46 protein-coding genes, 1 tRNA gene and 1 pseudogene are annotated in these 51,672 nt (G+C 63.4%); 36 read left to right on the top strand and 12 right to left on the bottom strand.

Annotated elements, in window-relative coordinates; genetic code table 11:
• Window positions 1-142 precede the first annotated feature (142 nt).
• The gene (locus AC2D9V_RS17780) at window positions 143-547 is read right to left on the bottom strand and encodes a Crp/Fnr family transcriptional regulator (protein ID WP_484715431.1); all 405 of its coding nucleotides are present in this window, start codon (window positions 545-547) and stop codon (window positions 143-145) included.
• Between the two features lie 374 nt (window positions 548-921).
• On the opposite strand from AC2D9V_RS17780, the gene AC2D9V_RS17775 reads away from it, so the two are divergent.
• Genes AC2D9V_RS17775 through AC2D9V_RS17765 form a run of 3 tightly spaced genes read left to right on the top strand, consistent with a single transcriptional unit; the run spans window position 922 to window position 5,846 of the window.
• Window positions 922-2,727: an SLC13 family permease gene (locus tag AC2D9V_RS17775; protein WP_484715430.1), complete on the top strand. Its 1,806-nt coding sequence runs from the start codon at window positions 922-924 to the stop codon at window positions 2,725-2,727.
• A 46-nt stretch (window positions 2,728-2,773) separates the two neighbouring features.
• Window positions 2,774-4,150, top strand: a complete 1,377-nt coding sequence (locus AC2D9V_RS17770) for a M20/M25/M40 family metallo-hydrolase (protein WP_484715429.1) — start codon at window positions 2,774-2,776, stop codon at window positions 4,148-4,150.
• Window positions 4,151-4,157: 7 nt separating this feature from the next.
• Window positions 4,158-5,846 carry a hypothetical protein gene (locus AC2D9V_RS17765; RefSeq protein WP_484715428.1) on the top strand — a complete coding sequence of 563 codons (1,689 nt, stop codon included), beginning with the start codon at window positions 4,158-4,160 and terminating at the stop codon, window positions 5,844-5,846.
• Between the two features lie 8 nt (window positions 5,847-5,854).
• Here AC2D9V_RS17765 and AC2D9V_RS17760 read toward each other — a convergent pair whose 3' ends face one another.
• The 4 genes from AC2D9V_RS17760 to AC2D9V_RS17745 form a co-directional block, all read right to left on the bottom strand.
• Window positions 5,855-6,793, bottom strand: coding sequence for a formylglycine-generating enzyme family protein (locus tag AC2D9V_RS17760; protein ID WP_484715427.1), 939 nt, complete (start codon window positions 6,791-6,793; stop codon window positions 5,855-5,857).
• A gap of 215 nt (window positions 6,794-7,008) precedes the next feature.
• The gene (locus tag AC2D9V_RS17755; protein WP_484715426.1) at window positions 7,009-7,386 is read right to left on the bottom strand and encodes a response regulator; all 378 of its coding nucleotides are present in this window, start codon (window positions 7,384-7,386) and stop codon (window positions 7,009-7,011) included.
• Window positions 7,387-7,452: 66 nt separating this feature from the next.
• A complete protein-coding gene (locus AC2D9V_RS17750) occupies window positions 7,453-8,064 on the bottom strand; it encodes a response regulator transcription factor (RefSeq protein WP_484715425.1) in 612 nt (203 codons plus the stop codon).
• Entirely contained in the window at window positions 8,061-9,929 is a 1,869-nt protein-coding gene (locus AC2D9V_RS17745) for an ATP-binding protein (RefSeq protein ID WP_484715424.1), read from the bottom strand. The genes AC2D9V_RS17750 and AC2D9V_RS17745 overlap by 4 nt, the downstream gene beginning before the upstream one ends.
• A 164-nt stretch (window positions 9,930-10,093) precedes the next feature.
• Between AC2D9V_RS17745 and AC2D9V_RS17740 the strand changes: the two genes are divergently transcribed.
• The 15 genes from AC2D9V_RS17740 (at window position 10,094) to AC2D9V_RS17670 (ending at window position 27,830) form a co-directional block, all read left to right on the top strand.
• Complete coding sequence (locus AC2D9V_RS17740; protein ID WP_484715423.1) at window positions 10,094-11,656, top strand: arylsulfatase; 1,563 nt, start codon at window positions 10,094-10,096, stop codon at window positions 11,654-11,656.
• A gap of 84 nt (window positions 11,657-11,740) precedes the next feature.
• On the top strand, window positions 11,741-12,727 hold the full coding sequence (locus AC2D9V_RS17735) for an HAD family hydrolase (protein ID WP_484715422.1): 987 nt from the start codon (window positions 11,741-11,743) through the stop codon (window positions 12,725-12,727).
• A gap of 68 nt (window positions 12,728-12,795) precedes the next feature.
• Window positions 12,796-13,530: a porin family protein gene (locus tag AC2D9V_RS17730; protein ID WP_484715421.1), complete on the top strand. Its 735-nt coding sequence runs from the start codon at window positions 12,796-12,798 to the stop codon at window positions 13,528-13,530.
• Window positions 13,531-13,693: 163 nt separating this feature from the next.
• Window positions 13,694-14,242, top strand: coding sequence for a hypothetical protein (locus tag AC2D9V_RS17725; RefSeq protein WP_484715420.1), 549 nt, complete (start codon window positions 13,694-13,696; stop codon window positions 14,240-14,242).
• 295 nt (window positions 14,243-14,537) lie between these two features.
• The gene (locus tag AC2D9V_RS17720) at window positions 14,538-15,833 is read left to right on the top strand and encodes a tyrosine-type recombinase/integrase (RefSeq protein WP_484715419.1); all 1,296 of its coding nucleotides are present in this window, start codon (window positions 14,538-14,540) and stop codon (window positions 15,831-15,833) included.
• Window positions 15,834-15,835: 2 nt separating this feature from the next.
• Window positions 15,836-16,498: a hypothetical protein gene (locus tag AC2D9V_RS17715; RefSeq protein WP_484715418.1), complete on the top strand. Its 663-nt coding sequence runs from the start codon at window positions 15,836-15,838 to the stop codon at window positions 16,496-16,498.
• Between the two features lie 105 nt (window positions 16,499-16,603).
• Entirely contained in the window at window positions 16,604-16,819 is a 216-nt protein-coding gene (locus tag AC2D9V_RS17710; RefSeq protein WP_484715417.1) for a helix-turn-helix transcriptional regulator, read from the top strand.
• Window positions 16,820-17,364: 545 nt separating this feature from the next.
• Window positions 17,365-18,084 carry a DUF7146 domain-containing protein gene (locus tag AC2D9V_RS17705; protein ID WP_484715416.1) on the top strand — a complete coding sequence of 240 codons (720 nt, stop codon included), beginning with the start codon at window positions 17,365-17,367 and terminating at the stop codon, window positions 18,082-18,084.
• The gene (locus AC2D9V_RS17700; protein ID WP_484715415.1) at window positions 18,081-19,319 is read left to right on the top strand and encodes a virulence-associated E family protein; all 1,239 of its coding nucleotides are present in this window, start codon (window positions 18,081-18,083) and stop codon (window positions 19,317-19,319) included. Before AC2D9V_RS17705 ends, AC2D9V_RS17700 begins: the two co-directional genes overlap by 4 nt.
• 280 nt (window positions 19,320-19,599) lie before the next feature.
• The gene (locus AC2D9V_RS17695; protein ID WP_484715414.1) at window positions 19,600-20,355 is read left to right on the top strand and encodes a terminase small subunit; all 756 of its coding nucleotides are present in this window, start codon (window positions 19,600-19,602) and stop codon (window positions 20,353-20,355) included.
• A 253-nt stretch (window positions 20,356-20,608) separates the two neighbouring features.
• Window positions 20,609-23,152: a DEAD/DEAH box helicase family protein gene (locus AC2D9V_RS17690; RefSeq protein WP_484715413.1), complete on the top strand. Its 2,544-nt coding sequence runs from the start codon at window positions 20,609-20,611 to the stop codon at window positions 23,150-23,152.
• A 12-nt stretch (window positions 23,153-23,164) separates the two neighbouring features.
• Entirely contained in the window at window positions 23,165-25,663 is a 2,499-nt protein-coding gene (locus AC2D9V_RS17685; protein ID WP_484715412.1) for an N-6 DNA methylase, read from the top strand.
• Window positions 25,660-26,301 carry a hypothetical protein gene (locus tag AC2D9V_RS17680; RefSeq protein WP_484715411.1) on the top strand — a complete coding sequence of 214 codons (642 nt, stop codon included), beginning with the start codon at window positions 25,660-25,662 and terminating at the stop codon, window positions 26,299-26,301. Before AC2D9V_RS17685 ends, AC2D9V_RS17680 begins: the two co-directional genes overlap by 4 nt.
• Window positions 26,301-27,047 (top strand): hypothetical protein, encoded by a 747-nt coding sequence (locus tag AC2D9V_RS17675; RefSeq protein WP_484715410.1) that lies wholly within the window; start codon window positions 26,301-26,303, stop codon window positions 27,045-27,047. Before AC2D9V_RS17680 ends, AC2D9V_RS17675 begins: the two co-directional genes overlap by 1 nt.
• A gap of 171 nt (window positions 27,048-27,218) precedes the next feature.
• On the top strand, window positions 27,219-27,830 hold the full coding sequence (locus AC2D9V_RS17670; RefSeq protein ID WP_484715409.1) for a hypothetical protein: 612 nt from the start codon (window positions 27,219-27,221) through the stop codon (window positions 27,828-27,830).
• Between the two features lie 263 nt (window positions 27,831-28,093).
• On the opposite strand, the gene AC2D9V_RS17665 is transcribed toward AC2D9V_RS17670, so the two are convergent.
• A tRNA-Ser gene (locus AC2D9V_RS17665) sits at window positions 28,094-28,183 on the bottom strand.
• Window positions 28,184-28,360: 177 nt separating this feature from the next.
• On the opposite strand from AC2D9V_RS17665, the gene AC2D9V_RS17660 reads away from it, so the two are divergent.
• The 7 genes and pseudogenes from AC2D9V_RS17660 (at window position 28,361) to AC2D9V_RS17630 (ending at window position 34,740) form a co-directional block, all read left to right on the top strand.
• The gene (locus AC2D9V_RS17660) at window positions 28,361-29,212 is read left to right on the top strand and encodes a hypothetical protein (RefSeq protein WP_484715408.1); all 852 of its coding nucleotides are present in this window, start codon (window positions 28,361-28,363) and stop codon (window positions 29,210-29,212) included.
• Window positions 29,213-29,416: 204 nt separating this feature from the next.
• Window positions 29,417-29,788, top strand: a pseudogene (rplU, locus tag AC2D9V_RS17655) (50S ribosomal protein L21); the annotation flags it as partial.
• Between the two features lie 87 nt (window positions 29,789-29,875).
• Complete coding sequence (gene rpmA, locus AC2D9V_RS17650; protein ID WP_484715407.1) at window positions 29,876-30,145, top strand: 50S ribosomal protein L27; 270 nt, start codon at window positions 29,876-29,878, stop codon at window positions 30,143-30,145.
• Window positions 30,146-30,331: 186 nt separating this feature from the next.
• Window positions 30,332-30,880 carry a GNAT family N-acetyltransferase gene (locus tag AC2D9V_RS17645; RefSeq protein WP_484715406.1) on the top strand — a complete coding sequence of 183 codons (549 nt, stop codon included), beginning with the start codon at window positions 30,332-30,334 and terminating at the stop codon, window positions 30,878-30,880.
• 357 nt (window positions 30,881-31,237) lie between these two features.
• Entirely contained in the window at window positions 31,238-32,260 is a 1,023-nt protein-coding gene (gene obgE / locus AC2D9V_RS17640) for a GTPase ObgE (protein WP_484715405.1), read from the top strand.
• A gap of 8 nt (window positions 32,261-32,268) precedes the next feature.
• Window positions 32,269-33,384: a glutamate 5-kinase gene (gene proB / locus AC2D9V_RS17635; RefSeq protein ID WP_484715432.1), complete on the top strand. Its 1,116-nt coding sequence runs from the start codon at window positions 32,269-32,271 to the stop codon at window positions 33,382-33,384.
• Between the two features lie 96 nt (window positions 33,385-33,480).
• Complete coding sequence (locus AC2D9V_RS17630) at window positions 33,481-34,740, top strand: glutamate-5-semialdehyde dehydrogenase (protein WP_484715404.1); 1,260 nt, start codon at window positions 33,481-33,483, stop codon at window positions 34,738-34,740.
• Here the strand turns inward: AC2D9V_RS17630 and AC2D9V_RS17625 are convergent.
• On the bottom strand, window positions 34,730-35,329 hold the full coding sequence (locus tag AC2D9V_RS17625; RefSeq protein WP_484715403.1) for a histidine phosphotransferase family protein: 600 nt from the start codon (window positions 35,327-35,329) through the stop codon (window positions 34,730-34,732). The two genes, AC2D9V_RS17630 and AC2D9V_RS17625, sit on opposite strands and share 11 nt — an antisense overlap.
• Before the next feature lie 26 nt (window positions 35,330-35,355).
• Between AC2D9V_RS17625 and AC2D9V_RS17620 the strand changes: the two genes are divergently transcribed.
• The 3 genes from AC2D9V_RS17620 to olsA all read left to right on the top strand — a co-directional run bounded on the left by AC2D9V_RS17620 (window position 35,356) and on the right by olsA (window position 37,260).
• Window positions 35,356-35,538 carry a DUF3553 domain-containing protein gene (locus AC2D9V_RS17620; protein ID WP_484715402.1) on the top strand — a complete coding sequence of 61 codons (183 nt, stop codon included), beginning with the start codon at window positions 35,356-35,358 and terminating at the stop codon, window positions 35,536-35,538.
• A gap of 121 nt (window positions 35,539-35,659) precedes the next feature.
• On the top strand, window positions 35,660-36,442 hold the full coding sequence (gene olsB, locus AC2D9V_RS17615; protein ID WP_484715401.1) for an L-ornithine N(alpha)-acyltransferase: 783 nt from the start codon (window positions 35,660-35,662) through the stop codon (window positions 36,440-36,442).
• A complete protein-coding gene (gene olsA, locus AC2D9V_RS17610; protein WP_484715400.1) occupies window positions 36,439-37,260 on the top strand; it encodes a lyso-ornithine lipid O-acyltransferase in 822 nt (273 codons plus the stop codon). The genes olsB and olsA overlap by 4 nt, the downstream gene beginning before the upstream one ends.
• A gap of 24 nt (window positions 37,261-37,284) precedes the next feature.
• On the opposite strand, the gene AC2D9V_RS17605 is transcribed toward olsA, so the two are convergent.
• Window positions 37,285-37,905, bottom strand: a complete 621-nt coding sequence (locus AC2D9V_RS17605; protein ID WP_484715399.1) for a thiamine phosphate synthase — start codon at window positions 37,903-37,905, stop codon at window positions 37,285-37,287.
• Window positions 37,906-38,048: 143 nt separating this feature from the next.
• Between AC2D9V_RS17605 and AC2D9V_RS17600 the strand changes: the two genes are divergently transcribed.
• The 6 genes from AC2D9V_RS17600 (at window position 38,049) to AC2D9V_RS17575 (ending at window position 45,323) form a co-directional block, all read left to right on the top strand.
• Window positions 38,049-38,786 carry an RNA methyltransferase gene (locus AC2D9V_RS17600; protein ID WP_484715398.1) on the top strand — a complete coding sequence of 246 codons (738 nt, stop codon included), beginning with the start codon at window positions 38,049-38,051 and terminating at the stop codon, window positions 38,784-38,786.
• 102 nt (window positions 38,787-38,888) lie between these two features.
• The gene (locus AC2D9V_RS17595; RefSeq protein ID WP_484715397.1) at window positions 38,889-40,145 is read left to right on the top strand and encodes a lytic murein transglycosylase; all 1,257 of its coding nucleotides are present in this window, start codon (window positions 38,889-38,891) and stop codon (window positions 40,143-40,145) included.
• Between the two features lie 147 nt (window positions 40,146-40,292).
• The gene (gene ctaA / locus AC2D9V_RS17590) at window positions 40,293-41,441 is read left to right on the top strand and encodes a heme A synthase (protein ID WP_484715396.1); all 1,149 of its coding nucleotides are present in this window, start codon (window positions 40,293-40,295) and stop codon (window positions 41,439-41,441) included.
• On the top strand, window positions 41,438-42,907 hold the full coding sequence (locus tag AC2D9V_RS17585) for a carboxypeptidase M32 (protein ID WP_484715395.1): 1,470 nt from the start codon (window positions 41,438-41,440) through the stop codon (window positions 42,905-42,907). The genes ctaA and AC2D9V_RS17585 overlap by 4 nt, the downstream gene beginning before the upstream one ends.
• A gap of 204 nt (window positions 42,908-43,111) precedes the next feature.
• Window positions 43,112-44,299: an MFS transporter gene (locus AC2D9V_RS17580; protein ID WP_484715394.1), complete on the top strand. Its 1,188-nt coding sequence runs from the start codon at window positions 43,112-43,114 to the stop codon at window positions 44,297-44,299.
• A 97-nt stretch (window positions 44,300-44,396) separates the two neighbouring features.
• On the top strand, window positions 44,397-45,323 hold the full coding sequence (locus AC2D9V_RS17575) for an IS1595 family transposase (RefSeq protein ID WP_484715393.1): 927 nt from the start codon (window positions 44,397-44,399) through the stop codon (window positions 45,321-45,323).
• Between the two features lie 467 nt (window positions 45,324-45,790).
• On the opposite strand, the gene AC2D9V_RS17570 is transcribed toward AC2D9V_RS17575, so the two are convergent.
• From AC2D9V_RS17570 to AC2D9V_RS17555, 4 genes are all read right to left on the bottom strand, one after another.
• Window positions 45,791-46,588 (bottom strand): DUF1828 domain-containing protein, encoded by a 798-nt coding sequence (locus AC2D9V_RS17570; RefSeq protein ID WP_484715392.1) that lies wholly within the window; start codon window positions 46,586-46,588, stop codon window positions 45,791-45,793.
• A complete protein-coding gene (locus tag AC2D9V_RS17565; protein ID WP_484715391.1) occupies window positions 46,588-47,097 on the bottom strand; it encodes a hypothetical protein in 510 nt (169 codons plus the stop codon). Before AC2D9V_RS17565 ends, AC2D9V_RS17570 begins: the two co-directional genes overlap by 1 nt.
• 162 nt (window positions 47,098-47,259) lie before the next feature.
• Window positions 47,260-48,054 carry an enoyl-CoA hydratase gene (locus tag AC2D9V_RS17560; RefSeq protein ID WP_484715390.1) on the bottom strand — a complete coding sequence of 265 codons (795 nt, stop codon included), beginning with the start codon at window positions 48,052-48,054 and terminating at the stop codon, window positions 47,260-47,262.
• Window positions 48,051-48,431, bottom strand: coding sequence for a bactofilin family protein (locus tag AC2D9V_RS17555; RefSeq protein ID WP_484715389.1), 381 nt, complete (start codon window positions 48,429-48,431; stop codon window positions 48,051-48,053). The genes AC2D9V_RS17560 and AC2D9V_RS17555 overlap by 4 nt, the downstream gene beginning before the upstream one ends.
• A gap of 162 nt (window positions 48,432-48,593) precedes the next feature.
• On the opposite strand from AC2D9V_RS17555, the gene AC2D9V_RS17550 reads away from it, so the two are divergent.
• Complete coding sequence (locus tag AC2D9V_RS17550; RefSeq protein ID WP_484715388.1) at window positions 48,594-49,559, top strand: agmatinase; 966 nt, start codon at window positions 48,594-48,596, stop codon at window positions 49,557-49,559.
• Between the two features lie 56 nt (window positions 49,560-49,615).
• Window positions 49,616-51,280 (top strand): amidohydrolase, encoded by a 1,665-nt coding sequence (locus tag AC2D9V_RS17545; RefSeq protein ID WP_484715387.1) that lies wholly within the window; start codon window positions 49,616-49,618, stop codon window positions 51,278-51,280.
• The last annotated feature ends 392 nt before the right edge of the window (window positions 51,281-51,672 follow it).

Genomic DNA, 51,672 nt, shown 5'->3' with positions numbered 1-51,672 from the left:
ACCATCTGCAGCTCGGGATCGCCACCTACGACCCCGAGGCCTACTTCAACGCCGTGCAGAACGCGCCCTCGCATTCGGTGCAGGGCAAGAAGCTGGACCGCATCCTGGAAAAGATCGGCAACTGAAGCGGTGCTTCTTGCCGTTAGTGCGCCTCGGCCTTTTGCAGGAGGGCGTCCGGCTGGAGAATCTCGACACTGCCCCAGCTCAGCCCAATGATTCCTTCGTCCTCCAGTTCCTTCAGGAAGCCGGACACCACGCTGCGCGCAAGGTTGGCGATATCGGCAATCTCGGCCTGCGTGGCGTCGATGACGAGGGTGCGGGGAACCACTTCGTCACGCAGGCCGGCCATTCGCGCAATGATCGCCGCAAGTCGCCGTCGGCCGCCCCGGATCATCAGATCATGCGCCAAACCCATGGTGCGGTAGTGATTTTCAAGGTTCAGAAGGGCAAGATGGCGCCAGATCTCGGGATGTTGCCGGGCAAAACGGCGGAAGTCTCCAAGTTCGATCGACAGCACAGCGCTTGATCGTGTCGCCCAGATGCCCACGGCATGGTTCCCGACCGCTGTGGTCCCTTCGGCCAACCAGGCACCAGGGTAAAGCAGCATGCTTTTCTGAGGCAGGATGAACGAGGGCGAAACCTCGGCTGCAAGACATCCGCTGGCGAGGAAATACATCGATTTCGGGACATCGCCTATAGCGTAAAGACGCGTCTCTGCCTCAAGTTGCTTGTGTCTGGCAGCGGCAAGCAAACCATCTTGCAGCGCAACCGGCAGTCGCGAACACCAGCCCGTGTTCCGGGCGAAGTCTATGGCTCCCTCGCGTGACCGCATGCTCACTTCAAATGACTGAATTCAGACAAAGATTAGGGTCCTTCTGACTAATGTCAACGCGGGCAGGGCCGGGAACTGGGAGTTAATGCGTGACGGATATCTGGACTCTCTTTGCGATCATCGCGGCCATCGTTGTCCTTTTTGCCTGGGATCGTCTGCCGGTGATCGCGGTCTGCATGGGGGCCGCACTCGCGCTTTGGGCGACTGGCATCCTGACGCTGCAGCAGGCCATGGCAGGGTTCGGCGATCCTGCGGTGATCTTCATCGCGGCGCTCTTCGTAGTCAGTGCGGGACTGGAGGTTTCGGGCGTCACGGCCTGGGCGGGGCAGGTCCTGATCGGACAAGCGGGGGCCAGCCGGACGCGGCTGATCATGCTGATGATGGGGTTCGTCGGCGTGCTTGCCGCGATGATCAGTGTCAACGGCGCGGTGGCGGCTCTCCTGCCCGTCGTGGTCGTGATGGCCATCCGCCTCGGCCAGTCGCCGTCGCAGCTTCTGATGCCGCTGGTATTCGGTGCCCATGCCGGATCGCAGCTGATGCTAACCGGATCGCCGGTGAACGTCCTTGTGGTCGAAGCCTCGCAGGATGCAGGCGGCGGTGGCTTTGGCTATTTCGAATTCGCGCTGGTCGGAATTCCGATCGTCATCGGTTGCATTGCCATTGTCGTGCTTTTCGGTGAGCGGCTCTTGCCGAAGCGCACCTCGAAGACGCTGCCGCCCGACCTTTCCCAGCACGCGCACACGCTGGTAGAACAGTACCGCCTGAAGGGCGACGTGCACCAGATGCGGGTCCGCGAAGGCTCGCCCCTGATCGGCATGTCGCGGGATGAGCTTGGGACGAAGCAGGTCGGCGCGCTTTCGTTTGTCCTTCTGAAGGATACCGAAGGGCGCCCGATCCGCCGCGATGCCGTGGCCGAGGGGGATATCCTTGTCGTCAAGGGACCAGCCGATCAGGCCGCCAATGCAGCGGGCGAGTTCGGCCTTGCCTTCCGTGAGGACGTGCCCGAGGGCGGCATCTCGGATCAGCTTTTCAACCGCGACTCCGGCCTTGCCGAAGTGCTAATCCCGCCGCGGTCGCCCCTGATCGGGCAGACCTTCTTTCCCGGAATGGTCACCGAAAGCGGTGACCTGATCGTGCTGGCGCAACAGCGCGCTGGCACCGACCTGCCGCCCGGCACGGCGCTAGCCGCCGGGGATACGCTGCTTCTGCAGGGCACCTGGGCGGCACTCGACAAGCGGCTGGAGCCTGCTGAGGTGCTGGTTGTGAACTCGCCCGACCTCGTCCGCCGTCAGGCTGTGCCGATGGGGGCAGGGGCCAAGACCGTGCTCGCGGCGCTGGCGCTGATGGTGTTCCTTCTGGCCACGGGGCTGGTGCCGCCGGCGGTGGCGGGCCTTCTGGCGGCCGGGATCATCCTGGTTTCCGGCGTGCTGAACACAGATCAGGTCTACCGCGGGATCAGCTGGACGACGGTCATCCTTGTCGCCGCACTGACCCCGCTTTCGACCGCCATGCAAAGCACGGGCGCAGCGGCACTTCTTGCCGACAATCTGGTCGCACTCGTCGGTGATGCCGGTCCCTACGCGCTACTCGCCGGTCTTTTCATCCTGTCGGCGATCATGGGGCAGGTGATCTCGAACACTGCAACCTCGCTGATCGTCATCCCGATCGCGGTGGTGGCGGCCCAGCAGATGGGTATCTCGATCCAGCCGGTGCTGATGTGCGTCTGCATCGCCTGTGCCGGCGCGTTCCTGACCCCGGTGGCTACACCCACCAACCTGATGGTGATGGAGCCCGGCGCCTACAAGTTCACCGATTACTGGAAGCTCGGCCTGCCGATGCTGATCTGGTTCTTCATCATCGCCGTCTTCGTCGTGCCGATGATCTGGCCATTCTGACGGTCCCGAACCGTCCGCCACTGCACGCTTCAAGGGAGGAAGCCTGATGTCCGATCTCGACAAGGTTCTGGCACATATCGATGCAGACCTAGACAACGCGCTGGATCGCCTCTTTCAGACTGTCCGGCTGAAGTCTATCTCGACCGACCCGGCCTATGCCGCCGAGACGCGCAAGTGCGCGGAATGGCATGCCGCCGACCTTGCCTCGATCGGTTTCAAGGCCGAAGTGCGCGACACGCCCGGCCACCCGATCGTGCTGGCCAAGGAGCATTCTGCCAAGGGCACCAAGGTCCTCTTCTACGGCCATTATGACGTGCAGCCCGCCGATCCTTTGGAGCTGTGGACGGATGAGCCTTTCAACCCGGTCATCGTCACCCTGCCGGACGGGTCGAAAGAGATCAGGGGCAGGGGGGCCTCGGACGACAAGGGTCAGCTTCTGACCTTCGTCGAGGCTTGCCGGGCGTGGAAAGCGGTGACCGGCAAACTGCCGATCCCGATCACGATCCTGCTGGAGGGCGAGGAAGAATCCGGCGGGGCGAACCTGCCGGGTTTCCTTGATGCGGCCAAGGATGAACTGACCGCCGATGTCGCAATGATCTGCGACACCAACATGTGGGACAAGGAAACGCCGGCGATCACTACCTCCTTGCGCGGGCTTTGCGCCGAAGAGATCTTCATCCACGGGTCCGACCGGGACCTGCATTCTGGCTTCTACGGCTCGGCTGCGGTGAACCCGAACCACGTGCTCGCGCGCATCATTGCCGACCTGCGCGACGCCGATGGGCGGATCACCATTCCCGGCTTCTACGACGGGGTGCCGGAACCCGACCCTTCGCTGCTGGAGGGCTGGTCGAAGCTTGGTTTTTCCGAAAGCGCCTTCCTGGGCGAGGTCGGCCTGTCGGTTCCTGCCGGCGAGAAGGGGCGCTCGGTGCTGGAGCAGACCTGGTCACGCCCGACCTGCGAGGTGAACGGCATGACCGGCGGCTATACCGGCGACGGGTTCAAGACGGTGATCCCGGCGGTGGCCTCGGCCAAGATCAGCTTCCGGCTGGTCTATGATCAGGACCCGCACAAGATCCGCGCCGCCTTCCGGGAGTTCGTGAAGGCGCGGGTGCCGAAAGACTGCCGGGTGGAGTTCACCGAGTTCGGCTCGGGCCGCGCCGTGTCTTTCGACGTCGCTGCCCCGGTCTTCCAGCGCACCCAGAAGGCGATGAGCGACGAATGGGGCAAGCAAGGCGCCTTTGTCGGCGGCGGCGGCTCGATCCCGGTGACGACGATGATCAAGGAAAAGCTGGGCCTTGACGTGGTGATGGCCGGCTTCGGGCTTTCGGATGACCGGATCCACAGCCCGAACGAGAAGTACAGCCTGACGAGCTTCCACAAGGGCATCCGGTCATGGGCCCGCGTGCTTGCAGCACTCTGATCCCGTGATGGCCCCCGGGCTGTCGCAGTTCGGCAAGCTTAGCCCGGCCGAGCAGGTGATGGTCGATGGCGTCGGCAACGGCGTCTTCGACCGCGTTGGCGCCGGCGGCCTGCCTGCAGCCGGAGATGCCGACAGGCTGGTGCGGGGCGAACTGATCCGTGCCCTGCTCCTTGGTGGCGATGGCATGCCGGTCATGCATGAAAAGGGCCTGCGTCTCAGCGGTGCCTGGGTGACCGGCACGCTTGACCTTGAAGGCTGCCGCATTCCCCGCGACATCGGACTGATGGATTGCCGGTTCGATGCGATCCCGGTCCTGCGTTCGGCCATGATCGACACACTGTCACTCGACGGCTCGTTTCTGCCCGGGCTGAACGCGGATCGACTGGAGGCGCGGGGCGACCTTCTGTTCCGTGCCGCGACCATCGAAGGCCTTGTAGCACTGAAGGGCGCGCGGCTTGAGGGTGATCTCGTCTTCGACGGGGCGAACCTTTCCAACCCCGACGAAATCTGCATTGCCGCCGAGCGCATCGCCGTACGCGGCGGGGCACTCTTCCGCGGGGCGCATCTGGACGGCGAGCTGGTGCTTTCGGGTGGTCGGGTCGGTGGTCATCTTGACCTTGTCGGGGCAACCATCAAGCGGCCCGAGGGCTTTGCGATCGAGGCGAACTCGGTCACGGTTGGCGGCGACGTAGCCCTGAGGCATGCGACCATCCTTGGCGGGATCGACCTGCAGACCGCGCGTGTGGGTGGGGACCTTGACCTCTCCGGGGCAAAGCTGTCGGCCCCGGGAACCATGGCGCTGAACCTCGACCGCACCAGGGTGACGGCGGCCTTCTTCCTGCGAAATGGTGCCTCTATCGACGGCACGCTCAGCCTTGCCGGCGCCGAAGTCGGGACGATCATCGATGATCCGGAGTCCTGGCCTGAACCCGGTGACCTGGTACTGAACCGTTTCCTTTACGGCGCGCTTCAGGGGCCGGCATCCGACTCGGCGCTGCGCCTCGACTGGCTTTCGCGGCAGACGCCGACGCGCTGGGGTGAGGACTTCTGGCCGCAGCCTTACGAGCAGCTGGCCAAGGTCTTCCGGGAAATGGGCCATGACGAAGATGCCCGGACCGTCCTGATCGAGAAAGAGCGGCACTCGCGCCGCGCCCGGCGCGCCCGGACCCAGAACCCGCTTTACCGCGCCCTGATGCTGGTGAACGACAGTTTCCTTGGCCTGGCGACAGGTTATGGCCGGATGCCGCTTCTGGCGCTGGTCTGGATGTTCGTCCTATGGGCCCTGGGTGCTATGCTGTATTCGCATCTTGAAACGGTTGGAGCCCTTCGGCCCTATTCGGCGGTGATCCTGAGGTCGCCGGAATGGGTGCTCTGTTCCGTGCCGCAGGGCGAACAGCTGTTCATGGTCTCCCTAGGGGTGGAGCGCGAAGGGCTGGCACTGCCGGGCCAGACCCAGATGGCCTGCTATCTTCAGCAGCCCGAGGCGGATGCATTTCCGAAGTTCAATGCTGTCATGCTGTCGGCCGAGGCGATCATTCCCGGTCTCGGCGTTGGCCAAAAGGACATCTGGTCGCCCGACACCCGAACGACGATCGGCTACATCGGCAAGTGGTTCGCCTATTTCCAGACGCTTGCCGGGCTGGCGCTTGGCCTGCTTGCAGTCGCGGGCTTCTCGGGGATCGTCAAGTCAAGCTGAACCGGCGGCTAGCCCCGCACGACGCAGCGAAAGCCGATGTGGCAGGTCGAGGTGTCGATCGCCTCGGCGTGGCGGGCCGAGGGCCGGTAGCGCCGGCAATAGCTTGGCGCACAGAGGAAACTGCCGCCTTTCAGCACCTTTTGCGGGATCGGCGCATTGGGATCGGTCGTGCCGCGCGCCGGTCCCCGGGGGTTCTTCGGCACGCAGCAGGCCTTGGCCGCGTCCGAAGGATGGCGCGGCAAGTACCAGTCATGGGTCCATTCCCAGACATTGCCGATCATGTCGAAGAGGCCATAGCCATTGGCCGGGAAATGCCCGACGGGCGAGGTCGTCTCCCACCCGTCTTCTTTGGTGTTCTGATAGGGGAACTGCCCCTGCCAGGTGTTGGCCAAGTGACGGCCGCCGGGCGTAAGCTCTTCCCCCCAGGCATAGGTCGCGCCGTCCAGACCGCCGCGGGCCGCGAACTCCCATTCGGCCTCGGTCGGGAGGTCCTTTCCCACCCATTTCGCATAGGCCAGCGCATCGGCATAGGCGACATGGACCACCGGGTGGTTCTCCAACCCCTTCAGCGACGAGCCCCGCCCATAGGGATGCCGCCAGTTTGCGCCGGCTCGAAGCTCCCACCACTGTGACCAGTTGCGCAGGTCGACGGCGACACGTGTCTTGCGGAAGACAAGGCTGCCGGCAAAAAGCATGTTCGGTGCAGCACCGGGGTAGTCCTCGGCCCGGGGGGTCATCTCGGCGGCGGTCACGTGGCCGGTGGCCGCAACGAACCGGGCGAATTCGGCATTGGTCACAAGGTGCCGGTCGATCCAGAACGGGTCGACCTCAACCCGATGCGACGGGGCCTCTTCGGGATAGGCGTTGTCGCTGCCCATCCGGAACATTCCGCCCGGAACTCTGGCCATGCCCTCGGTCACGGGCTTCGATGTTTCTGCTGCGTCCATTGCGTTCGCTTCTTCACCTTGTCCCCGAAGGAACGGTCCGGCCCGTCCGGGTGTTCCCGTGCAAACCTGCCCGGTTTCCCTGTCCCAGTCCAGCACGGCGCGTCCCTGTCAGCTCGCCAACCTGCCTTGGGTGCAGACAGCTTCGGGGCCGCAGCGCATGTCCATTTCCTTCAGCGGTTGCCGTGTGGATCGCGGTGACGGCTGCCATTCTGTCGTCACCCTTGCCTGCGCGTGCCGCCAAGTCGTTCAAAAAGCTGCGAAATCGTCTTGGCCTCGACCGGCTTGGCCAGAACTTCAATCGCGCCAGCCTGAAGACATGTCTCGCGGGTTCCTTCGCGTTCTACCCCGGTCATCATCACCGTCGGCACGTCGACCCCCCGCGCGCGCATCTCGGTCAGCGCCTCGATCCCGGATTTCTCGGGCATGTGGATGTCAAGAAGGACGAAGGTCGGCCGAAGACCCTGCACCCGCGCAAGCATCTCGTCTCCCGACGCGCTGACTTCGCAATCGATGTCCATGGACCGCACCATCCGTTGCATCGCGCGACCAAGCGAAGGATCGTCGTCCACCACCAGAATGCAACCCGTCGTCATGGTCTTTGCCTCATTGGTGCGGTCAGTCTGGCACAGACAAAGGACGGGCCCAATGGGACCTCTGTCTTATGTCCGCGTCGTGTCGGGCATCCGCGCCATCAGTGTGACCAGTTCCGCGACCGACCGCACTCCCATCTTGTTCATCACACGCCCCCGGTGGACCTTGATCGTCTTTTCGGCCGCGCCCAGCCGGTGTGCGATCTGCTTGTTCAGCCGGCCTGAAAGGAGTTCCAACAGCACCTCATGCTCTCGTGGGGTGAGCGAGGTCAGGCGCGCGCGCAGGTCGCCAAGCGCCAAGAGCTCGCGTCGCCGTTCGCTGTCGGCAGCAAGGGCGGCACGGATCGCTGCCATCAGAGTGTCACCATCGACCGGCTTGGTCAGGAAGTCGACCGCCCCGGCCCGCATGGCCTTTACGGCGCTCGGGATCGATCCCTGCCCGGTCAGAAAGATGACCGGCCGTGCATCGTCGCCCCGTGCGAGACGTTCCTGCAGGTCAAGGCCGCTTGCTCCCCGCAGACCAAGGTCGATGACCGCGCAACCGGCAATCGTGGGGTCATGCGCGGCAAGGAAGCTTTCCGCGTCGGAGAAGGCACGGGTCTCGAACCCCTCGACCCCGAGAAGGCGTTCAAGCCCGCGCAGGATCGACGGGTCGTCGTCCACCAGCCAGATCACGCTCATGCCGCAGCTCCGGGCAGGGACAGGATTATCCGCGCGCCGCTTCCGGAACCGTCGGCAAAGGCAAGTGTGCCGCCGTGTGCCTCGGCGATGCTGCGGCAGATGGCCAGCCCCACGCCAAGGCCGGTGGACTTGGTGCTGACGAAGGGCCGGAAAGCCGCCTCGCGCTCATCAGGTGCGACACCTGGCCCCGCATCCTCGACCGTCACGGTCGCCTGCCCGTTTGGTTCAACCCCGGATGATATGGTCATCACGCGCGTTCCTTCCGCTTGAGAGGACATGGCTTCGGAGGCGTTGAGAACGAGGTTTAGCACGACCTGCTGCAACTGGGCGGCATTTCCGTCCACCGCGACCGGTCCCGGGGCCAGCGCCAGCCTCACCCGCGACCCGCTGGCGTCAAGTTCGTTCTGCACCAGCAGCAGGGTGGCCCGGATGATCTCGTTGAGGTCGGTCCTTTCCATCGCGACCTCGCCCTTCACCATCAGCCGCCGCAGGCTGGCGATGGTCGATCCGGCGCGCTGCACGTCGGCACGGATGTCCTCGAAGATCGCGGCGACTTCGGCCACATCCGGCGGGGTGCGGGCGGCCAGACGCTTGCCGGCCTCGGCATTGGCCTGGATCGCAGCGAGGGGCTGGTTGATCTCATGCGCCAGCGAGGCCGAAAGCTGGCCCAGCCGGAGGTTCCGCGAGACGTGGATCAGCTGGCTGCGCTCAAGGTCAAGCGAGGCTTGTGCCGCAAGGTACCTCCTTCGGTGGAACAAAAGCCCAACGATAGTCGCCGACTGGATGGCGACCAGTGCTGCGATGCCAAGCATCTGGGCGTAGTACCTTTCCCACACGGTCGGCTCATAAAACAGGATGCGCGCATCGTCTGGCAGACGTTCGAGGTCAAGGCCATGCTGCTTCATCGCGCGCCAGTCCACCGTCGGAACCGCAGCCACCCGGACCGGTTCGGGCAGGGGTGATCCGGCGGCGGCCAGACGCAGCATTTCGCCGATCCGCCGCCCGGTTCCTTCAAGATCCTCGACGCTGCCCCCGACCACGCCGGAACCGATCTGGGTTTCGTAAAGGGTCCAGACTGGTGCCCTCGATGCGGCAGCAAGAAGGCTGGCAAACTGGACCGGAAGAAAGCGTCGACCGTCAGCGTCCAGGTTGACCGTCAACGCAAGCACAATGGCGCGCGGGTCAAGTTTTCCGGCCTCGGCAAGATAAGCGTCGGCGCTGGCTTCCGGCAGAACGCGCAACGGCTTTCCGCCGTAGCTCTCGCCGACCGCTTCCACGCTCTGTCTCCATTGCCGGTCGAAGTTGGCCGAACCTGCGACGACGACGATTTCCGGCGCGTCTGGCTGCACCTTCAGCGCCAGATCCAGAGTGCTGCGGAAATCGAACGGGCTGATCACACCGCTGAGGTCAGGCGAGGTCTGACCGGACAGCGCGCGGTTCAGTCCTTCCTCTCCGAACCCACCGAAGACGATCGGTACCTCAGGCGCAAAGTCCGATCTGGTCTCAAGGATGAAGGAAAGGGCGTTAACCCCCAGAACCGCGATTGCATCGAGGCCGAGCCCTTCGTAACGCTCGATCAGGAAGGTCCGGTTGACAGCGAGCTCGCCCGGATCGTTGAACCGCAGCATGTCCAGATACTGGACATAGATCTCGCTCCGCGTGGTGAAATCCGGACCAAGCTCCTCTTCGATCCCACGCAGAAGCGCCTGACCAAGGGGAAGCCGACTGTCCGATTCAAGGACGATCAGCACGCGGGGCCGGTCGCCTTCTTGCGCGCCGGCATCCTGCGCGGCAAGACAAAGAAGCGCCGCAACAAGCACAAGACCGATCGAACGAAAGGCAATGGCGGTCGCCGGTCGCAGCATAGACCCCCCGGGGCGCGGACTTCTTGGGATAAGCCCTTTGTCCAACTGTTGGTAACGCCCGCACTTCCTTAGCGTCAAGGCGCTAGGCTGGGCTTGCCGTGTCCGCCCTGCCCGAATTTCAGCAGAGAGGAGACAATGAAATGAGTGTGAGACAGGGAGCAGGATTGCTTCGCTCCACCACCATGGTGCTTGCGGCTGCGCTTGCCATCGCCGGGGCGCCGCTCGCGGCTCAGGACGCCCAGAAGCCCAACATCGTCATCATCTGGGGTGATGACATCGGCCAGTTCAACATCAGCGCCTACAACATGGGCATGATGGGCTACAAGACGCCCAACATCGACTCGATCGCCCGTGAAGGTGCCCTCTTCACCGACTGGTACGGCCAGCAAAGCTGCACCGCCGGTCGTGCGGCCTTCATGACGGGCCAGTCGCCGATCCGCACCGGCCTGCTGAAGATCGGCCTGCCCGGATCGCCCGAGGGGATCAACATCGCCGACCCGACGATTGCGGTCCTTCTGAAGGAACAGGGCTATGCGACCGGGCAGTTCGGCAAGAACCACTTCGGCGACCGCGACGAGATGCTGCCCACCAACCACGGCTTCGACGAGTTCTTCGGCAACCTCTACCACCTGAACGCCGAGGAAGAGCCCGAGAACGAAGATTATCCGCGCGACATGGTGATGCCCGACGGTCGCACCTTCCTTCAGACCTTCGGCCCGCGCGGGGTGATCCATTCGGTCGCCAATCCCGACGGCACCCAGACGATCGAGGACACCGGCCCTCTGACCCGCAAGCGGATGGAGACGATCGACGAAGAGGTGACGGAACGCGCACTGGCCTGGATGGACAAGACCCATGCCGAAGGCAAGCCGATGTTCCTGTGGTACAACAGCACCCGGATGCACATCTTCACTCACCTCAAGGAAGAGTCGAAGGGCGTGACCGGACTTGGCGTCTATGCCGACGGCATGGTCGAGCACGACGGGATGGTCGGCGAGGTTCTGGCGAAGATCGAGGAACTGGGGATCGAGGACAACACGATCATCATGTACTCCACCGACAACGGTGCCGAGGTCTTCACCTGGCCCGACGGCGGCACGACCCAGTTCAAGAGCGAGAAGAACTCGCCCTGGGAAGGCGGCTACCGCGTGCCGACGCTAATCAAGTGGCCCGGTGTGATCGAACCCGGCACCATCATCAACGAGATCGGCGCGCATGAGGACATGCTGCCGACCCTTCTGGCCGCTGCAGGCGCTCCGAACGTGACGGAAGAGCTGAAGGCCGGAAAGACCGTCAATGGCCGTGACTACAAGGTCCACTTGGACGGCTATGACCTGCGTCCTGCGCTGGAAGGCAATGCGGAATGGCCTCGCAAGTCATTCATCTACTGGACCGACGGCGGCGAGGTTGCGGCCCTGCGCTACGGCAACTGGAAGGCCCAGTACCTTGATCAGCCCGCGCATGGCCTTGGCGTCTGGCAGGAACCCTTCGTCACCCTGCGTGCGCCGATCCTGACCAACCTGCGGATGGACCCGTTCGAGAAGGCCCGCGACGAGGATGCGATGGGCTATCAGCGCTGGTATGTCGAACGGATGTTCATGTTCATCCCCGCAATGGCCTACATGACCCAGTGGATCAAGAGCTTCGAGGAGTTCCCGGTGCGCATGAAGCCCGGCAGCTTCGATCTGCAGGCCGCCATGGATGCCATGGAGAACGTGCAGAAGTGACGTAATGAGTGAAACCCGGCCGCAGCCCTTGCGGCCGGGTCTATCCGGGATCCAGCATATCATTCGCCCAAGGAGTGACCGCGCATGCGTCTTACGGCAGCTTTCCTGTGCCTTCTCGGCCTTGCCGTGTCAGCCAAGGCGGACCCGCTGCCATCGTGGAACGCCACCGCGACCAAGGCCGCGATCATCGATTTCGTGGAAGGCGTGACCACCCCCGGTTCCGCTGATTTCCTGCCCGAGGCTGACCGGATCGCCGTCTTCGACAATGACGGCACGCTCTGGGCCGAGCAGCCGATGTATTTCCAGCTCTTCTACGCGCTCGACATGCTCCGCGCAAAGGCAGAGGCCGACCCCTCGATCCTGACCTCGGAAACCTTGAAGGCAGCCGTTGCCGGTGACATGAAGACCGTGCTGGCCGGCGGCAAGGCCGCGCTGGGCGAGATCGTCGCCGCCAGCCACGCCGACCTGACAGCCGAGGCATTCCAGGCATCGGTCGCCGACTGGGCCGCGACTGCGACCCATCCCGTGACCGGCCTGCGCTTTGCCGACATGACCTACCAGCCGATGACCGAACTTCTGCGCTACTTGCGCGACGAAGGCTTCTCGACCTGGATCGTCACCGGCGGCGGCACCCATTTCGTGCGAGCATTGTCAGAAGACGCCTACGGCATCGCGCCCGAACAGGTGGTCGGCTCGGTCGGCGACAGCGAGTACCGCGTGATCGACGGGGTGGGCCATATCTGGAAACTGCCGGACCTCGCGTTCATCGACGACAAGGGCGGCAAGCCGGTCGGCATCGACCGCAATATCGGCAGGCGTCCGATCCTTGCCTTCGGCAACTCGGACGGCGATTACGAAATGCTTGAATACACCACGACCGGCCCCGGCCCGTCGCTTGGCCTGATCCTGCACCACACCGACGCGACCCGCGAATGGGCCTATGACCGCGACAGCCACATCGGCCAACTGGCGCGAGGCCTTGACGATTCGGCTGCGAAGGGGTGGATCATGGTGGACATGGCCGCAGACTGGGCCCGCATCTACAGCGGCGCTCAGGGCAAGGTGGACTGAGGATGTCGCGGAACGAAACCGCAGGGCCGACGACGGCACGCCGTCGGGAAAGTGGAAGGAACGAACTCATGATGAAAGCCCTCGTTGCCGGAACCGTTGCAGTACTTTCGGCACAAGCTGCCTTCGCCCAGGACAGCGGCTGGACCTACACTGCGACCTTCAACGCCTGGCTGCCCGATGTCACGAGCTCGATCGGCACAGATTTCGGAACCGTCGAGACGGAAGCCAGCATCAGTGACGTCCTGGAAAACCTGGACATGGTCCTGATGGGCTCGTTCGTTGCGCAACGGGACCGGCTTGGGTTCGTTGCCGATCTTCTTTACCTTGACCTTTCGGCCGAACGTGACACGCCGTTTGCGGTCTTCGGTGGCGCCGAGGCCGATATCAAGTCAACGATTGCCAGTGGATACGCCCTCTACCGGGTCACGTCCGACCCGGCACTCGCCTTCGACATCGGCGCGGGTCTGCGGGCTTTCGATGTCGACATCGATCTTGCCCTCACCCCGGGCCTCGCTGCCGGCAGGTCGCTGAGTGTCGGCGGCAGCTGGGTGGACCCAGTCCTTGCCGCCCGGCTCATTGCTCCGCTGGACGAGAACTGGTCTCTTCTCGGCTTTGCCGACTGGGGTGGTTCAGGCGGTGGCGACCAGTCGTGGCAGGTTCTTGGAGCGGTGAAATACGATTTCAACGAGAAATGGTCGACCGAGATCGGGTACCGGTACATGGCGATCGACAAGGAACTCGACGGGCAGGACGTGTCACTTGACCTTGGTGGTCCGATCGTCGCCTTCGGCCTGCGCTTCTGACCGGCTCTCCCGGGGCCAAACCCGGCGCGGTGCGTTGCCTTCCTTCGACGGGTCCTTTTTCCACAAAAGGACCGAAACCGCCCCGAACAAAACCGGCCGGTCCTTGTTCCTCTCGTTGCAGCTTGGGCTGCTTGCATAGAGAGGTACTTAAATGGTCACGAGAATGGTCACGAAACCTGTGCTGCTTGCGGCGCTTGGCTTCGCCTCGCTTGGGGTGACAGCGGCGCATGCGGCCACTTGCAACACCGGCCCGCTGCAGGACTGCTTCGTCTCTGCAGACGGGCTTGAAGAGACCGAGGCGATCGGGAAGATCGACTTCCTGACCGGTGGAACCGGCACCTTCACCGGCAACCCCGACTTTCCGTCGGTGACCGGGGAGGAATTCGACCTGACCGGCCTGATCCTCGATGACGACAACGAGGTGCTCGGGGGGACGGTCACCTACACGCTGGGCGAGCTTGACCCGGGAATGACTGCCTTCTCCACCAAGCGCGGGCAGTTGGAAGAGCTGTTCTATGGCAGCGACTGGATCAGCTATGTCGACGGGGTCTTCACCTTCAACCTCGGAGACGCGGGGCAGGCGGTGTCGAACTTCGTCATCTACGACAACTTCGTCGCCCCGATTCCCCTGCCGGCGGCCGGATGGCTCATGTTGGCCGGTCTGGGCCTCCTTGGGCTGCGGAAGCGGATCGGTCGCAAGGCGCTCGCCTGATCGACCCGGCAGATGCGCTACGGAAAGGGCGATCTGCCGATCGCCCTTTTCCTGTTGGCGCACGGACTATCGAAACGGACCCTGCCGAAATGAAGCCGAATGCGATAGCTAATGACAGGTCAAGGATAGGTGGCGGAGAGGGTGGCCGCCATTTTGGCCCCACTTCCCGTTGCACCCCGTGGCGACGAGGCGAAGAAATTCCAATGAAATGCCGATAGTTGACCTGAGGGGTGTTTGAACCCGTCGCAAGCCGTGATATCCTGTCACCATGATTTTGATGGGTAGGTGAACGGGAATGCCAAAAGTAGCCGCAGAACTTGGCCCACTGGACGTAAAGCGCCTTGCCCATCCCGGCGGCGCTGGCAATGCCATGGTGCCGGTCGGGGGTGTTGCTGGGCTGTATCTGCAACTCACGCCCAAGGGTGGGCGGTCCTGGATACTGCGAATGCTGGTCGGTGGCCGCCGCCGCGACATTGGCCTTGGCGGCTTCCCGACTGTGACCCTCGCCCAAGCGCGCGACAAGGCCAGAGAAGCACGCGACAAGATCGAGCGCGGTATTGATCCGGTTGAGGAGCGGAAAGCCGCCAAGGTCCGGCTGATCGAAGCCCGGCGTAAGGGGATGCTCTTTAGCGAAGCTGTGGACAAGGCGCTGGCTGCCAAGCTGGACGGCTTCCGAAATGAAAAACACCGCGCCCAATGGCGCAGCACCTTGGACAGATACGCCATGCCTGAAATCGGCGCGCTTCCAGTCGGGGCGGTGGATACCGCCGCTGTGCTGCGCTGCCTGCAGCCGATCTGGGTGACTAAGACCGAAACCGCGTCACGCCTTCGCGGGAGGATTGAAGCTGTCCTAAGCTGGGCCACGGTCGCAGGGCATCGGACCGGCGATAACCCGGCGCGTTGGGTTGGCAACCTCAAGGAACTGCTGCCTGCCCCATCGAAGGTGGCAGTTGAAGGCAACCACCCGGCGCTGCAACTGGATGACGCAACCGCATGGCTAGCAGACCTTCGCAAGCGCGAAGGGTTCCCGGCGAGGGCCTTGGAGTTTCTGGCCCTGACCGCCGCCCGATCTGGCGAAATCCGGGGCGCAACCTGGGATGAGATCGACCTGGAACGCGCCCTTTGGATTGTTCCGGCACACCGCATGAAGATGCAAAGAGAGCATCGGGTGCCACTGACTGCAGACGCGTTGGCCCTGTTAAAGGCCCTGCCGAAGATGGACGGCACTTCGCTCATTTTCCCCGGCGCGCGAGGCGGCCAGCTTTCTGACATGGCCCTCTCAATGCTGATGAAGCGCCAGCACGTAGCGGCGCTGGCGGCGGGTCGTCCGGGCTATGTGGACCGTGTAAGCAAGCGTCCCGCTGTCCCTCACGGGCTGCGCAGCACCTTTCGGGACTGGGTGGCCGAGCGGACGCAATACCCTGGCGACATGGCTGAGGTTGCCCTTGCCCACCGGATCAGCAGTGCGGTGGAGGCGGCGTATCGACGTGGCGATATGATCGAGAAGCGGAGGAGCATGATGGCGGCATGGGCGGGCTTCCTAGAGGGCGACGATGCCAAGACAGCAAGCATCGTTAGACTTAAGGGATGAAGATGATAAGCTTCGAAAACGTCCGCAGTCTGTTGATCCGCTACGCCGAAGTAGATCAAGAAACCGCAGACGAAAGAACTCTTCTGAGAGTAAAGCGCTTCTCTTTGGCGATCTTTTCCGCCGGCCTACACAAGGATTCTCATGATTACCGGCCTGATGAACTGGAGGCTGACCTCGAAGCGATCCGAAAACAGATCAGAGAACTTGTAAAGGTGATCTCGCAGCTTAACCCTTGGGCAGCAGAGGCTGCCCGAAGGGAAGCCGAACGAGCAAGACTTCTAGCGACCGGGGTGCCTGAAGACCTTTTGAGAATACAGATGTTATGGCACGAAGCACCAGTGACTGAATGGATCGATCAGAAGGCAATCTCGTCACTGAAAGAACTTCTCGCTGCTTTGAATGCGCCGATCGAAGACCTTGTTCGCCGGGGCAGTTCACTTCCATCAGGCAGAGGAAGAAAACCCGATCTGGTGGCACGGAAGATCGCATACCTGGCTGGTTGGGCCCTGTATGCGATAAGCGACAAAAAGCCACGCTATCGGAAAGAGGGCAGCAAGTTCGCGAGGTTCTGCGAGGCGCTGTTCCTCGAGTTTTCCTTAAAGACAGACACTCGCAGAGCTTGCGAGTGGGCTCTGTCAGAATTGGCGAAAGACGGCAAAATTTGACACTTAGACAGGCTAACTAAGACAGAGCATTTTGCGTCTCGTCGAAGCCTGCCGAGGGACGCCGAAACGCGCATCCCGGAGCGAACGCCGAAGGAATGCAAGCAAATGCCGAAAATCGCGAAGACTGATGGCCGCCCGGCCTATGCGACCGACGCTATTCTCGCAGCCCACTTCGGGGTGAACCGCGCCACGATTTGGGGATGGGTGAGCCGGAACGGTTTTCCCGCCCCCGTAAAGCTGTCGCCCCAGATGACCCGCTGGAAGTGGTCCGACGTGGAGGCATGGGAAGCTTCCCAAGCGTCTGCTGGAAGCGCTGCCTAACAGAAAACCCGCCGGGGACCATCCGGCGGGTCATTCTTTTCTGCGGGCCCTGTAGGATCGCAGCGAAGACAGCCCGCGCTGCCCTGGCCTGCAACTTGAGGCCACCTGATGCAGAAAACCGAGTCAAGCGACGTCAGTCTCACGGCCAAGCATCGGTCTGGCACGGTGACGATCGCCGGTCGTGTGCGCAAGGCACTGTGTGGCCGGATCGAGGCGAGGCAAAGGGGTGCTATCTCAGTCACGAGCGCGACGCCTAACTGGGCTGCCCTCGCCTACATTTTGCGCCGCACCGAGGTATCCGATGAAACCCTTGTGCTCTTGCACATCGTAGCCTTCACTGGGGCCCTTTCCCATCGCGTATCGTTGGATCTGATGGAGCGGTTGGCATGATTGCAACCAGCATAAACTCCTCCGCTCGGACCATTACGTTAGGCCTTGGAGGTGAATGGCGAGGCAGCTATGGCACCGCCCCGTGCCCGGTCTGCCAACCCGAAGGTCGCGCAGATCAGCGTGCACTTTCGCTTCGGACCGACGGAGCTCGGCTGTTGACCTTCTGCCATAAGACTGGCTGCGATTTTCGTGACGTGCTGCGGGCTGTGGGCCTCAATACGGAGGGCGGCGGAGTCGACCTTTGGCGGGCACAGGTCAGTGAGGCCCGGCGCCATGACAACATGGAAGAACAGCGCGCCAAAGCCCGCAGGCTTTGGGAGGTCGGCCAACCGATCAGCGGAACCAAAGGCGAGGCATACTTGCGGGGCCGAGGCATCACCTGTCCTTTGCCTCCGTCACTGCGGTGGGTGGACGATGCCTACCACGGTCCGAGCGCGCGGTGGGTTTCCGCGATGGTCGCCGATGTATCGACCGGGGGAGTGCATCGCACCTTCTTCGAAAAGGACGGCGCGCGGGTCGACCGCAACGCCAAGATGATGCAGGGGCCCTGTTCTGGGGGCGCCGTGACCCTGTCAGAGGCATCGGGGCCGCTTGTGGTGTGCGAAGGGATTGAAACCGGCTTGAGCCTCCTCAGCGGCCTTCTGAGCGAGCCTGCCGTGGTTTTGGCGGCCCTGTCCACCTCTGGCATTCGTGCGCTTTCCCTACCGACCCAGCCCGGGCGGCTGATCGTAGCCGCGGATGGGGATGTGCCGGGGATCGAGGCCGCAAAGGCTCTCGGCGACCGCGCCAATTGTTTGGGGTGGGAAGTGGTTATCTGGCCAGCACCCGACGGAAAAGATTGGAATGACGTGCTAAAGGCAAGGGGGGCAGAATGACGCGCCCGGCCGCAGTCCACCAGTTTCCGAAGACCTTGCTGGAACTCGTTAAAGGCAGCAACGGTCGCCAAAAATGGTGCGCCGAGAACGCCTGCCTGATAATGGAGCATGATCCGGATTGGGCCGGCGTCTTTGCTCATGACGAGTTCTCATTGCAGGACTTGGTCCTCCGCCCAATCCCCGGCTCCAGTGCCCCGCGGTCGACCTTCCGCCCACGTGAGTTGCGGGAAACGGACGTGACTGCAGCCATTCGATGGTTCAACCGAAACGGATTTCCTGACGCGACTAAGAACGTGATGCAGGACGCCATTCAGGTGGTTGCCCGACAGAAGATCATTTCCCCGGTAAAGGACTACTTGGAGGGTATTCGGTGGGACGGGAGGCCTCGGATCGATAACTGGCTGCAGACCTACTGCCAGGCTTCTGATGACTGGCTGATTAGGATTTTTGGCCGTAAGTGGCTAATCGCCGCAGTAGCGCGCGCCGATCAACCCGGGTGCAAGGCTGACAATGCCCTTGTCTTGGAAGGCGCACAAGGTGCGGGCAAATCTTCGGCTCTCAAGGCGCTGGCGGGCGAGGAATGGTTTTTCGATGGGCTACGCGATCTGCATAGCAAGGACGCCAGCGCAGGGCTTCGGGGAAAGTGGATCATTGAGCTTCCCGAGCTGTCCGCCATTCGCCGGTCAGACGCGGAAGCGGTTAAAGCCTTTCTGAGCCGCACAGAAGAACGCTACCGGCCCGCCTATGGCAAGTTTGAGGTTGTAGAGCCGCGTCGTTGCGTTTTCGCCGGGACAACCAACCGGAGCGACTACTTGGCCGATGACACAGGTGGGCGGCGCTTCTGGCCCGTGCGGGTCGGCGAGGTGGACGTCGCCGGATTGAACCGAGACCGCGATCAGATTTGGGCCGAGGCTGTGGCCGCCTATAAGGCCGGGGAGCATTGGTGGCTGGACGCGGATCACGAAGCGGAAGCGGCGGCAGTAGTGGCCGAGAGACAGGCAGAGGACGCTTGGTCCGGCAAGGTTCTGGCCGCCGTCGCCGGTTTGCGTGAAGTCAGCACTGCACAGGTTTTCGAGCTTCTGAGTGTGCCCTTTGAGCGGCAGGGCCGCGCCGAATCCATGCGGATTGGTGGCATCCTCACCCGCGCCGGGTGGGGCAAGGGCGGCAAATTCAAGAGCGGACCCTACAAGGACACGACGCGATACACCGCGCCAGCGACGGGGGGCGTGGCATGACCCTGCACCCTAAGTTGCAAGCGCGGAACCTCTCCGATAGCGGGCGGAACCTCACAGCGGAATGCCGTTTGAAATACCTTGGAAAAATCGACCTTGCGGAACCTGCGGAACCTTTTTCCACACACTTCATCGAAACTGATAAGCATATGAATAAGATAGGAAAATCAGTTATGGGTAGGTTCCGCTGGTTCCGCTGGAATGCGTTCCAACAGAGTGTGTGGGCAAAGGTTCCGCTGGTTCCGCTACTCCACTGCAGAATGCTGGAGAAGGGCTGTCGCGCATGATCTCGGATTGCAACCAAGTCCGCGCCGTGGAGCAGTGGAGATCAAGCGCTAGAGTTGATCGCCATGGAGCATTCGTTCGCCATTTTCTTATCCACGGCAACGCTTCCCGTGCCTATCGCGAAGCGGGATACAAGGATGGCCCTGGCACCAGGCAGAGCGCTCATCGTCTGCTGACATCCGCTGACATTCAGGCCCGCATCCTCGTGGAACGGCAGAAGCTCTTGGCTGCCCTTGACGTGCAGGTCGAGGATGTTGTGCGCCGTTTTCGCGACATCGCTTTCGCGGATTTAACCGATATCGTCGGCGTGCATTTCGGCGCCTGCCGCTTCTGTCACGGCATAGGGCACGCCTACCAGTGGCGAACACCTGAGGAGTTTAGGGCCTTCCCCATAAAGGCAAATCCTCAGTCAGATCCGGTTACACACCCAGAAGGCGGATACGGATATGACGACAGCCTGGCGCCCAACCCGGACTGTCCGATATGTGACGGCGATGGGCTCCCAAAGGTCAAGCTCAAGGATACTCGCCTGTTCACGAATAGCGAGCGAGCGGTTTTTGCGGGCATTGAGGAAACCCGAAATGGAATCGGTTACCGATTCAACGACCAGCTGTCTGCGCTGAAGGAACTCGCCAAGCGCCTCGGGTTCTACGGTCCGGCTTACGCACGAGAGTCCGATGTCATCGGAGGTCGCTTTAGAGAGATGCAAGATCGGGGCGAGATTCAGCGGATGCCGCTTCGCTGTGACCCGTGACCGTATTCAAATTCCTAGTTTCGTGAGTAACCGGAAGTCGCCTTCGGCCTTTAGGGATCATTCAACATGAACAGCCGTCGTCCCACAGCGAACTTAAGGCAAGCCGTTCTGAATTGCCGAGAGGAACGGGCCAACCGAGACCTTACCCGACAACTGCAGAGGGCCCTTCGCCTCTGACTGGTTTGGTCTAGCACTTCGAGCTTGATTGCAGCTAGAGTTACTGTGCTGCTGGACGACGGAGGCGGGGACAGGCGTGGCGAACAAGGAGGCAACCGCCCGGATCAAGATAAATCGTCTACTCGCTGACGCCGGTTGGCGTTTCTTCGATGATGCAAGCGGCCCAGCGAACATAGTTCTCGAACCCAACGTAAAGATATCTAGTAGTGATCTTGATGCACTTGGCCCAAACCTCGAAAACGCGAGTAACGGATACGTCGACTTCCTCCTGCTCGATGGAAATGGCAAGCCGCTGATCGTTCTGGAAGCCAAGTCAGAAGACAAGAACCCGCTTTCTGCGAAGGAACAGGCGCGGAAGTATGCCCGGTCGCAGAACGCCCGCTTCGTGATCCTCAGCAACGGGAACATCCACTTCCTGTGGGACCTGGAACAGGGTAGCCCGACGGTCATCTCGAAGTTTCCCAGCCCGACCGTGATCGGCAACCACTACCATTTCGAACCCAATGCGGCCCGGCTGGCTGGCGAACCGGTCGGTCTCGATTTCATCGCGCTCACACAGATGCCGGGCTATGCCGAGGAAGCCGCGTGGCGAAGCGAGGCAGAACGACCGTCCTTCGTCGAGAAAAACAAGCTGCGGTTTCTGCGCAGATATCAGCAGCGGGCTATCGAACGGGTGCAGGAGGAAGCAAAGAAAGGCGCGACCCGGTTTCTTTTCGAGATGGCGACGGGCACCGGCAAGACGCTCACATCAGCAGCGATCATCAAGCTCTTCCTCAAGACCCGGAACTCAAAGCGAGTGCTGTTTCTGGTGGATCGGCTAGAGCTGGAGGTTCAGGCCGACAAGGCGTTCAAGACACTGCTCAAGAACGACTTCACCTCGGTGATCTACAAGGAACAGCGAGACGACTGGCGAAAGGCCGATATCGTTGTCACGACCGTTCAATCCCTGCTGTTCAACGACAAGTATCGTCGCCTCTTCAACCCGACCGACTTCGACCTTGTGATCTCGGACGAAGCGCACCGCTCGATAGGTGGCAATGCGCGCGCCGTTTTCGAATACTTCATCGGCTACAAGCTGGGGCTGACCGCGACCCCGAAGGACTACCTCAAGACGTCAGGCGGCGGAGCCGGCAGTCGCGACCCGCGCGAGGCAGAGCGCCGCATGATGCTCGACACCTATCGGACATTCGGCTGCGAAAGCGGCGATCCGACGTTTCGGTATTCGCTGATCGACGGGGTGAACGACGGCTTCCTGATCAACCCCTATGTCGTGGACGCGAGAACAGGCATCACCACACAGCTTCTGTCAGATGAAGGTTTTGTGGTCGAGACAACCGACGAGGACGGCAACGAGGCCAAGGAGGCCTTTGCAGGCCGCGACTTCGAAAGGCGCTTCTTCGCGGAAACAACCAACCAAACCTTCTGCAAGACCCTGTTGCAGCACGGCCTTCGTGACCCGATTTCGAACGAGTTCGGCAAGACCATCGCTTTCGCCGTCAGCCAGAACCATGCGGCCAAGATCACGCAAATCCTGAACGAGATGGCGGATCAGCTTTGGCCCGGCCACTACAATTCCGATTTCGCGATGCAGGTCACGAGCCAGGTGGATGATGCGCAGCGGATGACCATCAACTTCGCGAACAACAACCTCAGCGGCCACAGTTCCTTCTTGCCCGACTACCGGACCAGTAAGGCGCGCGTCTGCGTCACGGTCGGCATGATGACCACGGGCTACGACTGCCCGGACCTTTTGAACGTCGCCCTCATGCGGCCGATCTTCTCGCCATCGGATTTCGTCCAGATCAAGGGCCGGGGCACCCGCAAGCACAACTTCACCGAAGAGATGTTCGACCCCATCCGCAGGGCCGACTTGGGCAAGGTCGAGAAGTCGGTCTTCCGCCTGTTCGACTTCTTCGCCAACTGCGAGTTCTTCGAAGAGAAGTTCCGTTATGACGAGGAACTGAAGCTGCCGAAGGCTTCGCCCATGCCCCTCAATGTGGACGGCGACGGGTCCGACGTCGGCGGGCCTGCGACCCGCTCCACCTATGAGCATTTCGATCCCGATGAAGTCGTTTCGCAGGTCGAACAGCAGATCGGCCTCGACGGCATGCGCATCGACCGCGAACTCTTCCGCAAGTTCGAGGATCAAGCCCGCTCGGACAAGACGCTTGCGGCCCTTGTCGAGCAACAGAACTGGGAAGGCGCGACCCGCCATGTGATGCAGGAAATGTTCGACAAACCGAACGAGTTCTACAGCCTCGAAAAGCTGCGCAAGGCAGCAGGCGTTGATCGCCGGATCACGGTGCGCGAACTGGTCGAAAAGGCATTCGGCTTCATCCCCGGCTTCAAGAGCAAGGCCGAACTGATCGAGGAAGAGTTCCAGAAGTTCCTTGCCGACCAGAAACCCGAAGAGGCCGACCGCATCCGTGAAATGCGCTACTTCTTCGAAGCCTACATCCGCGACGCCCATGTCCGCGCCAAGATCGACGCGGGCCATTTTGCCGACCTGAACGTAAACCCAAGCTTCACCATGGGCCACCTCAAGGAGGTGCCCGCCTCCTGGCGCAAGCGCATCCCCGAATACATCAAGGACTATGTGTCCCTGAACCCCTTCCTCTGACGAAAGACCCCCATGCTCGACACTGACACCAAGCGCCGCATCGACACCTGCCGGGACATCCTTGTCGGCAAGGTGCCCGATCCGAAAAGCCAGGTCGAACAGATCACCATCGCGCTGATCTACAAATTCATGGACGACATGGACCTTCAGTCCGAAGAGTTCGGCGGGGAACGGAAGTTCTTCACCAAGGACTACGAACGCTATCGCTGGGCCAAGCTGGTCGCCCCCGGCGTAAGCGGGCAGGACATGCTCAACACCTACTCCGAAGCCCTGACCAAGATGGTCGAGAACGACGGTCTTCCACCGCTCTTCCGCCAGATCTTCCGCAACGCCTATCTGCCCTATCGCGACCCCGAAACCCTTCGCGCCTTCCTGCGTGAGATCAACAGCTTCACCTATGACCACAGCGAAAAGCTGGGCGACGCCTTCGAATACCTTCTATCGGTTTTGGGCAGCCAGGGCGACGCAGGCCAGTTCCGCACTCCCCGGCACATCATCGACTTCATGGTCGAGATCATCAACCCACAGAAGCACGAGGTCATCCTTGATCCGGCCTGCGGCACGGCGGGCTTCCTGATTTCGGCCTACAAGCACATCCTGAAACAGAACACGTCCGACGCGACGAACAGCAACGGCATGGTCGAGGGGCAGGATGCAGCCGAACAGGCGCTGGAAAGCCCGCTGCGCTTTTCCGGGGATCGCCTGACCGCCGACGATCGTGCCCGGCTGGCCCGAAACATCAAGGGCTATGACATTTCGCCTGACATGGTGCGCCTGTCGCTGGTGAACCTCTACCTGCACGGCTTTGCCGACCCGAAGGTCGAGGAATACGACACACTCACATCCGAGGACAATTGGTCAGAGATGGCCGACGTCATCCTCGCCAACCCGCCCTTCATGTCACCGAAAGGCGGGATCAAGCCGCACACCCGCTTTCAGGTTCAGTCGAAACGCAGCGAAGTGCTGTTCGTGGACTACATGGCCGAACATCTGTCGCCGAACGGACGCGCCGCCATCGTCGTGCCAGAAGGCATCATCTTCCAAAGCCAGGGAGCCTATGTCGCCCTGCGCAAGATGCTGGTGGACAACCACCTTGCCGCCGTGATCTCGCTGCCCGCAGGCGTGTTCAACCCCTATTCCGGGGTGAAGACCTCGATCCTGATCCTTGACCGCGCGGTGGCCAAGGCCAGCCAGCATGTCGCCTTTTTCAAGATCGAAAATGACGGCTTCGCCCTTGGTGCACAGCGCAAGGCGGTGAAAGGTTCGCAACTTGCACAAGTGAAGGCAGAGCTTGCGGCTTGGTTGCAGGCCGCACGGGCGGGCGATGGTGAGGTGCTGGAAAGCAGCCTTGGCAGCCAGGTGGAGCGTTCCCGGCTGGCCGAGGGAGGGGACTATAACCTGAGCGCCGAACGCTACGCGGCAACAATAGCCCGCGCAGCGTCGTGGGATTACCGGGCCATTGGCGATATCTGCACCAAGGTTGGTGAGAGCGTGTTGCCCGAAACCTTGAAGGGGCCAGTCGAATACATCGGCCTAGAGAATATCGTCTCACACCTTGGCAGCATTGCTGGTCAAACCACCTACGCTGATCCAAGCGAAATCAAGAGCTTGAAGACGGTCTTCATGTCCGGGGACATTCTTTATGGTAAACTGCGTCCGAACTTGAACAAAGTCTGGCGGGCTGATCGAGATGGTATCTGTTCAACGGACATCTTCGCCCTGCGCGCGGATCGTGAAGCGGTGGACCCTGTTTTCCTCGCGGCGATGCTACGCAGCGGTCCGTTCAATGAAAAGGTTATGGAACAACTACGCGGGGCGCAGCTACCCCGAGTGGGCTGGGGCGACTTTTCCGCTATCGAAATCCCCCTCCCGCCGCTTGAGGTGCAGCGCGAGATTGTGGCCGAGGTCGAGGGCTACCAGCGCGTCATCGACGGGGCCCGCGGCGTCCTCGACAACTACCGCCCCCACATTCCGGTTGATCCAGAATGGCAAGCCGACGAGTTGCAGAACCTTGTGGACACGGTGACACCGCCGCTCAAGCTGCAAACCACGGAATACGGAAAGACGGGTGAAATCCCGATTATCGACCAGTCTCAGGACTACATCGCCGGATGGACGAACCAAGCTGCTGCCTCGATTGATCCGCAAGCCGGCCTTGTCATATTCGGGGACCACACCTGCGCGGTGAAGTTCGTTGATCGCCCCTTCGCGCAAGGGGCCGATGGCATAAAGATACTTCGAACCCGCCAGGGTCTCTTGCCAAAGTATCTGGCGCTTTACCTGCAAGTCTACCCGCTGGCGCAAGACGGGTATCGTCGCCATTTCTCGAAGCTGAAAGAATATCCGATCAAGTTCCCGGAGGCGGATGTGCAACAGGCCATCGTTGCGGAAATCGAAGCAGAGCAAGTCCTCGTCAACGGCAACCGCGACCTGATCGCCCGCTTCGAGAAAAAGATCGACGCCGCCATCGCTCGCGTCTGGGGCGAGGCGCACGGCGAGGAAGCGGCATGATCCCGCAACGCTTCGCCACCGAATACCCCGAGCGTTGCCTGCAACTGCTGGACGCCTTCGAACCCATCGCCCAGGATCGCGACCTTTATGGCACCTTCTCGATTATGCTGGCCTCTTCCATCCTTCTTGTGCCATGGGAGCGCGCCAACAACCGGCACCCCCTGCGGCAGGAACACGGCGGCGGTCTTCAAGCGGCACTCAAGACAATGGAAAGGCGCAAGTGGCTAGGGGCCGACTTCTGGAAAGGCACAGGCCCCGGCGAGTGGCGGTTCTCGCGGATCATGGGCGACCCGAACAATGTCCTTGAATGGATGGATGAAAACGGCGAGCGGTCCTTTGCGCGTGATGCCAACACAATCCAGCGACGGACTGTTGGCGAGGTCTTCCCCGTCCTGCGAAATGCCCTTGCCCACGGAAATATCATCTATCTGGACGAACGGGGGCTTGAAACGGAAGGCGCTCGTGTTCAGCACATCGCCTTCTTGTCGCGCTACGAAGAGAGCCAAGCCCAGCGGGACGTCACTGAGACCTATCGTCTAGTAACCGTGCGCGAGACCGACTTTCTGCCATTTGTTCGGGCCTGGGCGCGTTGGGTTGTGGCCCATCATCAGCATGACCGCGAGTTGAGGGTCGCCTAATGGATGAAGCCTCCGAGCTTGGCACCTACCTGCCGCAGTCCTTCGCGAACGCCAGCGAACAGGCCTATCTAGATTTCCTCTGGTCGGCCTTCAAGACCAACTACGACACCGGGCGCTATGAGTTTGCGAGCCTTGCCTTTCATCTTCTCTACATGAGCTTCGTCAGCTTTTCAATTTGGCAGATTAGACTAGCGCGGCCCGAACAGTTCTCCATGGCGATGGTTGGCTTTCGTAACGAGGACGAAGGCGACCTGATGGCCTGCGAAAGTCCGTTCAAGTTCTATGACCGGCTGAAAGAAAGCCAGATCTTCCGCTTCCTCAAACTGATCGGCTGCACCAACGCACAGGTTGGAGAGTTCGCCAAGTTCGTGAAACGTCGCAACAAGATCGCCCATCCGACTGGGACAGTTTTCTTCAACGATCAAGCCTCGATTGACGTTGAAATCAGCGAAATGATGAAAGAAGTGCGCAACATTGAGATGCACATGCAGCCCGTAATCCTGGAGCTATACGTCGCCTTTCTGAACAGCGACAGCTCCGACCCTGACCTGCGTCAATACCCCGACTATGTCGATGAAGTCCGGGCGAACCTTGTGCACGCTGACTATCTTTCAGTGGCTGACATCGCGTATTGCCGGGGCTTCCCAATTCATACGCTAGCCGACCAGCCAAAGTTCGAAGAGATGCACTTGCTTCATTCAGCTCTGCTCTCCGCCTATCCTGACGACCTGGAGGAAGCCGCATGACATCGCCAGGACCCGTCATGCACAAAGAGTGGAACCGGACGTCCCGATCGGGGCAGACCTTGAGCTAGGCGAAAAGCTTGGTTCATTCTTCCGTCTATCATAGCCGAAAATGTCTGCCCGTTTCATCGCACTGCCGGAACAACAGGGCAGATCTGCAAAAGAGGCTTCGACATGACAACCTGCTATAAATGTGGAGGAGAGATCGAGTTCAGATACGTCGACGGTATTCTGCGTCCAATTCATATCGATGGCAGGTTTTGCGAAGGGGGCAGATCATCTGAACAAAGGCCAAAACGTGGGTGGGATAGCGACAGTTACCTCAATCCCAATGCCACATGCCCCGTCTGCGGTGAGCAAGTCTATTTCTATCAGAGTCCGTATGGTGGACGCGTATTCTTTGATGATGTCGGTTGGCCATGGCCTAAACACAAATGCACCGACAATCGTGCCCGAACAGTATCGTCTGCCTCACCGAGGCTCGGGCGCCCGCGGATATTCCGAGATAAATCTGGTGTGCGGCTTAAGGTTTACGATCTTGATGACATCGAGGATCGGGGTGATGCATATATCATTGTGCTTAGAAATCAGACCAACGGCTTTCGCGTTCGTCTAATGGCGAAAAAGTCATGGCTCTCAAGAAGCAATGTTCGTTTGGCTGATTTCCAAGATGCTCCAAGCATTATCGTGCATGAGTTCGAGCTTGGTGTCACCCACATCAGGCTTGATTTCGTTTGTGCTCGACTGGGCAAGATTCTCCGCATGAAGTTGCGCGTGGCCCACTGATTGCTGCCCGCGACCTTCCGGCATACGCAGTCATTGTCCGTTCACAGCAGCTTCAGCTCAGCATGCGAGCGAAACAGTCCGGGACGGCAGGGCAAGGCCAACATGCCAGTGACGCGTCGAACAGATAAACCCATTTCGCGCAGGCTTGTTATGCAATCTTGCGTTTTGAAGCGACACAGAGACCACGAGGAACAGAAGTTGATGGGTCTTTTGATGGGCAAACATAAAGAAGCCCCACATTTCTGTTTGAAATCAAGGGCGTGTGGCGGAGAGGGTGGGATTCGAACCCACGGTGGGCGCAAACCCACAACGGTTTTCGAGACCGCCCCGATCGACCACTCCGGCACCTCTCCGCGCTTTGGGGGTCGTCTATGTGGCGGGGTGGATAGCCGGGCAGCGACCGATGCGCAAGGGGCAATCCGCCGCGCGTTCACAGGCTGTTGCGACCCGGTCGGCTTGGCAATCGCGGGCAGAGGGACTACCTCTTCGCGGACCGGCCTCGCTGGGCCGCATTCAAGAAGGACCACGCGATGTCATTGTCACGCCTTGCCCTCGTGGCGCTTCTTGCCCTGGCACCTCCTGCCGCCGCGCAGACGACGGCTGAACCCGCCGCACCCTCAGCCGCGATCGCGGACCTGGGCGAGGTGATGCAGCTTGACGCGCTCTTCGAGGTCCTGCGCGAAGAGGGCCTCAGCTACGGTGCGGAGCTTGAGGCCGACATGTTCCCCTCGGGCGGCGGGCCGGGCTGGCAAAGCGCGATTGCCGAGATCTATGACATCGACCGCCTGCGTGCCGGGTTCGACCGAGCGCTTCAGGACGGCCTTGCCGCCCACCCGGATGCCATTGCCGAGATCACCACCTTCTTCGCCTCCGACCTCGGCAGCCGTATCCTGACGCTGGAGATCGAGGCCCGCCGCGCCTTCCTTGACGAAGCGTCGGAAGACGCCGCCCGTGTGGCAGCGGACCGGCGGCGTGCCGACCGTGAGCCAAGGGCCGGCCAGATCGACCGCTTCATCGTGGCCAGCGACCTTCTCGAACAGAACGTGGCCGGGGCGCTGACGGGCAATCTCGCCTTCATGAACGGCATGAACGAAACCGGGATCTACGGCAGGACGCTGCCGCAGGATGAGGTGATGGCGCAGGTCTGGGGGCAGGAGGCGCAGATCCGCAGCGATACCGAAAGCTGGCTCCATGCCTACCTTGGCCTCGCCTATGCGCCGCTGACCGACGCCGAACTTGACGCCTACATCGCCTTCTGGGAGACCCCCGCCGGACAGCGGCTGAACACCGCGCTTTTCGCGGCCTTCGATCAGGTCTTCACCGGCGTGTCCGAAGACCTTGGCCGCGCCGCGGGCGAGGCGATGCAGGGGCAGGACATCTGACCCGCCGAGACTGGCCAGGACCCCCCAAGGCCGCTTGACAGCGCCGCCGCTTCGCCGCATAAGCCCGCATCCCGGCGTGGGGCGACTCGCGCCGGGACCCTATTTTCATGACGCCCGCAAGGGCGCGCTGTCCGAGGCGGAGGCAACTCCCCGAACGCCCCGAAAGGGGGGCCACAGGGCGCGGAGCAAGAGAAGGAAAGACCCATGTTTGCGGTCCTCAAGACCGGCGGCAAGCAATACAAGGTGCAGGCGGGTGACGTCCTGCGCGTGGAAAAGCTTGATGCCGTCGCTGGCGAAAAGATCCAGTTCAACGACATCCTGATGGTCGGTACCACCGTTGGTGCGCCGCTGGTTGCAGGCGCGGCCGTCCAAGCCGAGGTCATCGACCAGATCAAGGGCGAAAAGACCATCCACTACGTCAAGCGCCGCCGGAAGCACTCCAGCCAGCGCACCAAGGGCCACCGCCAGCACCTCACGCTGGTCCGCGTGACCGAGGTCCTGGAAAAGGGCGCCGACAAGTCGGGCGTCAAGGCCGCCACCGGCACCGCCGCCGCCCGCGTCGCCGCACATGAGGCACCGGGCACCGCCAAGGCCGCCGCTCCGGCTGCCGCCGAGAAACCGAAGCGCGCCGCCAAGGCCGCTGCCGCGAAGGAGTAACACCCCATGGCACACAAGAAAGCAGGCGGTTCGTCCCGCAACGGTCGTGACTCGGCCGGTCGTCGCCTTGGCGTGAAGCTTTTCGGCGGCCAGCATGCCATTCCCGGCAACATCATCTGCCGCCAGCGCGGGACCCAGTGGTTCCCCGGCGAAGGCGTTGGCATGGGCACCGACCATACCATCTTCGCGACTGTCGAGGGCCGCGTGACCTTCAAGAAAGGTCTGAAGGGTCGCACCTTCATTTCCGTCCTCCCCGTCGTGGAGGCAGCCGAGTAAGCCGAACCTTTACAATCGGATTGTAGATGGGGGATCGGCCGAAGGGCCGGTCCCCCATCTCGTTTCCGGGTCCACGACCGGGCGAACTGGGGTGAACCGCCACCCTCTCACCCCGAAAGGGCCAAACATTCGGGCGATTGCACGGCTATCCGGCAATTCCCACATGCGCTTCGAAGGAGGGAAGCCATGATCCTCGAGAAGATCGCGGCCACGGCCGAGATTGCGACTGAACGCTTCACCTTGCGCCCGGTGCGCAAGTCCGACGCCGGGCTCTTCGCGCTTTACGCCGGGGACCGCCGGGTGGCCGAGGCGACGCAAGGCATCCCGCACCCCCTGCCGCCCGGCGCGGCCGAGGCATTCTGCGCCCGCGCGATGGCCGTCAATTCGGACGAGGATATCTGGGTCATGGACGGCACCCGGGCGAACCTGCCCGAGGTCCTTGGGGTCATCTCGCTGAAGAAGATGGACCGCGGCCAGTCCGAGGTCGCCTTCTGGGTCGCGCCTGCCTTCTGGAACCACGGCATCGCGTCCGAAGCGGTGAATGCGCTGGTGGCGGCGAACCCGCAGAAGAACTGCACCATGTTCGCCGAAGCCTTCCAGGACAATCCCGGCTCGGCCCGGGTCCTGACCAATGCGGGCTTCCAGTATCTGGGCGACGCCGAAAGCTTCTCGGTCGCACGCGGCACGACGGTCCCGACCTGGACCTATATCCGCAGGCTGGAACACGCCACCTGACACAGCGGGGCAGGGCAGGCCACCGGGTCCGCCCGCTTCCCTGTCCGTCGCCATGTGCGGAGATGCCTTGGCATTTCTGATCAGTCTCCACGCCTCCCGGATTGCCTGGAGCGGCAAGGCATCCCCGTCCGGTTTTGGGCGCGGCATGGTTCCCGTGTCTGACCCCGGCCCGAAATCAGGAGGATCGGCTGTGTGGGAAAGTCTTGAGAAATCGTAAACGCCAACGCACAAGACATTGATTTCAAGTACTAATCGTAATTTGACCACTGTGGTCAGATCCGGCCCGCGAGCTTGCTTGAGCATCGGTCCCGCTTCCTGTATCCCCTCAACCTTGACCTTACCCCGAAAGCCTGACCGATGAAGTTCCTCGACCTCGCCAAAGTCTACATCCGCTCCGGCGGCGGCGGGGCCGGCTGCGTGTCGTTCCGACGCGAGAAGTTCATCGAATTCGGCGGCCCCGACGGGGGCGACGGCGGCCACGGCGGCTCGGTCTGGGCCGAGGCGGTGGAGGGGCTGAACACCCTCATCGACTACCGCTACCAGCAGCATTTCTTCGCCAAGTCCGGTCAGCCCGGCATGGGCAACCAGAAGACCGGCAAGTCGGGCGACGACATCGTCCTGAAGGTCCCCCTCGGGACCGAGATCCTTGACGAGGACGAGGAGACCGTCCTCGCGGACCTCACCCGGGTCGGCCAGTGCGTCTGCCTCGCCGAAGGCGGCAACGGCGGCTGGGGGAACCTGCGGTTCAAGTCCTCGACCAACCGCGCGCCGGCCCGGGCGAACCCGGGGCAGGAGGGGATCGAACGCACGATCTGGCTCCGCCTGAAGCTGATCGCCGACGCCGGGCTCGTCGGCCTGCCGAACGCCGGAAAGTCCACTTTCCTCGCCGCCGTCTCGAACGCGCGGCCGAAGATCGCGGATTACCCCTTCACGACCCTTGTCCCGAACCTCGGCGTCGTCGGGATCGACGGACATGAATTCGTCATGGCCGATATCCCCGGCCTGATCGAAGGCGCCTCCGAGGGCAGGGGCCTTGGCACCCAGTTCCTCGCCCATGTCGAACGCTGCAAGGTTCTTCTCCACCTCGTCGACGGGACCTCTTCGACGATCACGAAGGACTACAAGACCATCGTGACCGAGATCGAGGCCTATTCGGACCTTCTCGGCGACAAGCCCCGGATCGTGGCCCTGAACAAGACCGACGCGATGGATGCCAAGCAGATCACCGACCGCCGCCGCGCCCTGGAAAAGGCCAGCGGGGGCGAGGTCCATGTGATCTCCGGCGTCTCGGGCAAGGGCCTGCCGGACGTCCTCCGCGCGCTTTACGCCACCATCCACCACGAGGAGCCACAAGAGGAGCGCGGAACGTGGCAGCCTTGAGCGCAGGTCTGACCCTTGCGGCCCCCGATGTCCGCAACGCAAGGCGGCTGGTCGTGAAGATCGGCTCGGCCCTGCTGGTCGACCGGAAGTCGGGGCTGAAACAGGGCTGGCTCTCGGCGCTGGCGATGGACGTGGCCGAAGCCAAGGTCCGAGGCGCGGATGTGGTGCTCGTCTCCTCCGGCTCGATCGCCCTTGGCCGGAAAGTGTTAGGCCTGCCCGACGGCGCGCTGACGCTGGAACAGTCCCAGGCCGCCGCCGCCGTGGGCCAGATCCGCCTCGCGCGGGCCTATGAAGAGGTGCTCGCCCCACACGGCATCACCACCGCCCAGGTGCTGGTCACGCTGGAAGACACCGAGGACCGCCGCCGCTACCTGAACTCCCGCGCGACGATGGAGACCCTCCTCGGTCTCGGCGTCGTGCCGATCGTGAACGAGAACGACACCGTCGCGACCGACGAGATCCGCTTCGGCGACAACGACCGCCTCGCCGCCCAGATCGCGGTGACGGTGGGGGCGGACCAGCTGATCCTTCTTTCCGATGTCGACGGCTTCTACACCGCCAACCCCAAGGAAGACGCCAGCGCGACCCGCTTCGACGTGGTCGACAGCATCACGCCCGAGATCGAGGCGATGGCGGGCGACCCGATCTCGGGCCTTTCCAAGGGCGGGATGAAGACCAAGCTCCTCGCGGCGAAAACCGCCGTCGCGGGAGGCTGCGCGATGGCGATCATGGAGGGGTCCACCCTGCGCCCCCTGAAGGCGCTGGCCGAGGGCGCGACGCGGACGTGGTTCGTCCCCTCTGCCGACCCGCATGTCGCCCGCAAGCGCTGGATCAACGCGATGAAGCCGAAGGGCGAGCTGGTGCTGGACGCAGGTGCGGTCAGCGCCTTACGCGCCGGGAAAAGCCTGCTACCGGCAGGGGTTACCAAGGTGACCGGCAGCTTCGGGCGCGGTGAGCCGGTGGCTATCCTGTCGCCGGAGGGCGTGGTTCTCGGCAAGGGCCTCGTGCGCTATACTTCCGCCGAGGCCCGCAAGATCGCCGGGCACCGGTCGGGCGAGATCGAGGCGATCCTCGGCTACCAGGGCCGCGCGGCGCTGGTGCACCGGGACGACATGGTGGTGTGAGGGACCCGATTTCCCCAAAGAAATCGGACCGGAAATTTTGAAATTTCCGGCGCGGAGTTTTCGAAAACTCCGTAGCCCGGACGGAAAGGTAGCGCAATGGACGGCCAGTTCACCGACCTGATGACCGAGATCGGCGCCAAGGCCCGCGCGGCGGCTGCCGAACTCGCCTGCGCCTCGTCCGAGCGTAAGGCCGCGGCCCTGATCGCTGCGGCAGACGCTGTCTGGCGCCGCCGGCAGGAAATCCTTGACGCCAACACGCTTGACCTCGACGCCGCTGACCAGCGCGGCATCACCCCCGCAATGCGCGACCGGCTGCGGCTGGACGAGACGCGCCTGCGCGGGATCGTCGATGCCCTGCGGATGATCGCCGAACAGAAGGACCCTGTCGGTCGCGTGCTGGCCGAGTGGGACCGCCCGAATGGCCTGCACATCCAGCGCGTCGCCACCCCGCTTGGCGTTGTCGGCGTGATCTACGAAAGCCGTCCCAATGTCACCGCCGACGCAGGGGCCCTTTGCCTCAAATCCGGCAACGCCGTCATCCTGCGCGGCGGCTCGGAAAGCTTTGAGACCTCGGAGGCCATCCATTCCTGCATGCTCGACGGTCTGAAATCCGCGAACCTCCCCGCTGCCGCGATCCAGTTCATCCCGACCCGGGATCGCGAGATGGTCACGGCCATGCTGCAGGCTACGCAATGGATCGACGTCATCGTCCCCCGGGGCGGCAAGGGTCTTGTCGGCCTTGTCCAGCGCGAGGCTCGGGTACCCGTCTTCGCCCATCTGGAAGGCATCTGCCATGTCTACGCCGACCGCGACGCCGACCTGGAAAAGGCCCGCCGTGTCGTCCTGAACGCCAAGACCCGCCGCACCGGCATCTGCGGCTCGGCGGAGTGCCTGCTGATCGACTGGCAGTTCTACACCAAACATGGCGGAGTCCTGATCGAGGACCTGCTGAAGGCCGGTGTCGAAGTCCGCACCGAGGGCGAGCTTCTGAAGATCCCCGGCACCACACGCGCGCAACCCGATGATTTCGGGCGCGAATTCCTGGACATGATCATCGCGGCAAAGCTGGTGGACGGCGTCGATCAGGCCATCGACCATATCCGCCGCTTCGGCAGCCAGCACACCGAGGCGATCCTGACCGAGAATGACGCCACTGCGCAGCGCTTTTTCGAACGGCTCGACAGCGCGATCCTGATGCGCAACGCCAGCACGCAGTTCGCCGATGGCGGTGAATTCGGGATGGGGGCCGAGATCGGCATTGCCACCGGCAAGATGCACGCGCGCGGGCCGGTCGGGGCCGAGCAACTGTGCAGCTTCAAGTATCTGGTGACAGGCGACGGGACGATCAGAAACTGAAGTTCAGGACCGTTCCGTCGATACTTGACTGAAGCACGCGTCCAAGGCGCCTCAGGTCGCGGCCGACAAGGATGAACTGGACCTTGCCTGCCTCTATCTGAACGTCCGCTGCCGGTTCGGACAGAAGCGACCAGAGCTCCGGGTCTACCTTGGTGCGCTGGGCCTCGGCCCGGAGTGACCATCCGGTTCCGGTCTGGATCACTTCGACCCGGCCCCCGAACGGCAGCATCGTCTCGAGACAGAGGATCAGCAGAAAGACCACGCGGACCTCGGGACGCGACAGGTCGCCCTGGCTTGTCCAGGCAAAGGTGATGCGCCCCGCGTGGCCAAGGTCGGTCAGGATCGACAGCACCTCGTTCCTGGCGATGCGCTGGTCCGAGGTCGCGGCCCCGAAAGCGATGCGAAAAAGGCGAATGCGTGCGTTGGCATTCGCAACGCTGGCCGAGATCAGCGCAAACTCCGGCCGGGTTGCCCCGCCTGACTCCATCGTAAGAAGCTCAACCCCGTTGCCGATTGCGCCGATCGGGCTGATAAGATCATGGCAGATGCGCGAGGCGATCAGGGCAGAGACGTCAGGCGTGTCGGACATGGTGGAACCGGATAAAGGAGGTGCAAATGCGTGGGTTGCTGGAGCCCGGCATGCTGGTGCGGCACCCGGACGAGAAGGATTGGGGGTGGGGTCAGGTCCAGTCGGTCATCGGCTCACGGGTGACCGTGAACTTCGAACATGCCGGGAAGGTGGTGATCGACAGCAAGCGTGTGGACCTCGTTCCGTGTTTCGATGGTTTTCGCCCATAGTGGGAGTTACGTCGGCAATCACAACCAGTAAGTGTATATCGATTCAAGAATGTTACCGACGACTGTTGCAAAGAGAACGCGCCGTGTCTAACTCGCGCATGCCCGACCGCGAAATGACGCAATGACCGCAGATGCGCCACCCTATGCCTTGCGGCTGGCCGCAACGGATGAGGACCTGATCGCGGCTCAGCGCCTGCGCTATGAGGTCTTCGTGGCCGAACTGGGCGGCGACGGTCCGCTTGTCGACCACGCTGCCCGGCTTGAGCGTGACGCCTTTGACCCTTACTTCGACCACCTCCTGCTGGTCGACCTGCGGCGCGATCCGGCGGGGCTGGACCACGTGATCGGGGCCTATCGCGTTTTGCCGGGGGACCGGCGGGCGCAGGCCGGGCAGTTCTATTCGGAAACCGAATATGACCTGACGCCGCTCCTCGCCTCGGGCCGGCGGCTGCTGGAGTTGGGCCGGTCTTGCGTGCATGCAGAGCACCGGGGCGGGACGGCGATGTTCCATCTCTGGAACGGCCTGGCGGATTACGTGCTTGACCGGGGGATCGAGGTCCTGTTCGGTGTCGCGAGCTTTCACGGCACCGATGTGGCGGCGCTGTCCCAGCCGCTGTCCTGGCTGCATCACCACCATCTTGCGCCGCCCGGGATGCGCGTCTCGGCCCGCCCGCCGCACCGGCAGGAGATGGACCTGATCCCTGCGGAGCGGCTGGACCGGAAGGCCGCGATGGCCGCGACCCCCGCACTGATCAAGGCCTATCTGCGCCTGGGCGGGTTCGTTGGGGACGGCGCCTTCATCGACCACGCCTTCAACACGACCGATGTCTGTCTGGTCATGGACACCGGCCAGATGTCCGCCCGGCATCGCGAGTTCTACATCCGGAAGGCGGGGCAGGGGTGAGCGGCTGGGCCGAGCCGCCGGTTCCGCCGCATCGCATCGGTCCGATGGGGTGGTTGCGCGTCGCCTGGCGCGGAGCGCTGGTCGGGTCGCTTTGCTATGGCGGCCTGCTGATCATGCTTCTTCTGCGGCTGGTCGAGGCGCCGCTTTTCGGGCCGTCCCGTCCCCTCACGCCCCGGATCACGCAAGGTGTCTGCCGCGCCTCTCTCTGGATGATGGGGCTTCGCCTTGAGGTGCGCGGGCGGCCCATGACTGCCGAGGGGGCGATTGTCGCCAACCATTCCAGCTGGCTCGACATCTTCGCCCTGAACGCCGCCGACCGGGTCTATTTCGTCGCAAAGTCCGAGGTCGCCGCCTGGCCGGGGATCGGCTGGCTGGCGCGTGCCACGGGGACGGTCTTCATCGCCCGGAAGGGGACCGAGGCGAAGCGGCAGCAGGAGCTCTTGGAGGCGCGGCTGATCGCCGGGCACCGGCTCCTGTTCTTCCCGGAAGGCACCTCGACCGACGGCATCCGCGTCCTGCCGTTCAAGAGCACGCTTTTTGCGGCCTTTTTCTCTCCCGCCCTGGAGCGGCGCACTCATATCCAGCCGGTCACGGTGGTCTTTCACGCCCCTGACGGCGAGGACCCGAGATTCTACGGCTGGTGGGGCGACATGGACTTTGCGAGCCACCTTCTGAAGACGCTGTCCGTGCGGCGGCAGGGGCGGGTGGAGGTGACCTTCCACCCCGAGGTTCCGGTGGACAGTTTCGATGACCGCAAAAGCCTTGCCCAGTATTGCGAGCGGGTGATCCGCACCGCCCATGTGAACGCGGTCGCGTAGGCCGGGCTGCAGACCGGCGCGCGTTTATCCCAGAGGCGCGAGGAGGGCCTTCAGCGCCGCAAGGGGATCCTCGGCCGACCAGATCTCTTCGCCGATGGCGAAGAAGTCGGTCACCGGGCCGAAGCGTGCCACCAGTTCCGCGGTCAGCGCGCCCTCGGCGATGACCGGCACTTCGATCACCTCGGACCACCATTGGAACGTGTCGAAATCGGCCCGGCTGCCGTCGCCCAGCCGGCTTTCGCCGACCGGCCCAAGGGCCACATAGTCCGCCCCCGCTTCGCCCGCCGACATCCCTTCGTGCTTCGAGGTGCCGCAGAAGGCCCCCACGATCGCATCCGCGCCAAGGTCCTTGCGTGCCTTCCTGACCGAGCGGGCGCCGTCGGTCAGATGAACGCCGTCGAGGCCAAGGCGGTCGGCAAGGATCAGGTGGTTGTCGATCACCACCGCCACGTCGCGGGCATGCGCCGCCTCGCGTGCCGCGTCGGCGGCCCGCATCAGGATGTCCTCGTCCTTCGTTCCCAGCGACAGCCGGAGGCAGGCGATCTCCATCCCGTCCATGACCCGGGCGATCCGGTCCGAGAAGGTTTCAGGATCGAAGGCCGGGGGGGTGATGAGGGTGATCTGCGGGCGGTCGTCAGCGGCCATCTTCGGCTCCGGGGCTTGGTCTTGGGCGTGAACTGGCGGCCCGTCTAACAGCCTTTCCTCGCCTTGGCTACCGGGGGCGGCTTGTCAGCGCGGGCCCTCTGGCCTATTGGCCGGACGGTCCCGCCCTTGTCCGCAGGTTCCCCATGATCCCGCCCGTCTTCATCCTTGTCCGACCGCAGATGGGCGAGAATATCGGGGCCGCCGCCCGGGCGATGCTGAACTTCGGCCTGACGCGGATGCGGATCGTCGGCCCGCGGGACGGCTGGCCGAACCCCAAGGCGGTTGCGATGGCCTCGGGCGCGGGGCGGATCCTTGACGATGCCCAGCTTTTCCCCGACCTCGCCCCCGCGCTGGCGGACTGCGACTTCGTATTCGCCACCACCTCGCAGCGGCGGGAACTGGTGAAGGACGTGGTCACCCCCGAACATGCGATGGCGATCGCCCGGACGCTGGCGGCCGAGGGCAAGCGGGTCGGCGTGATGTTCGGGCCGGAACGGGCGGGGCTGGAGAACGAGGACATCATCCGGGCCAATGCAACCATCTCGGTCCCGGTCAACCCGGAGTTCCCCTCGCTGAACCTCGCGCAATGCGTCCTTCTGATGGGTTATGAATGGGGCCGGCAGGGCTATGACGTGCCACCTGTGGTCCGCGAGATGGCCCGGACCGAGCTTGCCAACCGGGAAGAGGTGGACCGGCTGGCCGACCACTTCGAGGAACGGCTGGAGGCGGCGGGGTTCTTCTTCCCGCCCGCGAAGGTCGAGGGGATGAAGCTGAACCTTCGGAACATGTGGGGGCGGCTGGGGCTGACGCGGGCCGAGGTGCAGACCTTCCACGGGATGCTGCGGCAGATCGCCTGGAAGCTGAAGAAGCAGGACGAGTGACCCCTCGGCTCGTGCGATCCGCAGGGTGACAAAGCGCGGGCTTGGCCTTTCGGGCGACCCGTGGGATCATTGCGGCAAAACAAGCATTGAGGCGGCAGGATGATGATGCGGTTGAATGGACTTACACGGCGGGGCCTGATCCTGACGGGGGCGGCGACGCTGCTGTCGGCCTGCGTCTCGGGCGGCGGGCGATCTGGCGGCGGGGCGGGCTACCGGGCCCCGGACCCGGCCCCGCGCCCGGTGCCGAATGCGGGCTATGACGCCTGGGTCGCGGGCTACAAGACCCGCGCGGCGGGGCGGGGCATATCGCAGTCCACGATGGACGCGGCCTTTCGCGGGGCGGGATACCTGCCTGACGTGGTCGAGCGCGACCGCAACCAGACCGAGTTCAAGCGCAGCCTCGAGGACTACCTGAACATCGCCGCCTCGGACGAGCGGGTCAGCCTGGGGCGGCAAAAATACGCGCAGTATCAGGGGACCTTGAACGCCATTGAGGCGCGCTACGGGGTCGAGCCGCATGTCGTTGCCGCCGTCTGGGGTCTGGAAAGCTTTTACGGCACGCGCCGCGGGAACGTTCCGGTGATCAGCGCCCTGTCGACGCTGGCCTATGACGGGCGGCGGGGCGAGTTCTTCGAAAGCCAGCTGACGGCAGCCCTGCGGATCCTGCAGTCGGGCGATATCTCGCCCGGCGCGATGACCGGCAGCTGGGCCGGCGCAATGGGGCATACGCAGTTCATTCCCACCAGCTATCTCGCCTATGCGGTCGATTACACCGGTGACGGTCGGCGGGATATCTGGAGCGAGGACCCGTCGGATTCACTCGCTTCGACTGCCGCATACCTGCAGAAATCGGGCTGGGTGCGCGGCCTGCCCTGGGGGATGGAGGTCACCCTGCCGTCGGGGTTTAACCCTGCGCTCCTCGGCCGCGGCAAGGGCAAGTCTGCGGCGGAATGGGAGGCCTTGGGCGTGCGCCCGGCCGCGGGCGGACGGTTGGCGCCCGGGTCGATCATCGCCGGTGGCACCAGTGGGGGCGGGCCCTATTTCCTGCTCACCCAGAACTTCGCGGTCATCCTGCGCTACAACAACGCACAGAACTATGCGATCGGGGTCGGGCACCTTTCGGACCGGATTGCCGGGGGCGGGCCGGTGCAGGCAAGCTTCGGCCCGGATGCGGCAGGGATGACCAAGGCCGACCGGCAGGAGTTGCAGGAGCGCCTGACGGCGCGCGGGTTCGACACCGGCGGGTCGGACGGGGTGATCGGTGCGAAGACGGAAGCCGCGATCAGCGCCTACCAGTCCAGCGCAGGCTTGCCGGTGACGGGGAAGCCGTCGCTGGAGCTGTTGCAGCGGTTGCGCTAGGGGCTGCTCTTCGCTCCCTTGCGGTCGCTCATCGCCGGGACAGCGAAGATGCCAGTCACAGTGGTGAGCGGTGCCCTGTCGTCGCAGGGCCTTGAAGCCGTCCGGGGCGGCGCATAGTGTCCGGCGCGACGAGCAAAGGGGCGGTTCATGGCCGGCAAGCGCAGCATTTTCCAGGAGGTGGGTGAGGGCCAGACTGTCGCTCCGGCCCCAACCGGCGGCGGGATCGACGCCAGGCCTAGGGGCGCAAGGGCAGGCATCCGGCTGTGGTTGATCGCGCTGTTCCTGCTGGTCGCCACGATGATCGCCGTGGGTGGAATGACCCGGCTGACCGACTCGGGGCTTTCGATCACCGAATGGCGCCCGGTGACGGGTGCCTTGCCTCCGATGAGCGCCGAAGCGTGGCAGTCAGAGTTCGACAAGTACCGGGAAATCCCGGAATATCAGTTGCAGAACAAGGGGATGAGCCTTGAGGAGTTCAAGGTAATCTACTGGTGGGAATGGGGCCACCGGCAGTTGGGCCGGGTGATCGGACTGGTCTGGTTCGTGGGTCTTGTGTGCTTTGCGCTGGCGCGGGCGATCCCCCCGGGCTGGACCGGGCGGCTTCTGCTGCTGGGTGGGCTTGGCGGTCTGCAAGGAGCGATCGGCTGGTGGATGGTGTCGTCGGGCCTCACCGGCACGATGCTGGATGTGGCAAGCTACCGGCTTGCCTTGCATCTTGGCCTGGCCTTCGTGATCCTCGGGCTGCTCGCCTGGTATGTGTTCCTCCTTGGACGAAGCGAGGCCGAGCTGATGACGGCCCGGCGCGGCCGGGAGGCGAAGCTTTACAGCCTCTCGACCGGCCTGATGCATTTCACCTTCCTGCAGATCCTGCTGGGGGCGCTAGTCGCGGGGATCGACGCAGGCCGCGCCTTTCCGACCTGGCCCCTGATGGGCGACGGGTTCTTCCCGCCCTATCCCTTCCAGCTTGAGCCGGTCTGGCGGAACTTCTTCGAGGATGCGGGGCTGGTGCAGTTCATTCACCGGATGTCGGGCTATCTGCTCTTTGCCTTCGGTATCGTTGTCTGGCTGCGGGGGCGGCGGTCCTCTTATCAGGCGACGCGGGCTGCCTTCCATGCCGTGATGGCGATGCTGGTCGCGCAGATGGTGCTGGGGATCGCGGCGGTCCTGACCTCGGCCCATATGCATGTGGCGATCACCCACCAGATCGGCGCGGTGATCCTGTGGGTGCTGATCCTGCGGGCGCGGCACCTGGCGCAATACCCGGTGGCGGGGTCGATCCGGGAGGGGACGGCATGACGGCTTATGGCGATCTGATGGCGTTCCAGCGCCAGACCGAGGCGCTCGCGCAGGTCGCGGGGCGGCTTGGGTGGGACCAGGAAACGGTGATGCCCGAAGGCTCCGCCGCGCAGCGGGCCGAGGAGATCGGGGCGCTGGAGGGGGTGCTGCACGCCCGGCGGACCGACCCGCGGATCGCCGACTGGCTGGCGGAAGCGAAGGCCCCGGACCCGGTGGGCGAGGCGCAGCTTCGGCAGATCCGGCGGTCCTACGCGCGGACCGTGAAGGTTCCCGCGAAGCTGGCCGAGGAGATCGCGGCGACGATGTCGCTGGCGCAAGGGGTCTGGGCCGAGTGCCGGTCAAGGGAGGATGTGGCGGGGTTCCTGCCCACCTTGCGGAAGGTGGTCGACCTGAAACGGCAGGAGGGCGCGGCGCTGGCGGCGGGTGGTGATGCCTATGACGCCCTCGTCGACGCCTACGAGCCGGGGATGACCGGCGAGGCGATCGCGGCGATGTTCGACGCGATGCGGCCGCGGCTGGTCGCCCTGCGCGAGAAGGTGCTGGGGGCCGAAGCACCCCATGGGATCGTCGGGACCTTCGGGCGCGACGACCAGCTGGCGCTGAGCCGGGAGCTGGCGACAGTCTTCGGCTATGACTGGTCACGCGGGCGGGTCGATCTGGCGGTGCATCCCTTCAGCTCGGGGTCCGGGCAGGACGTGCGGATCACCACGCGGGTCAGCGAGACCGATCCTTTCAACTGCTTCTACTCGACGATCCACGAGGTCGGCCATGCGGCCTATGAACAGGGCGTCGATCCGGCCTACCTGCTGACTCCGATCGGGCAGGGTGTTTCGATGGGGGTGCATGAGAGCCAGAGCCGGTCCTACGAGAACCAGCTGGGGCGGAGCCGGGCCTTCACGGGATGGCTGTTCGGGCGGATGCGGGAGGTCTTCGGGGACTTCGGGATCACGGATGCCGAGGGGTTCTATCGGGCGGTCAACCGGGTTCATGCGGGCTATATCCGGACCGAGGCGGATGAGGTCCACTATAACCTGCATGTGATGCTGCGGTTTGATCTTGAGCGCGCGATGATCCGGGGCGAGCTGGACGTCGCGGACCTGGAGGAGGCCTGGAACACGCGGTTCCGGGCGGACTTCGGGGTCGCCGTCGACCGGCCATCGAACGGGATGCTGCAGGACGTGCACTGGTCCTGCGGGCTTTTCGGCTACTTCCCGACCTACACGCTGGGCAACGTCTATGCCGGCTGCCTTGTGAAGGCGCTGCGGGCCGAGGTGCCGGGGCTGGACGGGATGATGGCGAAGGGGGACGTCAGCGCGGCGACGGGCTGGCTGCGGGAGCGGCTGCAACGGCATGGCGGGCTTTACGAGCCGCGCGACTTGGTGCGGCGGGCCTGCGGGTTCGAGCCGTCGGAGGGGCCGCTTCTGGACTATCTCGAGGCCAAGTTCGGGGAAATCTACGGCGTCTGAGGTCCGAGTGACCACAGTGGTCAAATCCGGTAATTCCTGTGATAACAATGGCTTGTACGTGGACATTAGGGAGATCTTAAGGTTTGGATGCCGGCGTCCCGGAGCGGGGTGCCGGTCGTGTTTGCCGCGTCCTGCCGGGTCGGGCCGAGGAGGAAGCGACGCCGGACGGGGCTGCCGGGTGTCGGGTCTGACGGGCGCGAGACCATGAGCGAGAATGGCGGCGCGGCGGTCTGGCTTCTGGCAGTGGGCCAGACGCTGATCTATGCGGGCTGCTACTATTCCTTCCCGGCCCTTCTGCCGGACCTGGTGACGGCGACGGGCTGGACCAAGGGCGAGCTTGCGCTTGGACCCACGCTTGCCTTCCTGGTGATGGCGGGACTGACGCCGTTTACCGGGCGGCTGGTCGACCGGGGCCTTGGCGGTGAGATGCTGATCTGGCTGCCGGTTCTGTGCGCCCTGGGCGTGGCGGGGCTGGGGCTGACCGCCAGCCTGACGGGGTGGCTGCTACTTTGGGCGTTGATCGGGGTGGCGCAGGCGGGTAGCCTGTACGAGACCTGCTTTGCCTTCCTGACCCGGCGGCTGGGAGACGGCGCGCGGGCCGGGATCACCCGGGTCACGCTGGTTGCGGGCTTTGCGGGCACGCTGGCCTTTCCGCTGGGCCACTGGCTTGGCGACGCGCTGGGCGGGCAGGGCGCATTAGCGGCCTTTGCCGGGCTGGTCCTTCTGGCCGCGCCGCTGAATGCGGTCGCGGTGCGGCAGCTGCGCAAGCGCGAAAGGGCGGGGCCCGACCTTCAGCCAAGCCCGCATGGCGTGTTGCGCGCAGCTCTGCGGCGGCCTGCCTTCTGGGCCATCGCGCTTGGGTTTCTTGCGGTCTACCTGAACCATGGCATCCTGATCACCTATGCGCTGATCCTTTTCGCCGACAGGGGCGCGGCACCGGGCCTTGCCGCGCTGGCCGCTGCCTGCATCGGTCCGGCGCAGGTGGCCGGGCGGCTGGCGCTGATGGCGGCGGGGGCGCGGGTGACGACGGCGCAGGCGACGATGGCATCGCTGGGCGGCATCGTGGTGGCGGGAGTCCTGTTGTGGCTGGCTGGACTGGCGCCCCTCATGATCTTCGGCTTCGCGCTGGCGCAGGGCGCGGGGATCGGCCTGACCTCGATCCTTCGCCCGGTGCTCATTGCCGAAATCCTGGGGCGCGAGGGGTTCGGCGCGATTTCGGGCGCGGCGGCGGTTGCGCCGATCCTCGCCTCGGCAGCGGCCCCGACTGTGGGGGCGCTGCTGCTGGGAGCTGGGGGGGCGGGGCTGGTGCTGGCGGTCTGCCTGGTGCTGGCGGTCATCGGGCTTGCGCTGATGGGCGGGCTCTTGGCGGCGAGGGGACGGTTGGCCGGGTGAGGTGGTGACGGTTGAAGGGCGCGGAGTTTTCGAAAGGCGATTATATACTTGACAAAGCAGACCCTGAATCCCATATTGGGATCAAGGAGATACTGCTATGAACCTGTCCGACCCCATCTTCCACGACGACAACGCCGCTCGCGCTTACATGGAAGCACAGCGTTGGCCGGGTGGTGTCGTGTGCCCCCACTGCGGCGGCGTAGAGAAGTGCAAGCGTCTTGAAGGTGGCAAGCATCGTCCTGGCCTCTTTCAGTGCGGCGATTGCCGCCAGCAATTCACGGTGACCGTTGGCACTGTCTTTGAGCGCTCCAAGGTGTCTCTGTCCAAGTGGATGCTGGCAACGCATCTGATGGCTTCTTCCAAGAAGGGCATGTCAGCCCATCAACTGCACCGCTCGATTGGCGTGACCTACAAAACCGCATGGTTCATGTGGCACCGCATCCGCGAAGCAATGCGCGAAGGCGTCATGTCGCCTATGGGCGGTGGTGGTGGCGTTGTGGAAGCTGACGAAACCTTTATCGGCAAGGACCCGACCAGCCCGAAGAAGGAAGGCGCTCGTGGCTGGGCTCACAAGATGAAAGTGCTTTCCCTAGTGGACCGTGAAACTGGCCGCGCCCGCTCCATCGTGGTTGACGATCTCAAGACTTCCACCGTTGAACCGATCCTGCGCCAAAACATTGCCCGCGAAGCGACCATCTACACCGATGAAGCTTACCACTATCGCCGCGTTGCCGCTGATTTCGCGGGGCATGAGTTTGTCCGCCACAGCGCCGATGAATATGTGCGCGGCGACGTTTACACCAACACGATTGAAGGCTTCTTCTCCATCTTCAAGCGCGGGATGAAGGGCACTTATCAGCATTGCGGGAAGCAGCACCTGCACCGCTATCTGGCCGAATTCGACTTCCGTTATTCCCACCGTGCCGCGTTAGATGTCACCGACACCATGCGCGCCGCCCTGATCGTGAAAGGCGCTGACGGCAAGCGCCTCACCTATCGGCGGATTAACGCAGTCGTCGCCTGAGTTCCGCAACCTAGTCGCCAGACTCCTTGACGACTGGTCTGGCAGCTAAGTGTTGGGGCCAAGACTCGGCATTTCCACAAACTCTGCTACCATTTTGCCCTGGTTCCCTCCGGGACCGATTCGCCCTTGTTTGCACCAAGGGCGAAGGGGCAATTCGGCCCCGAAGAGAGGTCGGCCCTAACCGACCGGTCAATCGCCAAATGGAGGACTATTCCAATGGCAACCAAGACCTACCAACGTGGTCGCAGCGCGGTTACTGGCCGCATTACGACCGTTGCGACGGCTCAACGTCACCCCAAGACGCACATTGTTGAGACCGTCAAGAAATCTACTCCTTCGAAGAAGAAGTAGAGTCAGCACCACTGGAAAGGCCGGGCTTGTCCCGGCCTTTCTCCTTGTCCGTCGCCTCGTCGTGAGGCTTCGGTTTCATGTTCAGAAGGTTACGCACCGTCTCCGCGAACTTCGTATCAGTGGACATTTCGGGGCTGGACCTCCAGTTCGCGCAAAATTCGATTGATAGCAGCGCCTTCGTCACCCCTCCAGTTAGTCAGAGCCGCAATCCGATTGGACGCCTTATCCCTCATCTTCTGCGATCCGGTGCTACCGGATTCAAGCAAGACGACAATAGAGACTGGCCTTTGAATTTCGTAATCCGCTGTCATCTGCAGGTGCATGGCTTGCCAAAGCTTCTCGTTGTCTTTGGCGAGAAATAGGGCCAACGGCTTGTCGTGCCCTTCTTTGCGCAAGACAAAATCTGGGATCACTTCCTTGCTGTCAGGGAACACAGGGACATCAGCTTTCACAGTCAGCCCTTCTACGTCCAAGGAATCTAGCGTCTTAGCCACGTCATCTGCAAAAGCGTTCTTGGTGCGCTCCTGCGTCTGCTGGGTCATGTCCTGAAGCCGCAGAAGAAGCGCCATGAAGTCTAGCGCTTTGCGCTCAAGCTCGCTCTCCATTACGTCCGGAATGGCAATCTCTCCGGAGTCCTCGTCGTATGATCCACCGTAGATGGAAAGAATCTCTTGGAAGTTCGCCAACCGTTGCTTTGAGTCCAGTGTCGCTCCCTCGCTCTCGAACCGAGCGACGGTCAACGCATCATCCATGATCTTGAACTTATGCCCCGGCTGCGGCCCCATCACATAAAAGCCGATTGGGTCTCCAGTTAGAGCATCTGAAAATGGTGTTGATACACCAAAGCCACCGGGGAACGGATTCACCCTGACTTCTGCGCAGAAGGCTTTGCAGATGCGCTGCTGGAAGGACATCAGTGGAACCCTAGTGACGGCTGATACGAGAAGCGAAACCACTTCGCGGCTACGTCTAAAGCGATGATATCATTCATTGAATCGCCGTTCAACACATAGCTTGTCTTGCGGTGTAAGTTGTTGGCAGAAGGGATTCTTTTCTGGCCGAGCGGGATGATGATCCCAGGTTCGACGCCGGAAGAATCGTCGCAGTAGCTGTGCATGTGCCACCCGAACCGAGTGTGCGATATGTCGTATTCTACGCGGCACAAGACCCTTGTGTCGGCTCGCATCGCTTCCCCTAAGACCATCTGAAACTTGGGAACTTCTGTGTGGTAGGCAATCATCAGACGGAAATGCGCCCCAAGGGCGTCAAACTCAACTACTGCCCACCGCCACTTTCGCGTGATAGGGAAGCATCCACCGGCTTTACGGGACAGCGGGAAAACCCGCCTCTGCGGCTTCTCTTGTGACCAAACCGCCTCGGTAACGTTGAGCTTCTTAGCCTTGATAATCTCTTTGAGAAGCATTCGTGGCACTCGGAAAGGTTGCGCCCAGCATGCCCGGCGACAACCTAGCCGTCAATCTGCTTTCTCAAGTATATAATCGCCTTTCGAAAACTCCGCGGCGGAGCCTTTGAAGGCTCCGGCCCGATTTCTTCGAAGAAATCGGCGGGTGGGGTGGCAGTAAACCTAGCCCCTCGGTCGGCGGTCGAGGAAGCCCTGGATGCCTGCAGCCGTTTCGGGGCGGAGGGCGTTTTCCACCATCGCGCTGCCGGCAACCGTGTAGGCCTGATCGAGCGGGAGGCCAAGCTGGGCTCGGAATGCTTCCTTGCCAAGGCGTATGGCCCCGGGGTCCTTGGCCGCGATCTGGCGGGCGAGGGCGAGGGTTTCTGCGTCGAGCGCCTCGGCTGCGGCAAGCCGGTTGACGAGGCCGATGGCATGGGCGCGGGGGGCGGAAAGGAAATCGCCCGTGGTCAGAAGCTCGAAGGCCTGCGCGGGCGCGATGCGGCGCGAGAGGGCGACGGCGGGGGTCGAGCAGAAGAGGCCGAGGTTGATCCCGTTGACACCGAAACGGGCATTCTCGGCTGCGACGATCAGGTCAGCCGAGCAGGCGAGCTGGCAGCCGGCAGCCGTGGCCACACCCTGCACCGAGGCGATGACCGGCTGGGGCAGGGCGGGCAGCATCTGCATGACCCGGGCGCAGAGCGCAAAGAGGCTGGCGATTTCGGCGCGGCCATCGTCGGGTGCGCTGCGGGCGGCCTCGATCTCTTTCAGGTCGTGACCCGGTGAGAAGGCGCGGCCCTCTGCACGCAGGATGACCACGCGGATGCTGTCGTCTTGTGCCAGATCGGCGAGGGCGGATTGCAGCACGACCAGCATCGCCCGAGAAAGGGCGTTGAGCGATTGCGGCGCGTTGAGCGTCAGGGTGGCGATGCCATCCTGATCGTGGCGCAGGACAAGATCCATCGCCGGCGCGTCGCTCACTCCTTGGCCCTAAGGAAGCGGCCGTCCATCGCGGCACCGCTTTCGATGACGATGCCGGAGGTGGTGACATCCGCCTTGACGGCAGCCGACGAGCGCAGGGTGAAGCTGGCGCAGGCGACCTTGCCGTCAAGCTTGCCCTTGACCTCGACCGTGTCGGCGGTGACCGAGCCCTTCACCCGGCCTTCCTGGCCGATGATCAGCCCATGCGCGGTGATGTTGCCGTCGATCTCCCCCAGCACCTCGACCGAGCCGGTGGTCACGACCTCGCCGGTGATGCGGAGGTCGGCCCCGAGGACGGAGCGGCCCGTATTGCTGCCGGGTGTGGAGGGGCGGGGAATGGCGGGCTGGCTGGTCGGGTCGGCGGTCTTGGAGAACATCGGGGCACCCTTTGAAGTATGTCCTGATAAGGCGGGATCGGGCCTTTGCGGTCAAGGGGCCGCGTGAGGCTCTGGCGGCTTTCCCCACGCGCCGGATGTCGCATCCGGACCTGAAAGCGGGGGCCGATGCTGGTCTGATGGGACGGGAATCACGGGGGTGTCATGTCAGAGGATTTCTTCGCGCCGGTGTCGGGGTTCGACCTGCCCCGCTTTGCCGGGGTGCCGACCTTCATGCGGCTGCCGCATGTGCCGTTCGATCATCCGCGGTTTGGCGAGGTCCAGATCGGCCTGATCGGCGCACCCTGGGACGGGGGAACGACGAACCGGCCGGGGCCGCGGCATGGGCCACGGCAGTTGCGGGACCTGTCCACCATGATCCGGGCGGTGAACGGGGCGACCTGGGTGGCGCCGTTCCAGTTGGCGCGCTGCGCGGACCTTGGGGATGTGGCGCCGAACCCGGGCGACCTGATGGATTCGATGGCGCGGATGGAGGCGTTCTATGCACGCGTCGTGGCGGCGGGTATAAGGCCCCTGACGGGGGGCGGGGATCACCTTTGCAGCTTGCCCATCCTGCGGGCGGTGTCGAAGGCGCGCCCCGTGGGCATGATCCAATTCGACAGCCACACCGACCTCAATGACATCTATTTCGGGACCTCCCGCTACAACCACGGCACGCCCTTCCGCCGGGCGGTGGAAGAGGGGCTGATCGACCCGAAGCGCTATTGCCTGATCGGGATCCGCGGTACGGCCTATGGCCGTGAGGACTGGGATTTCGCCGAAGCGAACGGGATCCGGATCATCCCGATCGCCGAGTTCCATGCGCGGGGGGCCGAGGACGTGATGGCCGAGGCGCGGGAGATCGTGGGCTCTGGGCCAACTTACGTGACCTATGACATCGATTTCGTCGACCCGACCTTTGCGCCGGGGACCGGGACGCCCGAGGTGGGCGGGCCGAACTCCTGGCAGGCGTTGCAAGTGGCGCGGGGCTTGCGCGGGCTGGATGTGGTGGGGGCGGACCTGGTGGAGGTGTCGCCGCCCTTCGATGCGTCGGGAGGCACGGCCTGGCTGGGGATCAGCCTGATGTTCGAGATGCTGTGCGTCATGGCCGAGCGGGTCGCGCGGGGCTGAGGGCGGAGCGGGGGTTTTCCACCCCCGCACCCCCGGAGGATATTTGGAGACGAAGAATGACTGCTGCCGAGATGATCATCACCAATGCCAGGGTCCTGACGATGGACGAGGCGCGACCCCGGGCCGAGGCGGTGGCGCTGGGGGGCGGGCGTATTCTGGCGGTGGGTTCCGGAGCGGAGATCGCAGCGCTGGCGGCGCCTGCGACGCGGGTGGTGGATGCGGGTGGGCGGTCGCTGCTGCCGGGGTTCGTCGAAAGCCACCTGCACCTCGTGCTGGGCGGCAACGAGTTGTCGCAGTTGCAGCTCGGTGGCTTGCAGGGGTTCGAGGCGCTTGCCTCGGCCTTCCGGGCCTATGCGGCGAAGAACCCCGGCCCGCCCCTCCTGATGGCTCAGGGGGCGGCCTATGAGATCCTGGACCATCCGGTGACGCGGCACGACCTGGACCGGGTGATCGCCGACCGCCCGATCGCGATGATGGCGCCGGACCACCATACGGTCTGGGCGAACACGGCGGCCTTGCAGGCGGCGGGCATCCTGCACGGGGCCGCGATGCCGCCGGGGCATGTGGTGGTGATGGGGGCCGATGGGACGGCGACGGGGGAGCTTCTGGAGTTCGAAGCCTTCAGCCCGGTGCTGGCGCTGACCGGCGATCTGCACCTCCAGCTTGGCATCGCCACGGGGGGCGAGCCGGACCCCTGGCCCTCGGCCGAGCAGCGGGCCAAGGACAAGGAGAAGGTCGCGGCGGGCCTCGCCCATTGCGCGGCGCATGGGATCACCAGCATGGTGAACATGGACGGCAACCGCTACACCTGTGTTCTCCTGAAAGAGATGGAGGCCGAAGGGCGCCTGACCGCCCGGGTGAAGGTGCCGTTCCACTTCAAGCCGCATATGGAGATGGCGGAGCTTGACCGCGCGAGTGCCATGGCGGCCGAGTTCACCGGCGAATGGGTGACAAGCGGATTCGTCAAGATGTTCATGGACGGTGTCGTTGACAGCCGGACGGCCTTCATGCTGCACGACTACCCGGGCACGACCGAACGCGGCGCGCCGTTGTTCGAGGCCGAGCGGTTCAAGGCGATCTGCCGCGAGATCTCGGCGCGGGGTCTGCAGATCGCGGTTCATGCCATTGGCGACGGGGCAGTCCGGCAGACGATCGACGGCTACGCAGCGGCGGGGCGCCCTGACCTGCGGCACCGCATCGAGCATATCGAGCTGATCGACCGGGAGGATGTGCCGCGACTTGGCGCACTTGGGATCACCGCCTCGGTGCAGCCACCGCATCCGCCGGGTGCGATGGATTTCCCGATGTCGACGATGGAGCACGTCTTTCACCGCGACCGCTGGCGCGACGCCTATCTGTGGAAGACGCTGGCCGATCACGGCGCGCCCCTGGCCTTTGCCAGCGACTGGCCGGTGACGGATGTCAGCGTCATGCGCGGCATCCAGGCGGCGCTGACCCGCGTGCCCTATGCGGGCTGCCAGGATGAGAGGGTGGGGCTGATGGAGGTGCTCCGCGCCTACACCGCCGGCGGGGCCTGGGCAGCGCACAGGGAGGCGCTGACTGGAACGCTGCGCCCGGGCCTGGCGGCGGATCTTGTCCTGATCGACGGCGATATCGAGGCGATTCCGCCGGCCGAGGTGGGCCGGACTGGAATCGCGCTGACCATTGCCGGCGGAAGGGTGACCCACGACCCAATGGGCATGACAGGTGCCGCTGCGTAACCGGGTTGGCAACTGACTGAAATTCCGGCGAAAACCGGAGTATCCCCAAAAATCGTCATCGAAGCGTCATTTTCCGCTTGCGGGTCCCGGGGCCCGGACGTAAAAGCCCCCTCACCGAAACGGCGGGGCGGCGGAAACGCAGGCTGGTTGGGTCGGGAAGCGGTGGCGAAGACCATCGCAGGAATTCTGGAGGCAAGATGGCAGTTACGCCAGAAGTTCTGGTGTGCTGCGTGTTTTGTGTCCGTGCTCTTTGAAAGTTTGAGTAATGAAGGGATATGCGGGCGGTTTGGGCGCATCGGCGTCTGGATGTTTGCATATCGGCTCACTAGGGGAAACCCGATGATGTGAGTGTCAGCTTCACTACTTGTGGGTCACGTTGTTCGCGAGAACGA

The sequence above is a fragment of the Tabrizicola sp. T46 genome (assembly GCF_057219895.1).
Note: the sequence above shows the minus strand (reverse complement) of the source record. Positions and strands in the feature narration are given on the sequence as shown.

Bases quoted from the DNA above. Each gene is read 5' to 3' on its own strand.
- AC2D9V_RS17770 (WP_484715429.1), top strand. From the start codon at position 2,774: ATGTCCGATCTCGACAAGGTTCTGGCACATATCGATGCAGACCTAGAC.
- AC2D9V_RS17765 (WP_484715428.1), top strand. From the start codon at position 4,158: ATGGCCCCCGGGCTGTCGCAGTTCGGCAAGCTTAGCCCGGCCGAGCAG.
- AC2D9V_RS17760 (WP_484715427.1), bottom strand. From the start codon at position 6,793: ATGGACGCAGCAGAAACATCGAAGCCCGTGACCGAGGGCATGGCCAGA.
- AC2D9V_RS17755 (WP_484715426.1), bottom strand. From the start codon at position 7,386: ATGACGACGGGTTGCATTCTGGTGGTGGACGACGATCCTTCGCTTGGT.
- AC2D9V_RS17750 (WP_484715425.1), bottom strand. From the start codon at position 8,064: ATGAGCGTGATCTGGCTGGTGGACGACGACCCGTCGATCCTGCGCGGG.
- AC2D9V_RS17745 (WP_484715424.1), bottom strand. From the start codon at position 9,929: ATGCTGCGACCGGCGACCGCCATTGCCTTTCGTTCGATCGGTCTTGTG.
- AC2D9V_RS17735 (WP_484715422.1), top strand. From the start codon at position 11,741: ATGCGTCTTACGGCAGCTTTCCTGTGCCTTCTCGGCCTTGCCGTGTCA.
- AC2D9V_RS17730 (WP_484715421.1), top strand. From the start codon at position 12,796: ATGATGAAAGCCCTCGTTGCCGGAACCGTTGCAGTACTTTCGGCACAA.
- AC2D9V_RS17725 (WP_484715420.1), top strand. From the start codon at position 13,694: ATGGTCACGAAACCTGTGCTGCTTGCGGCGCTTGGCTTCGCCTCGCTT.
- AC2D9V_RS17720 (WP_484715419.1), top strand. From the start codon at position 14,538: ATGCCAAAAGTAGCCGCAGAACTTGGCCCACTGGACGTAAAGCGCCTT.
- AC2D9V_RS17715 (WP_484715418.1), top strand. From the start codon at position 15,836: ATGATAAGCTTCGAAAACGTCCGCAGTCTGTTGATCCGCTACGCCGAA.
- AC2D9V_RS17710 (WP_484715417.1), top strand. From the start codon at position 16,604: ATGCCGAAAATCGCGAAGACTGATGGCCGCCCGGCCTATGCGACCGAC.
- AC2D9V_RS17700 (WP_484715415.1), top strand. From the start codon at position 18,081: ATGACGCGCCCGGCCGCAGTCCACCAGTTTCCGAAGACCTTGCTGGAA.
- AC2D9V_RS17695 (WP_484715414.1), top strand. From the start codon at position 19,600: ATGATCTCGGATTGCAACCAAGTCCGCGCCGTGGAGCAGTGGAGATCA.
- AC2D9V_RS17685 (WP_484715412.1), top strand. From the start codon at position 23,165: ATGCTCGACACTGACACCAAGCGCCGCATCGACACCTGCCGGGACATC.
- AC2D9V_RS17680 (WP_484715411.1), top strand. From the start codon at position 25,660: ATGATCCCGCAACGCTTCGCCACCGAATACCCCGAGCGTTGCCTGCAA.
- AC2D9V_RS17675 (WP_484715410.1), top strand. From the start codon at position 26,301: ATGGATGAAGCCTCCGAGCTTGGCACCTACCTGCCGCAGTCCTTCGCG.
- AC2D9V_RS17670 (WP_484715409.1), top strand. From the start codon at position 27,219: ATGACAACCTGCTATAAATGTGGAGGAGAGATCGAGTTCAGATACGTC.
- AC2D9V_RS17660 (WP_484715408.1), top strand. From the start codon at position 28,361: ATGTCATTGTCACGCCTTGCCCTCGTGGCGCTTCTTGCCCTGGCACCT.
- rpmA (WP_484715407.1), top strand. From the start codon at position 29,876: ATGGCACACAAGAAAGCAGGCGGTTCGTCCCGCAACGGTCGTGACTCG.
- AC2D9V_RS17645 (WP_484715406.1), top strand. From the start codon at position 30,332: ATGATCCTCGAGAAGATCGCGGCCACGGCCGAGATTGCGACTGAACGC.
- obgE (WP_484715405.1), top strand. From the start codon at position 31,238: ATGAAGTTCCTCGACCTCGCCAAAGTCTACATCCGCTCCGGCGGCGGC.
- AC2D9V_RS17630 (WP_484715404.1), top strand. From the start codon at position 33,481: ATGGACGGCCAGTTCACCGACCTGATGACCGAGATCGGCGCCAAGGCC.
- AC2D9V_RS17625 (WP_484715403.1), bottom strand. From the start codon at position 35,329: ATGTCCGACACGCCTGACGTCTCTGCCCTGATCGCCTCGCGCATCTGC.
- AC2D9V_RS17620 (WP_484715402.1), top strand. From the start codon at position 35,356: ATGCGTGGGTTGCTGGAGCCCGGCATGCTGGTGCGGCACCCGGACGAG.
- olsB (WP_484715401.1), top strand. From the start codon at position 35,660: ATGACCGCAGATGCGCCACCCTATGCCTTGCGGCTGGCCGCAACGGAT.
- AC2D9V_RS17605 (WP_484715399.1), bottom strand. From the start codon at position 37,905: ATGGCCGCTGACGACCGCCCGCAGATCACCCTCATCACCCCCCCGGCC.
- AC2D9V_RS17600 (WP_484715398.1), top strand. From the start codon at position 38,049: ATGATCCCGCCCGTCTTCATCCTTGTCCGACCGCAGATGGGCGAGAAT.
- AC2D9V_RS17595 (WP_484715397.1), top strand. From the start codon at position 38,889: ATGATGCGGTTGAATGGACTTACACGGCGGGGCCTGATCCTGACGGGG.
- ctaA (WP_484715396.1), top strand. From the start codon at position 40,293: ATGGCCGGCAAGCGCAGCATTTTCCAGGAGGTGGGTGAGGGCCAGACT.
- AC2D9V_RS17585 (WP_484715395.1), top strand. From the start codon at position 41,438: ATGACGGCTTATGGCGATCTGATGGCGTTCCAGCGCCAGACCGAGGCG.
- AC2D9V_RS17580 (WP_484715394.1), top strand. From the start codon at position 43,112: ATGAGCGAGAATGGCGGCGCGGCGGTCTGGCTTCTGGCAGTGGGCCAG.
- AC2D9V_RS17575 (WP_484715393.1), top strand. From the start codon at position 44,397: ATGAACCTGTCCGACCCCATCTTCCACGACGACAACGCCGCTCGCGCT.
- AC2D9V_RS17570 (WP_484715392.1), bottom strand. From the start codon at position 46,588: ATGTCCTTCCAGCAGCGCATCTGCAAAGCCTTCTGCGCAGAAGTCAGG.
- AC2D9V_RS17565 (WP_484715391.1), bottom strand. From the start codon at position 47,097: ATGCTTCTCAAAGAGATTATCAAGGCTAAGAAGCTCAACGTTACCGAG.
- AC2D9V_RS17555 (WP_484715389.1), bottom strand. From the start codon at position 48,431: ATGTTCTCCAAGACCGCCGACCCGACCAGCCAGCCCGCCATTCCCCGC.
- AC2D9V_RS17550 (WP_484715388.1), top strand. From the start codon at position 48,594: ATGTCAGAGGATTTCTTCGCGCCGGTGTCGGGGTTCGACCTGCCCCGC.
- AC2D9V_RS17545 (WP_484715387.1), top strand. From the start codon at position 49,616: ATGACTGCTGCCGAGATGATCATCACCAATGCCAGGGTCCTGACGATG.